This is a genomic window from Streptomyces sp. ATLC9 (genome assembly GCF_057196705.1).
Genome location: NZ_JBXUOY010000004.1, coordinates 1 through 55636 on the forward strand (window position 1 = coordinate 1; position 55636 = coordinate 55636).

At 71.4% G+C, this 55636-nt stretch carries 34 protein-coding genes; 9 read left to right on the forward strand and 25 right to left on the reverse strand.

Translation table 11 applies throughout. The features are described 5' to 3' along the window. Nucleotides 1-59: 59 nt before the first annotated feature. The 8 genes from AC2CJA_RS00910 to AC2CJA_RS00945 form a co-directional block, all read right to left on the reverse strand. A complete protein-coding gene (locus AC2CJA_RS00910; RefSeq protein WP_484600693.1) occupies nucleotides 60-1373 on the reverse strand; it encodes a sugar ABC transporter permease in 1314 nt (437 codons plus the stop codon). Beyond that, the gene (locus tag AC2CJA_RS00915; RefSeq protein WP_484600694.1) at nucleotides 1370-2158 is read right to left on the reverse strand and encodes an ATP-binding cassette domain-containing protein; all 789 of its coding nucleotides are present in this window, start codon (nucleotides 2156-2158) and stop codon (nucleotides 1370-1372) included. The genes AC2CJA_RS00910 and AC2CJA_RS00915 overlap by 4 nt, the downstream gene beginning before the upstream one ends. Before the next feature lie 112 nt (nucleotides 2159-2270). Further along, nucleotides 2271-3377, reverse strand: a complete 1107-nt coding sequence (locus AC2CJA_RS00920) for an ABC transporter substrate-binding protein (protein WP_484600695.1) — start codon at nucleotides 3375-3377, stop codon at nucleotides 2271-2273. A 238-nt stretch (nucleotides 3378-3615) separates the two neighbouring features. Further along, the gene (locus AC2CJA_RS00925; RefSeq protein ID WP_484600696.1) at nucleotides 3616-4848 is read right to left on the reverse strand and encodes an ROK family transcriptional regulator; all 1233 of its coding nucleotides are present in this window, start codon (nucleotides 4846-4848) and stop codon (nucleotides 3616-3618) included. A 264-nt stretch (nucleotides 4849-5112) separates the two neighbouring features. After that, nucleotides 5113-6090 carry a carbohydrate ABC transporter permease gene (locus tag AC2CJA_RS00930; protein ID WP_484600697.1) on the reverse strand — a complete coding sequence of 326 codons (978 nt, stop codon included), beginning with the start codon at nucleotides 6088-6090 and terminating at the stop codon, nucleotides 5113-5115. 22 nt (nucleotides 6091-6112) lie between these two features. Beyond that, nucleotides 6113-7138, reverse strand: a complete 1026-nt coding sequence (locus AC2CJA_RS00935; RefSeq protein WP_484600698.1) for a carbohydrate ABC transporter permease — start codon at nucleotides 7136-7138, stop codon at nucleotides 6113-6115. A gap of 66 nt (nucleotides 7139-7204) precedes the next feature. Beyond that, the gene (ngcE, locus tag AC2CJA_RS00940; RefSeq protein ID WP_484600699.1) at nucleotides 7205-8623 is read right to left on the reverse strand and encodes an N-acetylglucosamine/diacetylchitobiose ABC transporter substrate-binding protein; all 1419 of its coding nucleotides are present in this window, start codon (nucleotides 8621-8623) and stop codon (nucleotides 7205-7207) included. Between the two features lie 410 nt (nucleotides 8624-9033). After that, on the reverse strand, nucleotides 9034-11868 hold the full coding sequence (locus tag AC2CJA_RS00945; RefSeq protein WP_484600700.1) for an aconitate hydratase: 2835 nt from the start codon (nucleotides 11866-11868) through the stop codon (nucleotides 9034-9036). Between the two features lie 362 nt (nucleotides 11869-12230). Between AC2CJA_RS00945 and AC2CJA_RS00950 the strand changes: the two genes are divergently transcribed. Continuing rightward, nucleotides 12231-13760 carry a helix-turn-helix domain-containing protein gene (locus AC2CJA_RS00950; RefSeq protein ID WP_484600701.1) on the forward strand — a complete coding sequence of 510 codons (1530 nt, stop codon included), beginning with the start codon at nucleotides 12231-12233 and terminating at the stop codon, nucleotides 13758-13760. A 312-nt stretch (nucleotides 13761-14072) separates the two neighbouring features. Here the strand turns inward: AC2CJA_RS00950 and AC2CJA_RS00955 are convergent, their stop codons facing one another. The 12 genes from AC2CJA_RS00955 to AC2CJA_RS01010 all read right to left on the reverse strand — a co-directional run bounded on the left by AC2CJA_RS00955 (nucleotide 14073) and on the right by AC2CJA_RS01010 (nucleotide 32845). Next, the gene (locus AC2CJA_RS00955; protein WP_484600702.1) at nucleotides 14073-21488 is read right to left on the reverse strand and encodes an SDR family NAD(P)-dependent oxidoreductase; all 7416 of its coding nucleotides are present in this window, start codon (nucleotides 21486-21488) and stop codon (nucleotides 14073-14075) included. A 106-nt stretch (nucleotides 21489-21594) separates the two neighbouring features. After that, nucleotides 21595-22722: an SDR family oxidoreductase gene (locus AC2CJA_RS00960; RefSeq protein ID WP_484600703.1), complete on the reverse strand. Its 1128-nt coding sequence runs from the start codon at nucleotides 22720-22722 to the stop codon at nucleotides 21595-21597. A gap of 426 nt (nucleotides 22723-23148) precedes the next feature. Further along, complete coding sequence (locus AC2CJA_RS00965) at nucleotides 23149-23910, reverse strand: enoyl-CoA hydratase/isomerase family protein (protein WP_484600724.1); 762 nt, start codon at nucleotides 23908-23910, stop codon at nucleotides 23149-23151. A 19-nt stretch (nucleotides 23911-23929) separates the two neighbouring features. Further along, nucleotides 23930-25180: a cytochrome P450 gene (locus AC2CJA_RS00970; protein WP_484600704.1), complete on the reverse strand. Its 1251-nt coding sequence runs from the start codon at nucleotides 25178-25180 to the stop codon at nucleotides 23930-23932. Nucleotides 25181-25285: 105 nt separating this feature from the next. Then, the gene (locus tag AC2CJA_RS00975) at nucleotides 25286-26653 is read right to left on the reverse strand and encodes a cytochrome P450 (protein ID WP_484600705.1); all 1368 of its coding nucleotides are present in this window, start codon (nucleotides 26651-26653) and stop codon (nucleotides 25286-25288) included. Nucleotides 26654-26662: 9 nt separating this feature from the next. Further along, nucleotides 26663-27250, reverse strand: a complete 588-nt coding sequence (locus AC2CJA_RS00980; RefSeq protein WP_484600706.1) for a GTP-binding protein — start codon at nucleotides 27248-27250, stop codon at nucleotides 26663-26665. Next, the gene (locus AC2CJA_RS00985; RefSeq protein ID WP_241714724.1) at nucleotides 27234-27608 is read right to left on the reverse strand and encodes a DUF742 domain-containing protein; all 375 of its coding nucleotides are present in this window, start codon (nucleotides 27606-27608) and stop codon (nucleotides 27234-27236) included. Before AC2CJA_RS00985 ends, AC2CJA_RS00980 begins: the two co-directional genes overlap by 17 nt. Beyond that, on the reverse strand, nucleotides 27605-28006 hold the full coding sequence (locus AC2CJA_RS00990) for a roadblock/LC7 domain-containing protein (protein WP_484600707.1): 402 nt from the start codon (nucleotides 28004-28006) through the stop codon (nucleotides 27605-27607). Before AC2CJA_RS00990 ends, AC2CJA_RS00985 begins: the two co-directional genes overlap by 4 nt. Then, nucleotides 28006-29181: an ATP-binding protein gene (locus AC2CJA_RS00995; protein ID WP_484600708.1), complete on the reverse strand. Its 1176-nt coding sequence runs from the start codon at nucleotides 29179-29181 to the stop codon at nucleotides 28006-28008. Before AC2CJA_RS00995 ends, AC2CJA_RS00990 begins: the two co-directional genes overlap by 1 nt. A gap of 702 nt (nucleotides 29182-29883) precedes the next feature. Continuing rightward, a complete protein-coding gene (locus AC2CJA_RS01000; RefSeq protein WP_484600709.1) occupies nucleotides 29884-30888 on the reverse strand; it encodes an AraC family transcriptional regulator in 1005 nt (334 codons plus the stop codon). Nucleotides 30889-30912: 24 nt separating this feature from the next. After that, on the reverse strand, nucleotides 30913-31776 hold the full coding sequence (locus AC2CJA_RS01005) for an NmrA family NAD(P)-binding protein (protein ID WP_484600725.1): 864 nt from the start codon (nucleotides 31774-31776) through the stop codon (nucleotides 30913-30915). A gap of 67 nt (nucleotides 31777-31843) precedes the next feature. After that, nucleotides 31844-32845, reverse strand: coding sequence for a DUF389 domain-containing protein (locus AC2CJA_RS01010; protein WP_484600710.1), 1002 nt, complete (start codon nucleotides 32843-32845; stop codon nucleotides 31844-31846). 347 nt (nucleotides 32846-33192) lie between these two features. Here AC2CJA_RS01010 and AC2CJA_RS01015 point away from each other — a divergent pair, with 347 nt between their 5' ends. From AC2CJA_RS01015 to AC2CJA_RS01030, 4 genes are all read left to right on the forward strand, one after another. Then, a complete protein-coding gene (locus tag AC2CJA_RS01015; RefSeq protein WP_484600711.1) occupies nucleotides 33193-39582 on the forward strand; it encodes a protein kinase domain-containing protein in 6390 nt (2129 codons plus the stop codon). A gap of 88 nt (nucleotides 39583-39670) precedes the next feature. Beyond that, nucleotides 39671-42655, forward strand: coding sequence for a helicase-related protein (locus AC2CJA_RS01020; RefSeq protein WP_484600712.1), 2985 nt, complete (start codon nucleotides 39671-39673; stop codon nucleotides 42653-42655). After that, complete coding sequence (locus AC2CJA_RS01025; protein WP_484600713.1) at nucleotides 42655-46779, forward strand: Eco57I restriction-modification methylase domain-containing protein; 4125 nt, start codon at nucleotides 42655-42657, stop codon at nucleotides 46777-46779. The genes AC2CJA_RS01020 and AC2CJA_RS01025 overlap by 1 nt, the downstream gene beginning before the upstream one ends. Before the next feature lie 220 nt (nucleotides 46780-46999). Beyond that, complete coding sequence (locus AC2CJA_RS01030) at nucleotides 47000-47398, forward strand: hypothetical protein (RefSeq protein ID WP_484600714.1); 399 nt, start codon at nucleotides 47000-47002, stop codon at nucleotides 47396-47398. A 37-nt stretch (nucleotides 47399-47435) separates the two neighbouring features. On the opposite strand, the gene AC2CJA_RS01035 is transcribed toward AC2CJA_RS01030, so the two are convergent. From AC2CJA_RS01035 to AC2CJA_RS01045, 3 genes are all read right to left on the reverse strand, one after another. Beyond that, complete coding sequence (locus AC2CJA_RS01035; RefSeq protein WP_484600715.1) at nucleotides 47436-48023, reverse strand: hypothetical protein; 588 nt, start codon at nucleotides 48021-48023, stop codon at nucleotides 47436-47438. Between the two features lie 311 nt (nucleotides 48024-48334). Beyond that, the gene (locus AC2CJA_RS01040; protein ID WP_484600716.1) at nucleotides 48335-48520 is read right to left on the reverse strand and encodes a DUF397 domain-containing protein; all 186 of its coding nucleotides are present in this window, start codon (nucleotides 48518-48520) and stop codon (nucleotides 48335-48337) included. After that, nucleotides 48517-49494: a helix-turn-helix domain-containing protein gene (locus AC2CJA_RS01045; protein WP_484600717.1), complete on the reverse strand. Its 978-nt coding sequence runs from the start codon at nucleotides 49492-49494 to the stop codon at nucleotides 48517-48519. Before AC2CJA_RS01045 ends, AC2CJA_RS01040 begins: the two co-directional genes overlap by 4 nt. A gap of 810 nt (nucleotides 49495-50304) precedes the next feature. Between AC2CJA_RS01045 and AC2CJA_RS01050 the strand changes: the two genes are divergently transcribed. Together AC2CJA_RS01050 and AC2CJA_RS01055 are read left to right on the forward strand one after the other, a co-directional pair. After that, nucleotides 50305-50694: a hypothetical protein gene (locus AC2CJA_RS01050; protein ID WP_484600718.1), complete on the forward strand. Its 390-nt coding sequence runs from the start codon at nucleotides 50305-50307 to the stop codon at nucleotides 50692-50694. 262 nt (nucleotides 50695-50956) lie between these two features. Then, a complete protein-coding gene (locus tag AC2CJA_RS01055; protein ID WP_484600719.1) occupies nucleotides 50957-51409 on the forward strand; it encodes an ATP-binding protein in 453 nt (150 codons plus the stop codon). Here AC2CJA_RS01055 and AC2CJA_RS01060 read toward each other — a convergent pair. Together AC2CJA_RS01060 and AC2CJA_RS01065 are read right to left on the reverse strand one after the other, a co-directional pair. Further along, nucleotides 51384-51767, reverse strand: a complete 384-nt coding sequence (locus AC2CJA_RS01060; protein WP_484600720.1) for a hypothetical protein — start codon at nucleotides 51765-51767, stop codon at nucleotides 51384-51386. The two genes, AC2CJA_RS01055 and AC2CJA_RS01060, sit on opposite strands and share 26 nt — an antisense overlap. Before the next feature lie 210 nt (nucleotides 51768-51977). Further along, nucleotides 51978-52940: a hypothetical protein gene (locus AC2CJA_RS01065; protein ID WP_484600721.1), complete on the reverse strand. Its 963-nt coding sequence runs from the start codon at nucleotides 52938-52940 to the stop codon at nucleotides 51978-51980. Between the two features lie 220 nt (nucleotides 52941-53160). On the opposite strand from AC2CJA_RS01065, the gene AC2CJA_RS01070 reads away from it, so the two are divergent. Both AC2CJA_RS01070 and AC2CJA_RS01075 read left to right on the forward strand, forming a co-directional pair. Beyond that, complete coding sequence (locus tag AC2CJA_RS01070; protein ID WP_484600722.1) at nucleotides 53161-54990, forward strand: DUF4357 domain-containing protein; 1830 nt, start codon at nucleotides 53161-53163, stop codon at nucleotides 54988-54990. Between the two features lie 26 nt (nucleotides 54991-55016). Further along, nucleotides 55017-55636 (forward strand): 5-methylcytosine restriction system specificity protein McrC (locus AC2CJA_RS01075; protein WP_484600723.1); only part of this gene is annotated, 620 nt, incomplete at its 3' end.

Here is a 55636-nt window from a genome sequence, read left to right on the forward strand (position 1 = left end):
GCCGGGCCCCTCGCGGCGAGGGGCCCGGCACCGGGCGGAGCGGGTGTGCGGGTGCGCGGTCAGGTGCGGCCCGCCGAGCGCTGGGTGCGCCGGGAGACCGAGTCGATGACGACCGCGGCCAGCAGCACCGCGCCCGTGATCATGTACTGGACGGCCGCGGCGATGCCCAGCAGGGCCATGCCGTTGGCGATCGAGCCGATCACCAGCATGCCCAGCAGCGCGGACCACACCGAGCCGCGCCCGCCGAAGAGGCTGGTGCCGCCGATGACGGCCGCGGCGATGGCCTCCATCAGCAGGTTGCCGCTGCCCGCGCCCTGGTTGGCGGCCAGGATGCGGGAGGCGATCATCAGTCCGCCGAAGGCGGCCATGGTGCCCGCGATGGAGAAGACCGAGATGCGCACCAGTTCGACGTTGATGCCGGCGCGGCGCGCCGCCTCGGTGTTGCCGCCGAGCGCGAAGACCTTGCGGCCGTAGGAGGTGCGCTTGAGGGCGAAGTCCAGCGCCACCAGCACGACCAGGAAGATCAGCAGCGCCAGCGGCATGCCCCGGTACTGGTTGAGCATGTGGGCGGCGCCGAAGGCGAGCAGGGCCAGCACCGCGGTGCGCACGATGATCTCGCTGAGCGGGCGGGCGGGGATCCCGGCCGCGGTGCGGCGCCGGGCGCCGGTGAACTGGGCGGCGAAGAAGACGCCGACCGCGACCGCCGCGGTGCCGTAGGCGACGGCGATGTCGGTGAAGTAGTGGTTGGACAGGGTGCCGACCAGGCCCTCGCGGTCCAGGTTGATGGTGCCGTCGGTGCCGAGCACCTTCAGCATCAGACCGTTCCAGGCCAGCAGGCCCGCCAGGGTGACGACGAAGGCGGGGACGCCGATCCTGGCGAAGAAGTAGCCGTGGAAGGCGCCGACCGCCGCTCCGGTGAGCAGCGCCAGGACGACCGCCAGCCACTCGTTCATCCCGTTGTTCACCGCGAGTACGGCGAAGACGGCGGAGGCCAGGCCGCTGACCGAGCCGACCGACAGGTCGATCTCGCCCAGCAGCAGCACGAAGACGATGCCGACGGAGATCAGGCCGGTGCCGACGATGTAGACCGACAGGTTGGAGAGGTTCTCGGCCGAGAGGAAGGCCGAGTCCTGCATCTGGAAGATCGCCCAGATGAGGATCAGGCCGACGACGACGGGCACGGAGCCCAGTTCGCCGGTGCGCATCTTCCGCTTGAAGTCGGTCCAGTAGCCCGTCAGGCCCTGTTCGCGCACGAGCAGGCGCGGGTCGACGGCCGCCGTCGCGCTGTCGCCGGAGGCGGAGGCGGAGGCGGAGGCGGAGGCGGAGGCCGGGGTGGTGTCCCCGGAGTCCCTGGAAAGCTTGGTCTCACTCACGGTCGGCTCCCCGCGGTACGCGCCCTGCGGCGGGTCACGGCGTTCTCCGTGGCGCCGGTGATGGCGGAGATGATCTCTTCCTGGGATGTGCTCGCGACGTCGAAGACGCCGTTGTTGCGGCCGAGCCGGAGCACCGCCACCTTGTCGGCGACCGCCTTGACGTCCGCCATGTTGTGGCTGATGAGGATGACGGCCAGGCCGCGTTCGCGCAGCCTCTCGACCAGGTCGAGGACCTGGGCGGTCTGCTCGACGCCGAGGGCGGCGGTGGGCTCGTCGAGGATGACGAGCTTGGGCTCGCCCAGCATCGAGCGGGCGATCGCGACGACCTGCCGCTGGCCGCCGGAGAGGGAGGCGACGGGGATGCGGACGCTGGGGATGCGGATCGACAGGGTGTCGAGCAGTTCCCGGGCGCGGCGCTCCATCTCGATCTCGTCGAGGACGCCGGAGCGCAGGATCTCGCGCCCGAGGAACAGGTTGCCGACCACGTCGAGGTTGTCGCAGAGCGCGAGGTCCTGGTAGACGGTCGCGATGCCCAGGTCCTGGGCGTCGTGCGGCCGGTTGACCTCGGCGGTTCTGCCTTGCCACTCGAAGACGCCCTCGTCGGCGGGACCGACGCCGGCGATCGTCTTCACGAGGGTGGACTTCCCGGCGCCGTTGTCGCCCACCAGGGCGACCACCTCGCCGGCGTGGACCTCCAGATCGACGTCGGTGAGCGCCTGAACGGCACCGAAGCGCTTGGAGATCCCGCGCAACGCCAGCACAGGCGTAGCGGACACGTGAACCAACTCCTAGAACAGGACGGGACGGGGGGTGGGGACCGGCCGGTGGCCGCGCCCCGCGGGCGGGGGCGCGGGGCGCGGGGCGCGGGCACCGGTGGGCCGGCGGGGTGCCGGACCGTTACTTCAGACCGGCCTTCTCGCACGCCTCGGCGTACTTGGCCGTGCAGATCTCCTCCACCGTGTAGAGGCCGTCCTTGACGACGGTGTCCTTGAGGTTCTCGGCGGTCACCGCGATCGGCTCGATCAGGGTCGCCGGCACGTCCTTGGTGGTGGCGCTGTCGACGGTGGTCCCGGTCTCCGGCTCCTCACCGCGGGCCAGGGCGACGGCCATCTCGGCGGCGGCGTAGGCCTCGGGCTGGAAGGGCTTGTAGACCGTCATGAACTGGTCGCCGGAGATGATGCGCTGGAGGCCCGCCAGCTCGGCGTCCTGGCCGGTGACCGGCGGCAGCGGGTCGACGCCGGCGCTCTTGAGGGCGGTGATGATGCCGCCGGCCATGCCGTCGTTGGCGGAGTAGACGCCGACGATGTTCTCCTTGCCCAGGGAGGCGATGGCGCCGCTCATGTTCTTGTTGGCCTCTTCGGGCTTCCAGCCGGTGGTGTCGTAGGACTTGCCCACCTTCACCTTGCCGTCCAGGACGGACTTGGCACCCTTCTTGAACATGGCCGCGTTGGGGTCGGTCGGCGACCCGTTCATCATGACGATCTGGCCGTCCTCGGCCTTGCCGCCGAGCTCCTCCAGCAGGGCGGTGCCCTGGACCCTGCCGACCTGCTCGTTGTCGAAGGAGGTGTAGGCGGAGATCGGGCCCTCGGCGAGGCGGTCGTAGGCGACGACCGGGATGCCGGCCTGGTCGGCCTTGTTGACCGAGCCGGCGATGGACTTGGCGTCCACCGCGTCCAGGATGATCGCGTCCACCTTCTTGGTGATCATCGAGTTCATCTGCTGCTGCTGCGTCGACGCGTCCTCCTTGGCGTTGACGTAGCTGACCTCGCAGTCGGAGCAGAGTTCCTTGATTCTCTTCTCTATGAGGGGCTTGTCGAAGTTCTCGTAGCGGGCCGTCTGGTCCTCCGGCAGCAGCAGGCCGATGGTCAGCGGGCCGTCCTTCTTCTTGTCGTCGCCCTCCGAGTCGTTGCCTCCGGCCTCCTTGGCACTTCCGCAGGCGGCGAGCGAGACGGCCATGGCGGTGGCGGCCACGGCCACGGCGGCGCGGCGCAGTTGCGTGTTCATACAGAACCTCCCTGACGAGGCCGCGTCACTGCGGCCGAGGTGGCAGGAAGTCAACTCGTAGTGACACCTGCCGTCAAGAAGTAAATTCTTAACGAGACCGCAACGATGCCATGCGTGAACAAAATGAACGCAGAGTGGCAACGAGAGCGCTCTCGCCGCCGCGACACGGATACGGAAGCGCCTTTCGTCCCGGTCCGTCCCGTTCCCCTCTTCGCTTGTTCTCGGCGCCCGTCCCCGGTCAGGCCCCGGCGGACGCCGCCGCGGCCGGCACGCGCCCCGCCCCGTTCGGCGAGCTGTTCAGCGAGCCGTCCAGCAGCGTGGAGTCGCCCATCTCACTCAGCACCAGCGCCAGCGCGCCCAGCACCTCCGCGCGGCCCCCCAGGGCGCCGGGCACCACCGTCAGCTGCCGGGCCGCGCTGGGGATGGCGTAGCGGGAGACCGAGTCGCGGATCGGGCCGAGCACCAGCTCGCCGGCCTCGGCCAGATCGCCGCCGAGCACGACCCGGCTGGGGTTGAGCAGATTGCACAGGTTGGCGACGCCGCTGCCCACATGGCGCCCGACGTCGGCCACCACCCGGCGGCAGCCCGGATCGCCGGAGCGGGCGAGTTTGACCACCCCCGGCATGGTCAGGTCGGGTCCGTGGGTGGAGTGCAGCAGCGGCAGGACGTAGCGGGCCGCGGTGAACGTCTCCAGGCAGCCGCGGTTGCCGCACCGGCACACCGGGCCGGACTCGTCCAGCGTGATGTGCCCGATCTCCCCCGCGGTGCCGCCCGGGCCGCGGTAGATCTGGCCGCCGATCACCAGGCCCGCGCCGACGCCGCTGGCGACCTTGATGTACGCCAGGTCCCGCGCGCCGCGCCCGCTGCCCCACACCAGCTCTCCCAGCGCGCCGAGGTTGGCGTCGTTGTCGACGTGGACCTCCACGCCGAGCCGGGAGGCCAGCTCCTCGCGCGGGTTGGTCCCGGCCCAGCCCGGCAGGATGGTGCTGGAGCCCAGCACGCCGGTCTCGACGTCGATCGGCCCGGGGACGCCCAGGCCCAGTCCGATGACCTTCTCCCGGCGGAAGCCGGTCACCTCGATCAGCCGCTCCACCAGCCGCTCGGCCCGGTCGAAGCCCTGGGAGGAGGAGGCGTCCACGTCGATGGGCTCGGACTCCTCGGCGAGCACCTGGTGGGCCAGGTTGCCGACGGCGACGCGCAGATGGGAGTGGCCGAAGTCGACGCCGACGACGATGCCGGCGTCCCCCGACAGCGAGACGCTGCGGGCCCGGCGTCCTCCGGCGGAGGTCGGGGTGACCTCGACCGTGCCGTTGTCCTTCAGCTCCCGGACGATGTTGGAGACCGTCGCGGCCGACAGCCCCGTGGTCCGCGCGATCTCCGCCTGGGTGAGCGAGCCCGCGATGCGCACGGCTCGCACCACCCGCTCCAGATTGGCCCGGTGCAGAGAGGACTGCGACCCCGGAGTCTCCACGACTCATCCACTCCCGCCTCGACGGGCGGCTCGACGACCTGCCCGTGGGCCGCACCACGCCGACGAGGTGCGGCTTGTCTCCAATACGTGAACCATAGGACAGCCTGAAGCCTTATCTCCCGTCAAGACCTTGAGCGGGGTGGGCGCTCGGATGTTACCCGCGTGCGGAAGGTCACGACACCTGCGCGCACGGAAACCGGAAGGCGGCCACCGGCGTGCGGTGGCCGCCTCGGGGCGGACGGTGGTGAGCGGGCGGGAGCGGGACTACTTCAGCGCACCCGCGGTCAGTCCGGCCTGCACCTGGCGCTGGAAGACGACGTAGACGACGAGGATGGGCAGCACCGCCAGGGTCAGCCCGGCGAAGAGCCCGCCCCAGTTGCCGCGGTAGCCGGTCTGGGCGGCCAGGTTGGCCAGGCCCTGGGTGAGCACGTACTTGTCGGCGTCACCGACGTGCACCACCTGGGGGATCAGGTACTGGTTCCACTGGCCCAGGAAGTTGAAGATGCCCACGCTTATCAGGCCGGGCTTGGCCATCGGCAGCATGACCTGGAAGAAGATCCGGCTGTGCGAGGCGCCGTCGATCTCCGCGGCCTCCGCGACCGAGGAGGGCAGAGTGCGGAAGAAGGCCGACATGAAGAAGACGGTGAACGGCAGCGAGTAGGCGATGTAGACCAGGATCAGGCCGTGGTAGGTGTCCAGCAGCGCGAAGTTCTTCATCACGAAGAACAGCGGCACCAGGGCGACGATGATCGGGAACGCCATGCCGCCGACGAACAGGAAGTAGACCAGCCGGTTGCCGGGAAAGTCGTAGCGGGCCAGGACGTAGGCCACCATCGAGCCCAGCAGCATGGTGCCGACCACCGAACCACCCACCACGATCACCGAGTTGATCGTGTACTGGCCGATGTTCGCCTCGTTCCAGGCGAAGGACCAGTTCTCCCAGTTCAGTCTCCGCGGAAGCGACCAGGGGTCCTCCAGGATGGCGCCGGAGGACTTGAAGGAGTTCATCACCGCCCACAGCAGGGGCCCGGCGGCCATCACGGCCCACAGCACCAGGAAGGCGTGCGAGAAGGCGTTGAGGGTGCGGCCCTCCGTGCCCGCCCCGTCCCGCCCGGCACCCCTGCCGGGTTCGTTCGCGGGCCGCTGGGGACCGGCTGTGCCCTTGGTGCCCCCGGTGAGGGCCGTGGCGGTCTCCTCGGGGTCCCCCGGCCTGAGGGAGCGTGACGGTTCGGCAGTGGTCATGGCTGGTTCTCCCGCTGGCCTGTCAGAACTCGATCCGGTCCTTGCTCCGCCCGAACGCCATCGCCGCCACGGAGAAGACCATGGTGACGATCAGCAGGGCCACGGCGACGGCGGTGGCGTAGCCGGCCTGCCCGTCCTGGAACGCCTTGTTGTACAGGTAGACCGGCGCGACGATGGTCGAGTAGGCGGGACCGCCCGCGTTCACCGTCAGGATGTGCACCACGGCGAAGGCGTCGAGCGCCATGATGCCCATGTACACCCAGCCGGTCTGCACGGTGTCGCGCATCAGCGGCAGGGTTACGCGGAAGAACGTGGTCGTCCGGCCGGCGCCGTCCAGCAGTGTCGCCTCGTAGATCTCGCGCGGGATGGAACCCATGGCCGCGGAGAAGAGCACCACGTAGAAGCCGACGTTCGCCCACACCATCACGACCACGACGCACCAGAAGGCCAGCCGGGGGTCGCCGAGCCAGCTCTGCTGCCACTGGCCCAGGCCGACGGCCGACAGTATGCCGTTGAGCAGGCCGCCGGCGGGGTTGAAGATGTACTTCCACAGCACCACCACGATCGCGATCGACAGCGCCTGCGGGAAGAAGTAGACGATCTTGTAGAAGCGCGAGCCGCGCACCCCCGCCACCGCCTCACCCCGCCGGTGCCGGCCGCCGACGTTGAGCATGAAGGCGAAGAACAGGCCCAGTCCGAGGGTGACGACGGGCAGGACCAGCAGCAGCAGGACGTTGTGCCACAGCGCCTTGCGGAAGATCTCGTCCTCCATCAGGCGGCTGAAGTTGTCCAGTCCGACGAAGGCGAAGTCGCTGCTGAGGCCAGTCCAGTCGGTCAGTGAGTAGTAGAACGTCTGGAAGAAGGGCGACACGACCAGGACCCCGTAGAGCGCCAGGGGTCCTGCGAGGAAACCGGCGACGAACCGGTACTTCAGATAGGTCCGGTGGCGGGGGGAGACGCGCCGCTCCCCCCGGCCCCCGCCGGCCCTTCCCGGCGGGGGTGCCGCCTCCCTGCCGGCCTCGGCCACCGCCGGGCTGTCACTGGCCATGCCGCCCTCGTCCCATCTGCGTCCTCCGGCTGTTCCGGCTCCTGCGGGGCCCGGTGGGGATCCGGCTCACGCGTGCCTGTACTTCCTGACCGAGTCGTCCTTGGCCGTCCGATCGGCGTACTCCTGGCACTTGTCCATGGCCTCGGCGGGCTTCATCCGGCCGGCCAGCAGTTCGGCCAGCACCGAGCCGATCTGCTCCTTGTGGAGGGTCTGGTACCAGTCGAAGATGCGCGGGTTGACCACGTTGTCCCCGGCGTCCTGGAGCACCTGGCTGGAGGAGGCCAGTCCGGGGGACATCTCCATGCCCTCGGTGGCGCCGGCCACGCAGGTCAGCGACTTCACCAGCTTGGAGAAGTTCTGCGCCGACTTCTTGCTCAGCATGATCCGCAGCAGCTCCATGCCGCCGGCCGGGTTGCTGGCCTGGGCGGGCACTATGAACGGCTCGCCGGCCTGCGCCCACAGGGTGCCGAAGGGCATCTTGTCGGAGTCGTCCAGTCCGGTGACCGCGCCGCAGGCCATGTCGAAGTCGGCGGGCGTGGTGTCGGCGGCCTCGTTCTCCACCCAGGAGCCGTTGGGGATGAAGAGGCACTTGCCCTTGGTCCACTGGGTCTGGGACTGGATGTGGTCCAGGCCCGGGGTGCCCCGCAGGATGTAGCCCTTGGCGGACAGCTCGTGATATGCCTCGAAGGCGCTCTTGACCGCGCCGTGCTTCCAGGCGTTCGGCTCCAGGTTGTCGATGGCGTCCAGGACCTCCCGGCCGCCGATCTTCCCGATGAACGGGTAGAGGGTGAAGGGGATGTAGTACGGGTGCTGGCCGGCGTACGTCCAGCCCGCGATGCCCTTCTTCCTGGCCTTGGCGCACAGGGCCAGCATCTCGTCCCAGGTCCTGGGGTACTCCCAGTCGTTGTCGGCCAGCAGCTTCCTGGAGTACCACTGGCCGTAGACGGTGTAGGCGTAGTTCAGGCGCCAGACCTTCTCGTCGCCGTACTGGCCCATCTCGACGGTGCCCGGCAGGAGGGTGTCGCGGACCTTGGTGTCCGGGTCGTCGAGGGAGGGGGCGTCCAGCAGGGGGGTCAGCTCGGCGAGCTGGTCCTTGGCGATCAGGGTGGCCGCGTCCATCTGCTCGGCGCCGGAGTTGTCGATGAGGTCGGGCGGGTTGCCGCCGACCATTCTGGGCTGGAGGACCGAGCGGATCTTCTGGGTGGCGGTGAGCTCGACCTTGCCGTAGCTCTCCTCGTAGACCTTCGCGGCGTCCTTGCCGTACTGGGTGCCGAAGCCGCCGTCGAAGATGACGAAGTCCAGGCCGGCGTCCTTGTTGACGCCCAGCGGGTTGTCCTCGCTCTTCTGGCCCTTGGCGACCTCGGTCCCGCCTCCGCCGTCGCTGCTGGCGCAGGCGGAGAGCGCGCTCATGGCGGGGACTGCGATCAGGCCGGCCGCGGTGGCCCGCTTGATCAGATCACGACGGTTGACATCGGTGGATCCCATGCTCAAGTCCTCGCCTTCCGTGAAGGACTCAGGCGGTGTGCCGGAACCCCCGGACACCGCTTGTGAGTTGAAGCAGAGTTGTGCGGGATGTAACGCCGGGTCGTGCGGAGCCGTGCCGGTCTCGTCCGTGCCGTTCCCCCGGGGTCACGGCCTTTCTGATTCTCGTCTTCTGATATGACCACTCAGACGCCGACAGGTATAGTCCACTCTCCTTCCGGTGGGCAAGATCGGTGCGCGTTCGGGTGCCAGTCTTTCCCGAGTTGAGACCTCCGGGAAACGCGGCGGGGCCGCACCTCCCACCATGGGAGGTACGGCCCCGCCGTCACCCCTTGAACGCTGCCGCCGGCCGGCGGCCCGCACGGTCACCCGTACGGCGACCGGCGGCGCCTCAGGTGCGGATCACCCGCGGCTCACTTGCGGATCAGCGAGCGCAGTACGTACTGCATGATGCCGCCGTTGCGGTAGTAGTCCGCCTCGCCGGGGGTGTCGATGCGCACCGTGGCGTCGAACTCCACACCGGTGTCGGTGGTCACCTTCACCGTGCCCGGGATGCCACCCTCGTTCAGCGCGGTGATGCCGCTGAAGGAGAAGGCCTCCTCGCCCGTCAGGCCCAGCGACTCGGCCGACTGCCCCTCGGGGAACTGCAGCGGCAGTACGCCCATGCCGATCAGGTTCGAGCGGTGGATGCGCTCGTAGCTCTCGGCGATGACGGCCTTGACGCCCAGCAGCGCGGTGCCCTTGGCCGCCCAGTCCCGCGAGGAGCCCGAGCCGTACTCCTTGCCCGCCAGGACGACCAGCGGGATGCCGGCGGCCTGGTAGTTCTGGGAGGCGTCGTAGATGAAGGAGACCGGCGCGCCCTCGACGGTGAAGTCGCGGGTGTAGCCGCCCTCGGTGCCCGGCGCGATCTGGTTGCGCAGGCGGATGTTGGCGAAGGTGCCGCGGATCATGACCTCGTGGTTGCCGCGGCGCGAGCCGTAGGAGTTGAAGTCGCGGCGCTCCACACCGTGCTCGGTGAGGTACTTGCCGGCCGGGGTGTCGGCCTTGATGGCGCCGGCCGGGGAGATGTGGTCGGTGGTGACCGAGTCGCCCAGCTTGGCCAGGACGCGGGCGCCGGAGATGTCCTGCACCGGCTCCGGGTCCATGCCCATGCCCTCGAAGTACGGGGGCTTGCGCACGTAGGTGGACCGCGGGTCCCACTCGAAGGTGTCGCCGGTGGGCACCGGCAGCGCCTGCCACTGGGCGTCGCCCGCGAAGACGTCCTGGTAGGAGGTGGAGAACATGTCCTCGCCGATGGCGGAGGCGACGACGTCGTTGACCTCCTGCTCGGAGGGCCACACGTCCTTGAGGAAGACCGGGGCGCCGTCCTTGTCGGTGCCCAGCGGCTCACGGGTGATGTCGGTCCTCATCGAGCCCGCGATGGCGTACGCGACGACCAGCGGCGGGGACGCCAGGTAGTTCATCTTGACGTCGGGGTTGATGCGGCCCTCGAAGTTGCGGTTGCCCGAGAGCACCGAGGTCACCGCGAGGTCGCCCTCGTTGACGGCCCTGGAGACCTCCTCCGGCAGCGGGCCGGAGTTGCCGATGCAGGTGGTGCAGCCGTAGCCGACGAGATTGAAGCCCAGCTTGTCCAGGTACGGGGTGAGGCCGGCGCGGTCGTAGTAGTCCATGACGACCTTGGAGCCCGGGGCCAGGGTGGTCTTGACCCACGGCTTGCGGGTCAGGCCCTTCTCCACGGCCTTCTTGGCCACCAGGGCGGCGGCGACCATGACGTAGGGGTTGGAGGTGTTGGTGCAGGAGGTGATCGCGGCGACGGTGACGGCGCCGTGGTCCAGCTCGTACTCGGTGCCGTCGGGGGCGGTGACGGTGACCGGGTTGGACGGCGCGTCGTCGGCCGGGCCGTCGGCGTGCCGCGGCGCGCCCGAGCCGTTCTCCTGGTGGCCGTAGGCCGGGGCGTCGGAGGCCGGGAAGGACTCGGCGCTCGCCTCGTCCACCGGGGAGGTCACGCCCTTGGGCTGCTCCTGCGCGGGGACGCCCGGCTTGCGGTCCTCGCCGCCGGTGGCTCCGGCGGAGACGTAGTCGCGCACGTCCTTGCGGAACTGCTCGGCGGCCCCGGCCAGGACGATGCGGTCCTGCGGGCGCTTGGGGCCGGCGATGGAGGGCACGACGGTGGAGAGGTCGAGCTCCAGCTTCTCGGAGAAGTCCGGCTCGGCGGCCGGGTCCAGCCACAGGCCCTGCTCCCTGGCGTACGCCTCGACCAGCGCGATCTGCTGGTCGGAGCGGCCGGTCAGGCGCAGGTAGTTCAGGGTCTCGCCGTCGATGGGGAAGATCGCGGCGGTGGAGCCGAACTCCGGCGACATGTTGCCGATGGTGGCGCGGTTGGCCAGCGAGGTGGCGGCCACGCCCTCGCCGTAGAACTCCACGAACTTGCCGACCACGCCGTGCTCGCGGAGCATCTCGGTGATGGTCAGCACCAGGTCGGTGGCGGTGGTGCCGGCGGGCAGCTCGCCGGTCAGCTTGAAGCCGACCACACGCGGGATGAGCATGGAGACCGGCTGGCCCAGCATCGCGGCCTCGGCCTCGATACCGCCGACGCCCCAGCCCAGCACGCCCAGGCCGTTGACCATGGTGGTGTGCGAGTCGGTGCCGACCAGGGTGTCGGGGTAGGCCTGGCCGCCCCGCACCATGACGGTGCGGGCCAGGTGCTCGATGTTCACCTGGTGGACGATGCCGGTGCCGGGGGGCACGACCTTGAACTCGTCGAAGGCGGTCTGGCCCCAGCGCAGGAACTGGTAGCGCTCGCGGTTGCGGCCGTACTCCAGCTCCACGTTCTGCGCGAAGGACTCCGGGGTGCCGAACTTGTCGGCGATGACGGAGTGGTCGATGACCAGCTCGGCCGGGGCGAGCGGGTTGATCTTCGACGGGTCGCCGCCGAGCTCCTTGACGGCCTCGCGCATGGTGGCCAGGTCCACCACGCAGGGCACGCCGGTGAAGTCCTGCATGATCACGCGGGCCGGCGTGAACTGGATTTCCTGGCTGGGCTGGGCCTGGGAGTCCCAGCCGCCCAGCGCCCGGATGTGGTCGGCGGTGATGTTCGCGCCGTCCTCGGTGCGGAGGAGGTTCTCCAGGAGGACCTTCAGGCTGTACGGCAGCCGGGCGGAGCCCTCGACCTTGTCCAGCCGGAAGATCTCGTACGACTCGTCGCCCACCTGCAGCGTGCTGCGGGCGTCGAAGCTGTTCGCCGACACGACAGTCTCCTTCAAGTGCATGGGTTCGCGCGTACCACCGCGATCCTGCCGCCCCGGGCCCCGACCGCTTCGCTCAGGTTCACCTAAGTCGAGGGTCGCCCGGCGAAGCCTCGGTGGACGCGGCGGCGGTACGTCTCTCGGTAGATATCTCGATGTCGAGATAACTCTAGTACATGGCGGCTCCACGGTCATGCCCCGCCTGACTCCGGGTACCCGTGCGCATCCCCCCAAGCGCCGGCGCGACGCCGGATGGAGATGCGCCCCAGCAATAAAAGGGTGAAAGTACGAAGATGCGCGAAAAACACAGGAACACACCCGCGCCCCAGATGTTGACATCTCATATCTGAGATAACATCTCCCTCATGACCGACGACTACCTCATGCGCATCGGCAAGCTCATCCGCGACGCCCGCCAGCACCGCGGCTGGACCCAGGCCCAGCTGGCGGAGGCGCTGGCCACCAGCCAGAGCGCGGTCAACCGCATCGAACGCGGCAATCAAAACATCAGTCTTGAGATGATCGCCCGTATCGGTGAAGCGCTGGACAGCGAGATCGTCTCACTGGGCTACTCCGGCCCGATGCATCTGCGGGTCGTCGGAGGCCGCCGGCTGTCCGGCGCCATCGACGTCAAGACCAGCAAGAACGCCTGCGTCGCCCTGCTGTGCGCCTCCCTGCTGAACTCCGGCCGCACCGTACTGCGCCGGGTCGCCCGGATCGAGGAGGTCTACCGGATCCTGGAGGTACTCGGCTCCATCGGGGTGCGCACCCGCTGGATCAACGACGGCGCCGACCTGGAGATCGTCCCGCCGGCCGAGCTGGACCTGGACGGCATCGACGCCGACGCCGCCCGCCGCACCCGCAGCATCATCATGTTCCTCGGCCCCCTGCTGCACCGCGTGGACCACTTCCGCATCCCCTACGCCGGCGGCTGCGACCTGGGCACCCGCACCGTGCAGCCGCACATGAGCGCGCTGCGGCACTTCGGCCTGGAGGTCACCGCGACCGAAGGCACCTACCACTCGGTGGTCAACCGCTCGGTGCGCCCCACCCGCCCCATCGTGCTGACCGAGCGCGGGGACACCGTCACCGAGAACGCCCTGCTGGCCGCCGCCCGGCACGACGGCACCACCGTCATCCGCAACGCCTCCTCCAACTACATGGTCCAGGACCTGTGCTTCTTCCTGGAGCAGCTGGGCGTGCGGGTGGAGGGGGTGGGCACCACCACGCTCACCGTCCACGGCCTCCCCCGCATCGACCGCGACGTGGACTACTGCCCCTCCGAGGACCCGGTGGAGGCGATGAGCCTGCTGGCCGCGGCCGTGGTCACCGAGTCGGAGCTGACGGTGCGCCGGGTGCCGGTCGAGTTCCTGGAGATCGAGCTGGCGGTGCTGGAGGAGATGGGCCTGGACCACGACCGCGGCGCGGAGTACCGCGCCGACAACGGCCGCACCCGTCTGGTCGACCTCACCGTGCGGCCCTCCAAGCTGGAGGCGCCGATCGACAAGATCCACCCGATGCCGTTCCCCGGCATCAACATCGACAACGTGCCCTTCTTCGCGGCCATCGCCGCCAGCGCCCAGGGCAAGACCCTCATCCACGACTGGGTCTACGACAACCGCGCCATCTACCTGACCGACCTCAACCGGCTCGGCGGGCGCCTCCAGCTCCTGGACCCCCACCGCGTCCTGGTCGAGGGCCCCACCCGCTGGCGGGCCGCCGAGATGATGTGCCCGCCCGCGCTGCGCCCGGCCGTGGTCGTGCTGCTGGCGATGATGGCGGCCGAGGGCACCTCGGTGCTGCGCAACGTCTACGTCATCAACCGCGGCTACGAGGACCTGGCCGAGCGGCTGAACTCGGTGGGCGCGCGCATCGACATCTTCCGCGACATTTGATGACCGAGTGCCGCCGTACCCCTTCCTGACCTGCGATGCAATGGGTCAGGAAGGGGTACGGCGGCATCTCCGGGACTTCTCTGGGACTTTGAGCCCGCGGCGCCTGCGGTGGCGGACCTGGTCGGCCGGTTCCGCAGCCGTGCGCCGGATCCCGTCGGTCAACCGCCGTCGGCCCGGCGACCTGCGGCCAACCCGCGCCGCGGACAGCGACGACTCCAGCACCGGCCACTGCTCGTCAGAGAGACCCCCACGCCCCACACCGTGATCATCACAGCATGAGGCGTGGACCCGGGCCCCGGCCTGAAACACCCCCTAGCGGTGCAGTGTGCGGTGGATGCGGTGAGCGATTCCGTCGAGGGTCGCGGCGGCCATCAGCTCCATCATGGACAGTTCGCAGTGGAAGGTCTGCTGGAGGGAGACGGAGAGTTCCGCGCCCATGAGCGAGTCCAGGCCGAGGTCAGCGAGGTTCGCGGTGGGGCCGACGCGGTCCGTGGTGGTCTGGAGGACACGTGCGGTCGCATCGACGACGATCTCGGTGACCAGGTCGAGTCGCGCTTGGTCGCTCTCGGCGGACTTCAGGCGCTTGCGCAGGTCGTCGGCCTGGACGCGGGACGTGCGAGGGTCCGTGTGGGCCAGCTGGGCGGTGAAGCGGGCCACGGACAGCGCTGGGAGCAGGCCGGGGAGCCGGTCCCAGTCCATGACACCGATGACCGCCCGGCCGTACGCGCGGTGCAGATGCCGGTCGAAAGCGGCCAGAGCGGTGGCCGGAGAGATCAGTCCCATGCCGGAGCGGGCGATGGTGTCGGCCATCTGCGTCCGTGCGACGTAACCGGTTTCGGAGATGCCGCCCCACGCCAGGGCCAGACCCGGCCTGCCGTGGTCCCAGCGCTGCCGCGCGAGTGCTTCCAGGTAGAGATTGGCGGCCGCGTACGGGGCTTGGTGCTGGTTACCGATCAGGGCGGCGACGGAAGAGTAGACGACGAAGAAGTCGAGCGCGCGGTCGCGTGTGAGGTCATGGAGCACCGAGACTCCGCGCACCTTGGGGGCCAGGACGTTGGCGAACCGCTCAGCGGTGAGGTCGCTCAGGGGCGCGTCGTCGAGGTGCATGGCGGCGTGCACGATGCCGCGTACCGGACGACGGAGCTGATCCGCCTCCGCGAGGACCGCCTCGACAGCCTCGGGCTCGGTGACATCGGCGCCGTACACCCGTACCGTCGTGCCCGCCTTCTCCAGGTCGGCGACCAGACCGGCGGCTTCGGGCGCCCGGAGACCGCGCCGGGAGAGGAGTGCCAGATGACGGGCGCCCCGGCCGGCGAGGTGGCGGGCCGTCGCCGCGCCCAGGCCGCTCAACCCGCCGGTGATCAGATACGTGCCGTCGGGGTCGAGCCGCACCGCCGGTTCGGGCCGGTCGATGACGACCGGCATGCTGTCGGTGAAGGAGATGACGACCTTGCCCAGGTGACGCGAGTGGCGCAGCGCGCTGAACGCGTCCTCGATGCGGCCGGCGGGATGACTCTGATGGGGCAGGGCCCGGTAGACGCCGGCCGCCACGCGCTCACTGACGGTGCGAAACGCGGCAGCGGCCACCTCGGGCGCATCGGCGATGAGGCGGGTGAGGTCGACGCCGTAATAGGCCAGGTTGTCCCGGAAAGGACGCAGGAGCAAGGGGGCGTTGGCGTAGATGTCGCGTTTGCCCAGTTCGACGAACCGGCCCCCCGGCGTCAGGCACTCCAGGCTGCGGGCGATGGCCTCGCCGGCCAGCGAGTTCAGTACGACGTCCACGCCCCGGCCCGCGGTCGCGTCTCGGACCTGGTGCGCGAAGGAGAGGTCCCGGGAGTTGAAGACCGCCTCGGCGCCGAGCGTGCGCAACAGGTCGCGCTTGGCCGGTGTGCCGGCGGTGGCGATCACCCGGGCGCCGACGTGTCGCGCGTAGGCGAGGGCGGCCAGGCCGATGCCGCCGGCGCCGCCATGGACGAGCACGGTCTCGCCGGCACGGAGGTGGGCGAGGGTCTCCAGAGAGTGCTGGACGGTGAGGAAGACCGTGGGCAGCGTCGCCGCCTGTTCGAAGGTCATGTGATCGGGTATGCGGCCGGCCAGCTCGGTCCGCACCCGTGCATGGGAGCCGAGCGCACCGCGGGCGAGGGCGAACAGGCGGTCGCCCACCGACCACTCGGTCACGTCCGGGCCGGTGGCAGTCACGATGCCGGCGCACTCCAGACCCAGGAGAGGCCCTGTGGGGGTGGCCGGTTCGGCGTCGGGAGGAAGCGAGCCCTCCGCGAGCATCACGTCGCGGTAGTTGAGCGCGGCGGCCTTGACACGGAGGACCACCTCGCCGGGGCCTGGCTCTTCCGGCTCGGCGGGAGTCCAGGTCAGCCGGTGACCGCGTCCCGGGCGGTGCAGCCGCAGCCGGTAGGTGTCGTCGCGGTGGGCCTGTCGGGTCGCGGGCGGGAGCGGGCGCACTCGGGGGACGAAGCGGCCGTGCCCGTCCAGCACGGTCTCGTCCTCCTCGCCCGGCGCACCGGACCGGGCCGGCGCGAGGAGTTCCGCGGTGAGTCGAGCGGCGTCCTGCGCCAGGTCCCCGGAGGAGGAGACGCTGACGCGGCGTACCGTCAGGATCGGGTGCTCGTTGGCCGCGACCCGGCCGACGCCCCACAGCGCGGCGGCCCAGGGCAGGCCCCCGGTGTCCGCCGGCGCGGGATGCAGGCCCGTCGGGGGAGTGACCAGCCACAGTTGGGGGTCGGCGTGACCGGCGGCGGCCAGGGCGACCGCCGCGGCCTTCACGACGCCCGCGGCCTCCGTGACGAGACCGGCGTCGGGTCGCTCCTGCTCGGTGCCGAAGAGCAGGAGCACGCGTGACGGCACCTGGCCGGTGAGGTCGCCGATCCCCCGGTCCCAGGCGTCCGACACGCGCCTGCCGGTGACGTGGGCCCCGGCCGCACGGAGGTCGTCGGCCAACGCCTCGGCCAGGGACTGACCGGCGGCGTCGGTGACGACCAGCCACGGGTCGTCGGCGCGGGACGGGGTTTCCGGGGCGGGCGGGGCGGGAATCGGGCGAGCCCGGGGCACAACGCTCCGCCGCGCGACCAGCAAGGAGTGGTCCCGCGCGGTCTCCGGTCGCTCGCTGCCGATGTCGGCGACGGCGTCGAAGCCGCAGTCGGACAGCAACGGCGGCCATGCCGCACGGGGCAGCAGAGGGCTGGTGCGCAACTGGCTGTCGGTGAACGACCAGTACTCCGGCAGCAGTCCGAAGCAGGGGCCGAGGATCTCCTCATCGTGACTCTCCAACGCCAGCAGTTGCCCACCGGAGTCGAGCAGCCCCGCCAGCCGTGTGCACGTGGCCCGCAGGTCGGCGGTGGCGTGCAGCACGTTCGCGGCCACGATCAGGTCGTACGACCCGGGCGCGAAACCCTGCTCCGCCGGGTCGCGGTCCAGGTCCAGCACGCGGTAGTCGAGGTAGTCGTGGTCGGCGAACCGGGCCTGCGCGCGAGGAAGGGAGGCCGGTGTGACATCGGTGAAGGTGTAGCTCGTGAGGTGGGGCGGAAGCACGGGAAGCAGCGCCGCGGTGAGACCGCCGGTGCCGGCGCCCACCTCGAGCACACGCAGAGGGCGGCCGGCCGGCCACGTGCCCAGCGCCTCCTCGATGACGAGACGGGCATAGTGGCCGTGCGCGCGCATCTGCGGGGTGTCGGCGTGGAAGGCCTCCGCGAGGTGGCGGTCGGCCTCGTTGAACAGCACCTCACGGGCGTCGGTCCGGCCGGTGAGGACATCGGTCAGATGCGTTCCACAACGGGCGGACAGGGCGATGGCGGTGATCCACTGGGGGCAACGCTCCGCCCACCGGCGCGTCTGGGCCTCCGCGGCGGCGGCCACGCCGGTGAACTCCCAGCGCTCCCCACCCGAGGTGGGCCGGAGCAGCCCGGCCTTGGCCGCCAGTCCCGCGAGCAGTCGCGCGTAGGGGGCATAGTGCGGTCGCAGGCCCGCGTCCAGGAGATCATCCAGGGAGAACGGGCCGGTACCGGGGAGCAGCGCGGCGAAGGCAGCGGCGGCATAGTGCCCCGCCGTCGTCTTCGCCATGGCGGCGAAGCGCGGATAGTCGTCCGTCTGGTCCGCCTCGAAGGCCGTCCGGGCCGCGGCCGTCGCCGCCGTCAAGGTCTCCGGTCCCGGCAGCGGAACGGTGGAGTGGGCCGCCGGCCACCCGCCGGGCAGTGGCGCGTGGCGCAGTACGGTGGCCAGCTCCTGCACCCCGTCCTTGGCACCGAGAGCACGCAGGCGGCAGCCGGACAGCTCAGCGGCGACGGTGCCGTCCTCCAGACTGACGGTGACGTCGACGACGGCGTCCGAACCGGTGAGGTGGCGCAGCCTGACGTGGATCCGCCCCCGGGCCGACGGCTGGTGCCAGACCTGCGCTTTCTCGACGGCCGCGGGCAGGAACACACGGCCGTCCGCGACCGGGGCGAGGAGTGGTGCGGTCGCGTGCAGGGCCCCGTCGCTGATCACCGGGTGCGCCTCGAAACCATGGCCGTCTTCCGCGGCCGCGGCGGGGAGTTCGTAGGTGGCGGTGACCCAGGAGTCGGACACCCGCAGAGCGGTCAGGACCTGGAAGGCGGGCCCGTAGTGCAGGCCGGCGCGCGCGATGCGCTCGTAGTACACCGCGGCGTCGACCGCCGTCCCTCCCTCGGGGGAGGTGATCGGTGCGGGCCCGGGCTCGGTATGCCGTCGCACTCGGCCTCGTGCGTGCGGTGTCCAGGGCGCGGAGGCGTCCCGGCGGGAGGCGACGAGGACGATGCCGTCCTCGACCGACAGGGACGTCTGCACGGAGACGGGCGTCGGGTCGTCGGCGCGCGGCAGGGTCAGCGGCTTGAGCAGGGTGAGGTCGGTGACCTCGCACCGGGCGCCCAGACCCGCACGGCCCGCCGCGAGCGCGGCCTCCAGATACGTGGTGGCCGGCATGACGATGTCCGTGCCGAGCCGGTGATCAGTCAGCCACGGCAGCCTGCCGAGCGTGAGCTGCTGGTGCCAGGTCGGCTCGGCGACAGCCGCCCGTCGGCCCAGCAGGGGATGTACGACCGTCCTGTCCTGAGGCACCGAGGCCCACCAGTCGGGTGCTCCGTTCCAGTGCCGCTCGCGCTGCCAGGGGTATCCGGGCAGGGACACCACTGTGCCGGGCCGGGGGAAGCACCGCGCGCCGGGGCGGACGCCCGCGGCGATGACCGCGGCGGCGGCACGTCGCACGGCGGTGGGGCCGTCGGTGTCGCGGCGCAGTGTGGCGTGCGCGCCGGCCCGCGCGGGCAGCAGCCGCTTCAGGTAGGTGGCCAGGACGGGGTGGGGACCCACCTCGACGAAGGAGGTGCAGCCCAGGTCCGCCAGAGCCCGGACGGCGTCTGCGAACAGGACCGGTTCACGTACGTTCCGCCACCAGTAACCGGCATCGAGCCGCGGGCCCGTCGGCACGGCCCCCGTGACGGTTGAGGCGAACGCGAGTCGGCCCGGTCGTGGCCGGAGCGTGCTCAGCGGCCCCGTGACATCGCCGCGCACGGGGTCCATGTGCCGGGAGTGGAAGGCATAGTCCAGGTCCAGGAGCCGGAAGAACACCCCGCGCGCCGTCAGCTGTTCGCCAAGCTCCGTCAGCGCGACAGGGTCACCGGCGAGCGTGACGTCGGTGGGGCTGTTGACACCAGCGATCTCCAGGCGTCCCTCGAAGGCCGCCAGCTCCTTCGTGACCTCGCCGACGCCCAGGCCGACCGCGGCCATGCGCCCGCTGCCGGCGGTGGCGGCCTGGGCGCGGCTGCGTACCGCCACGACGCGGCACGCCTCCTCCAGATCGAGACAGCCGGCCACGTACGCGGCGGCGATCTCACCGACGCTGTGCCCGACGACAGCGTCCGGCTCGATGCCGGCGGCTTCCAGCAGCCGGACGACACCGACCTGCACGGCGAACAGCAGAGGCTGGGCGACCTCCGTGCGCTCCAGGTCGGGTGAGCCCCCGGCGAGCCTCTCCGCCACGGACCACCTCAGGTGCGGGCGCAGGCAGGTGTCGACTTCGTCGACGGCGGCGGCGAAGACGGGCTCCGTCATCAGGTCCGCGCCCATTCCCGCCCATTGGGAACCGTTGCCGTCGAACACGAACGCGACTCGCCCCGGCGCCGCGCGAACGGCGGTCGTCGCCGCCCCGGGCGTCTCACCCCCCGCAAGCCGCAGAAACGCGTCGGCCGCCTGCGACGGATCCGCGGCCCAGACACAGGCGGCGTGTTCGTGGCGCGTGCGCCGCAGGGTGGCGGTGTAGGCGATGTCGTACAGACCGTCCTCGGTGAACTGCAGGTACTCCGCCATCTGTTCGCAGGCCCGCTTCAGGGCCACCGGTGTTCGGGCGGACACCACCACCGGCAGAGCGGCCTCCGGTGACGGTCCGGGCAGCGACTCGCCCACGGGGGCCGCCGGAGCGGCCGCGATGACGACGTGGGCGTTGGCGCCGCCGAAACCGAACGAGTTGACACCCGCGACCGCCGTCCCGGATGAGTCGAGCGGCTCAGGCCGAGCGACCGGGCGCACGTTGAGATCGTCGAAGGCGATCTCCGGGTTGAGTCGTTCGGCATGCAGCGTGGCCGGGATCCGCTGGTGCCGCAGGACCAGCATCGCCTTGAACAGACCCGCCATGCCGGCGGCGGCCTCCATGTGCCCGAGGTTGCTCTTGACCGATCCGATGGGCAGGGGCCCCCGGTCGCGACCGACCGCGAGCGCCCGGCCGATGGCCTCCACCTCAAGCGGATCCCCGGCCCGGGTGCCCGTGCCATGGGCTTCCAGGTACGCGACGTCGTCGGGTACCAGCCCCGCCCGCGCGTACACCTGACGCAGCAGCGCCTGCTGCGCGACGCTGCTGGGCAGCGCGAGGCCGGGGGTGCGTCCGTCGTTGTTGGTACCGCTGGACAGGATCACAGCGTGGACATGATCTCCGTCCGCCCTGGCGTCGGCCAACCGCTTCAGCAGTACGAGGCCACCACCCTCCGCACGGGCGAACCCGTCCGCCTCGGCCGAGAACGGCCGGCAGCGGCCTGTGGGCGACAGCATGGAGGCGTTGCAGAAACCGGCGTACAGATGGGGGTTGAGGAGAACGTTGATGCCCCCGGCCACCGCGACACGGGCATGTCCGTTGCGCAGGTGCTCACACGCCTGGTGCACGGCGGTCAGCGCGGAGGAGCAGGCGGTGTCCACCATGACACTCTGTCCGTGCCAGTCGAAGTAGTGCGACAGACGGTTGGCGGCGATGGCACCCGCCGTACCCGACACCGTGTAGGCGTTGCCCGACTCCGGTGACCTCGACTGTAACTGACCGTAGTCCAGGCTCGAGCAGCCGACGAACACCGCTGTGTCCGACCCCTCCAGCCGGGCGGCATCGGTGCCCGCGTCATCCAGCACCTCGACCGCCATCTCCAGCAGCAGCCGCTGCTGGGGATCCATCTGGGCCGCCTCCCTGGGGGAGATTGCCGTGAAGTAAGTGGTGTCGAAGCCCGCCACGTCGTCCAGGAAACCGCCCGCCGCGGTGTACGACTGACCGGGACGCCGATGGGTGTCCACGAAGTCCGCCGTCGGGAAGCGGTCCGGGGGTACTTCTCCGACCAGGTCGGCACCGGCCGCCAGCACAGCCCACAGATCGTCCAGGTGGTGGATCCCGCTCGGCAGACGACAGGCCGTGCCCAGCACGGCGACGGCGTCATCGGATATCGGGGTCATGTGCGAGGGCAACTGTGCTCCCAACTGACTGGTACGGATGTTCCGGCCGGCACGGCGGAACGCTCGTGCCGGCGTGGCGGAGAAGGGGGCGGCGGCCCGCTGACCGCTATCCCGGGGAAGAGGCCGGCAAGGCGTCGAATCCGAGTGCCCGCTGAAGAAAGCGTGCGTCGACCGGCGCGGGCTCCGGCAGCCCGGGGGTGTCGGCCAGCGCGTGGGTACGGTCGTACCGGTGCTGAAGCCGGCAGTAACTGATAAAGCCCGTCAAATGCCTGGCGATGAAGAGTTCGGGCACACTCGCCCCGTCGAACTCCTCCGCGCACTCCAGTCGCAGACCGGCGTGATGCCGCTCCAGGACACGGAGCACGTCTGCCAGTCGGGTGGGCGTGGGGTGAACGATGTGGTAGGTGCGTACCCCGGAGTCCGCACGAGGCGTGTCGCACCCGATGCGGACCATCGCCTCGGTCGCGTAGTCGCTCGGCACGATGTTGAAGGTGGCGGAGGGCGACGCGTTGATCCGCAGGCGCGTCTCGGTTCCCCGCGGGCGCTCGGCCTCCGGCGGGATACCGGGCGCGCCCCCCTCCGCGAGAATCTTGATCATCTTTCCCAGCTGGGCCAGCGGATGTTCCGCCGCGCTGTCCGGCAGGGGCCGGTCGCTGGCCACCACGCCGGGGCGCAGTACCAGCGCCGGACGCGCACGTCGGGCCGCCCACCGGCGGACCAGTTGCTCCGCCGCGTACTTCGACGCGTCGTAGTGCGTCACGAAACCGTGGACGTCGGTCAGATCGTCCTCCAGCACCGGCCCGGCGGGCCGGTTACCCGCGACCGCCATGGTGCTCACGTGCACCAGTCGGCATGCGGGCCGTGTCTGGTCCAGAAAAGCGAGAACGTGGGCGGTGCCCTGCGTGTTCACTCGGAAAAGACGCTCCCGCTCCCCAGCCAGGGCAATGTCACCCGCGCAGTGCCAGACGGCATCGACCTGCCCTGCCAGCCGGGCGTGCAGTGCCGGCGTCAGCCCCAGCCACGGCAGCGTCACATCGCCCGAGACGCAGCGCAGCCGCTGCAGGGCGACGCTGTCCGTATCCCCCTGCAGGCGGATCGCCGCCACGACACGGTCGCGTAAAGCCGAAGGCTCACCCCGCCCCAGTGCGACAACCTGCTGGTTCCGCGTCGTCAGCAACGCATGCGCGATACGTGAGCCCACAAAACCGGTGGCACCCGTAATCAGAACGGTCACCGCCTCAGGATGGGTGAAGGGGGCCAGAAGAGCAAAAGCGCGGTGAGGTTTTTCTCGGCGAGATGATCCGCGCGAAGCCGGACGAGGCTCTGGTACCCGGAAAATCCGGGCGGCCCTGCCCAGCGGCGGGCAGACGCAAAGCCCCTGGCAGGACGGTTCTCACCACAGGATCGTCCTACGACACCGGAGGCTTCACGTTGGTTCCCTGCCGAGCCATGCTTGACATCCCGCGCCCGGTGGTGGCGTTCTCCGCGCTCCTGCCGGCCGTCCACCGGCGGAAGACCGGCACCCGGGGACAGGTCCCAGCCGCCCACTGCCGCCGAGGAACAAGGCCGACCTTCGGCGCACAGGTCAGCGCCCCGCGACCGGCCATCGCAGCAGGTCATGGCGCTGGCTGGCCCCTCCCGCGACATCTGACGGCCGGGCTCACCCGGGCCGGGAGGCGGAGACGGCGCACGCCGCGGACAGCAGCTGGGCGTCGAGCAGGCCGGCGTCCGCGAGCCGGGTGCCCCTGGAGTACGCCCCCAGGACGGCCTTGGCCAGCGGAAGCGCCTCGGGCGGGCGGCGGAGCAGCGGCCTGACCCAGGCCTCGACGGCCGCGTCGAGCTCACCGGCCGGCACCGCCTTGTGGAGGACGGACATCTCCCGCGCCTCCTCGGCTCCGAACGGGGCGCAGGTGAGGAGGAGTTCGCGGATCCTGGCGGTTCCGGCCTCGCTGAGCAGCCGGGGCAGGACGCCGCCCCACACCGGTGCCACGCCCAGGGCGACCTCGGGCAGCCGGAACCGGGTGGTGTCCGCCCCGGCCCGCAGGTCGCAGAAGACGGTGAGGGCGAGGCCGGCGCCGACGACCTTTCCGTGGACCCGGGCGATGGTGATCGCGGTGGTGGTGTCCAGGGCCTCGCAGACGCGCCGGGCCCTGTCGGCGATCACACGGAGTCCGCCCCCGCCGGGGTCCGCCTTCAGGGAGGCGGCGAACTCCTCCCGGTCGGCGCCCAGGCAGAAGTGCTCCCCCGCCCCGGAGAGCACCAGGACCCGGATCTCGGGGCGGTCGTTGACCGCGCCGAGGACGGCGAGGAGTTCGTCGAGAGCGGCGGCGGTGAGGGTGTTGCCGGTCTCCGGGCTGTTCAGGCGGACGTGCAGGACGGGTCCGTCCTGGCTGACGTGGAGTGTCTTGTACCGGTTGTCCATCGGGGCGGTCACGGGCACCTCATGGCAGGGCGACGGGCAGGGTGAGCATACGGCGGAAGGCGACCCTCGGGGCCCACTGGGGCTCGCGGGCGAGGACGAGGGCGGGGAAACGTTCGAGCAGAGCGGTCAGCAGGGTCGTGGCCTCCAGGCGGGCCAGGGGCGCGCCGAGGCAGTAGTGGATGCCCCCGCTGAAACTCAGGTGGGCCGCTTTGCGGCGGACGTCGAAGGTGTCGGGATCGGGGCAGTGGGCGGGGTCGCGGTTGGCGGCGCCGATCATGAGGTGCACCATCTGGTCCTCGCGGATGTCGACGCCGGCGAGGGTGAGGTCCTTGCTCGCGATGCGGCTGGCGACGTGGGTGGGTGCGTCGTACCGCAGCGCCTCCTCGACCGCCGCGGGGATCTGCTCGGGGTGCCCGCGCAGCCATTCCCACTGCCCCGGGTGCTCCAGGAGGAGCTGGACCGTGGTGGCCAGCAGGGTGGAGGTCGTCTCGAGTGCGGCCAGGAGGACGAACAGGGTGGTGTGGTAGACGGCTTCGTCGGCGGCCTCCCGGTCGGGCTCGATCTCGTCCCAGGCCCGGATCCAGGCCGAGACCGGATCGGGTCCTGGCCTGGAGCGTCGCTCGCGGACCAGGGCGGTGAAGTAGCCGCGCAGCTGCGCCGTCGCCGCGTCGGACAGCGCGAGCTGGCTGGCGGAGGGGAGGAGTTCCTGGGCGAAGACCTGGTCGTGGGTGAGGTCGCGCAGCAGCGGGTGGTCGGCGGCCGGCAGGCCGAGCCACCGGCCGATGGTGATGACGGGCAGTTCCTCGGCGACCAGGGGAACGAAGTCCGCCTCTCCGCCGGCGAGGTGCTCGGCGAACCGGTCGAGGAGACCGCGGGTGATGTCGGCGACCGGGCGCCGCAGCTCCTCCAGCGATCTGCGGTCGAGCCTGCCGCTGGTCACCCGGCGTACCCGTGTGTGGTCGGGCGGGTTGAGCGCGGGCAGGGTCTTGCTCATCTCCCGGGAGGACACCGCGCTCCACCGCGTCGCCTCTCCCTGACTGGCACGCCACCGGGCGTCGGGGACGTGCCAGTCCCTGCTGCGCAGGACCCGGTCGGCCAGGCCGAAGGAGGTGATCAGATGCCCTCCCCACGGGGCCGGGATGATGTCCCCCATCGCCCGGAGTTCCGCGTAGTAGGGGTAGGGGTCCCTCTGGCCCGCGGCGGTCCGCAGGCGGGATATGAGGGCTGCGACGGAACGCCGGTCGGCGGAGGGGGCTATCGCGGGTCCCACGCGGGGCACTCCTTCGAGGCGGGGGCGGTTCGAACAACCTGCCGTCTCTACCCCTGGGACGGAATGACTATGCGAATACCCCCCTGTCACGTGCTGTTACGTAGATCACGCTCCGGTGAGCCACTTGAGGAAGGAACTCCACCGCGTGGCCTTCGCATGGGACTGCGACACGGGGGGCGCGGCGTGGTGAGCGGGCTCCTCGGCCGACGCCGAGGCCCGCCGCGGACGGTCCTGGAGCTGCCGGGCCGACGGCGGGGCGGGGGTGAAGTGGACGGGCAGGGTGGTGAGTGTTCTGCTCCACGGGGTCGGCTGCCAGGTCAGGCGGTCGAAGTCGATGCCCAGGGAGATGTCGGGCAGACGGGTGAGGATCCTCTCGATCGCCCTGGTCCCGATCAGGTTGGCGGGGTCCTTGGCGGGACACACGTGGGGGCCCGCGCCGAAGGCGAGGTAGGCCCGCCCCCTGAGGGCGTAGCGGCTCTCGGTCACGGCCGGGTCGGTGTTGGCGGCCGCGAAGCTGATCACCACCGGGTCGTCGGCCCGCAGGACCCTGCCGTCGAGCTCCACGTCCTGTACGGGGTAGTGCACGGCGTAGTTGGCGATGGGGGCGTACTTCCACAGCACCTCGTTGACGGCGTCCTCGACCAGCACCTGGCTGCCGGTGTACCGGTCGTCGCCGAGTATCAGGGCGATGCCCGTGCTGATGAGGGAGGTCAGCGGTGCGGTGCCGCCCGACAGCAGCGTGACGAGCTGGTTGACCATCTCGTCGTCGTTGAGACCCGCGGGGTGCTTGAGCATCCGGGAGGTCACGTCGTTGCCCGGTGACCGCCGCTTGAGGGTGACGAGCCGGTGCAGGGCCTGTCCGAGGATCTGGTTGGCCTGCTCGGCGTCGGATCCGCCCTCGAAGATGCCGGAGACGCCGAAGACGATGTCGTCGCCGATGTCGGGCGGGCACCCGAAGAGCTCGCTGAAGACCAGCAGGGGCAGCTGCTGGGCGTAGTCGGTGACGAGGTCGGCCCTGCGGCCGCGGCCGCTGATCTGGTCGATGAGGTAGTCGGCGACCTGTTCCACGTGGCGCCCCAGCTGATGGGGGTCGACGGTGTCCAGGCCGTCCGTCGCCACCTGCCGCAGCCGCGCGTGGTCGGCCCCGTCGGAGAACAGGGCGTTGGGCCGGTAACCCATCATGGGCAGGGCCGGGCTGTCGGCCGGTACGCGGCCCTCGTTGAGGGCACGCCAGCGGCGTGCGTCCCTGACGAACGTGTCGGGGTGCTGCAGGATGTGCAGCGCGGCCGCGTAGCTCGTCACCAGTTCGGCTTCGACGCCGGGCGCCATCTCCACGGGCGCGCTGGCCCCGGACTGCCTCAGGTGGTCGTAGTAGCTGTCGGGATCACTCCCGAACTCGGTCGTGTACAGGGGGACTCTGCCATGGGCGGGGCAGCCGGGCGGGGGCTGCCGGTAGTCCGGTCGGTGCTGCACGGGGGGCTCCTAGTCGGTACGGGAGAGGAGATACTCCACGAAAGTGATGAGGGTGTTGGCCGAGGATGCCTGGTCCCGGACGTCGCAGGAGACCACGGGCACGTCGTCGGGCAGGTTGAGCGCCTCACGGATCTCGCCGACGGCGTAGGAGGGGGATCCGTCGAACTGGTTCACCCCGACCGCGCACGGGAGCCCGTACTGCTCCACGAGGTCCAGGACGGGGAAGGACTCGCCCAGCCGCTCCGGGTCGACCAGCAGCAGCGCGCCCAGGGCGCCGATCGAGAGGTCCTCCCACAGTTGCTGGAAGCGCTGCTGTCCGGGGGTCCCGAACAGGTACAGGACCAGCTCGTCGCTGAGGGTGAGGCGGCCGAAGTCCAGGGCGACCGTGGTCGTCGTCTTGTCCGGCGTGCCGGCCAGGTCGTCCACGCCGGTGCTGGCCTGCGTGATCAGCTCCTCGGTGCGCAGCGGCTCGATCTCGGAGATGCTGCCGACGAAGGTGGTCTTGCCCACGCCGAAGTGACCGACGACCAGGATCTTCACCGTCGTCCGGACGGACCGGCCCAGGTGGACCGGTCCACGGTCAGGCGAATCGAGCACGGAGGCCATGCAGTACATCCTCGAGAAGTTGTCTGGGGACGCGCTCGGCACTCGGCACCGGAGCGCGGGTCAGGATCATTCCGTTTTCGGCCAGTTCGGCGAGCAGCCCGCGCACGATCCCCAGGGGGAGGCCGAGGTGCCCGGCGATCTCGATGACCGAGAGGTAGCCGCCCACGCACAGTTCCAGGACGCTGCGGCTCTCCGGGGAGACCACCCACCTGTCGGTCGCGTCATCGGCGGCCATGATCAGCGTCGTCACCGAGAACTCCCGTTCCGAGGGGATCTCACGGCCGCCTGTGATGACGTAGGGACGTACTAATCTTCCGGTCGCCTCGAAGGCCGGGTCTTCAGTGCTCACGTCTCATCAGCCATCTCGCGAGCCGGGGTGGTCATCTCTCCGCCGAGGCTCTGCACGAGCTGGTGCATGCGGAAGGTGATCCCCTCCATGTCGACGTCCGTCGAGGCCGAGACGGCCAGATACGCCCCGCTGCCGGCCGCCACGAGGAAGAGCCATCCGTGGTCGAACTCGACCACCGTCTGACGCCACCGCGACTCCCCCTCGGAGCCCACGAAGCCCGCCGTGGAACGGCTGATCGACTGCAGGGCGCTCATCGCCGCGGCCGTCCTGTCGGCCAGATCGGGGTGAAGGGCCTCGGTCATGCCTCGCTTGAGACCATCGGCCGAGACGAGCAGCGCATGCCGCGCGCCGGGCACCTTCAGGATGTTCGTGAGCATCCATGACAGGTCTTCCTGCATCAAGAGTCCTGTCCTTCCTGATTCGTCACGGGGAGCTGTCGGCCTGTCCGCGTGCCCCTCTGCAGCGCCGCCATCCTGGCGGCGGCGGACTCCACGTTCTGCCCGGGCTGCCTGCCGGTCTCCGGGGAGGCGGTGTGCACGAGGGTGATGGGGGCCTTGCGTTCGCCCCTCTTGGGCAGGCCGTTGGCGGTGCGGTCGCCGGAGAGCTGCTGCGCGGCCGGGGCGTTCCGCGGGGTGGCGTCCATGGCTGGTGTACTCCTCCGCTCGGTGTACTCCGTCGTCAGGAGCCCCTCGGGAAGGCGCAGGATGGCCCGCGCACCGCCAAAGGGAGAAGTGGTGCTGACGTCCACGGCGAAGCCGAAACGACGCGCCAGTTCGGCCACCACGGGGAACCCGAACTGCGGAGGGTTGCCGAGTTCGGACAGACCGGGCCGGTGCTCGCCCGAGAAGAGTTCCGCGGCCTTCTGCTTCCTCTCCGGGCTCAGACCCGGGCCGGCGTCGTCGATGATGACGCACAGCCCCTGGTGGACGGGCTGGAGGTTCACCTCGATCGTACTTTCGGGGCGTGAGTAGCTCGCGGCGTTGGCGAGCAGCTCGGCGACGGCCAGGGCGACACCGTCCACCGCGGCGGGAACGATGGCGAAGTTGGTCTGGGAGCGGATCTGAACCCGGTCGAAGGGGCCGATCTGGCCCTGGGCACTGCGGATCACGTCATGGACCGACGCGGGCTCCCTGCGCCGCCCGGGGAACCCGCCGCACAGGATCGTGATGCCCAGTGCGCGCCGGGCGAACTGGGCGTTGGCACGGTCCACCTCCAGCAGCGACTGGAGGATCTTGTGGCCGCCGTACTCCTGTTCCAGCCGGTCCAGTATGAGCTGCTGCTCACCGGCGAGGAGACGGAGGGTCTGCATGGCGGACTTGAGGACGGCGGAGATCTTCCCGTCGGTGACCTCCCTGACCTCCCTGGCTGCCTCCTCGGCGTTGTCCTCGGCCCTGGCCAGCCTTTTCCGGGTTTCCGCCAGATTCTTCTCCAGTTCTCCGACACGGTTTTTATTCAGCGTTAAATCGCTGGCCAACTGCCGGGCGCGCCGTCTGCTCAGGAGGAGTACGACTGTGACGACAAGCGCCACAGCGGCCAGACCCCAGAAGACCGGGTCCGTGAAGTAATGTGCCATGAGCTCTCTCTGTTTAACGAGGGGTCATGATTAAGGCTGCGTTCCGCTTGTATCGCAGGAAACGCAGAAGCGCACCGGCACGCCGCGATCCCCCCGCCGCGCCCGCTACCTGCTCAACCTCGCCAAGCGTAGCCGCTGCGGATCCGGCCGTTCCGCACCGTCAGGAACCCGTCCCCACGGCGCACTTGGCGGCTCGGGTACCGGCGAGCCGGATGCTGGCGAGCAAGCGCGTCGATCTTAGCACCGCGCATCCCGCTGCCGTTTTTGGAAAGTCAGGCCATTTCGCCATCGCGGGCATATTCACCTGTCACTCACCTTTTGGGCGTTTTGCTTCTCCGCTCACCCGGCGAAGGCGGAGCCGCGAAGCCGGTCGACGCCGAGCAGACATGGCCGTCATCATCACTTTTCGGACGGAATTCTCAGGGGATCCCCCGGTCCTTCATACGGGCAAAACCGAGGCCGCCACCGGCACTCTCGACCACCGGCCGGAGGGAATCACCGGCCTCTGGCTCGAGGCGGCGCCCGAGCCCGCCGCCCGGATGGTCCCCCGGCGCTCCCCGGGCCGCCCGCACCGTGTGGCGATCGGCCGGGCAGCCGACGGCGGGCGCCGGGCCGGGGGCCTTCGCTCGCCCCTCGGACGGCCCTCGGGCGCAGGGGTACCGCTGTGCCGCCGCCGCGGCGGCTCCCGCGCTGAGGGCGGAGTCAGGCCGGGGAGCCGCCTCCGAGGACGACCGTCCTCTCGTCGGAGCAGGTGTCCGGGGCCTCGCCGGGCCGCTCCCCCCGGCGGAACTCCCTCGGGCTGACGCCGCGTTCCCGCTTGAAGGCGGCACTCAGGGCGAACGGGCCCGAGTACCCCACCCGCCGGGCGATGCCGGCGACGGACAGTTCGGGGTCGCGCAGCAGTTCGGCGGCGAGCGTCAGCCGCCACCCGGTCAGGTAGGACATCGGCGGCTCGCCGACGAGTTCGGTGAAGCGGCGGGCCAGCGCCGCCCGGGAGATCCCGACGGAGGAGGCGAGCGAGGCGACCGTCCACGGCCGGCCGGGCCGCTCGTGCAGCAGCCTCAGGGCCTGTCCCACCACTGGGTCGCCCTGGGCCCGGAACCAGGGCGGCGCGCCGGTACCGGGCTCCGCGAGCCAGGAGCGCAGGACGTCGATGAGCAGCAGGTCGAGCAGCCGGTCCAGGACCACCTCCTGGCCGGCCTCCTCCTTGTCCACCTCGTCGGCCAGCATGCCGATCAGCGGGGTCCGCACGGCCGAGGCGGGCCGCAGAAGCAGGGCGGGCAGGCCGTCGAGCAGTCTGCGCCCGACCTCGCCGGGCGCCTGGTAGGTGCCGCTGAGCATCACGGTCGCCCCCGTGCGGTGCGGCTGGCCCCAGGTGCGCACCCCCAGGGGCATCGCCTCGGTGAGGTCCTCCCCCGTCGTGGTGCCGCAGTGCTGCCCGGGGCCGACCATGATGCCCGGCACCGTCGCCGGGTCGTCGGCGAGCGTGTACGGCTCGGGCCCGCGCAGGACGGCCACGTCCCCGGCCGCCAGCCGCGCCGGCTCGCCGCCCTCGCGCAGCACCCACGCCGAGCCGTGCAGCACGGTGACCAGCGACAGGGGCGCGCGGTCCTCGACGCGCAGTCCCCATGGCGGGTTGAACACCGACTTCAGCAGGAAGGCGCCTCTGGCCCGGGGGCTCCCCAGCAGTCCGCCGATCGTGTCCACAGCGCTCGTCTCCCGCTCTCCAGGTCAGGCGTCCCAGACCCCGGTGGCCGCGGTCTCCCCGACGTACCGCGAGAAGTCCTTGGGCTCCCGTCCGAGCACCTCGCGGACGCCGTGCGCCACACCGGCGTTACGGCCGTCGGTGATGGAGGCGAAGAGGTCCGCGAACTCCTCCGGCGCACCCGCCTCCCGCAGCATCGCACGGTAGTCGTCGGCGCCGACCGGAGTGTAGGTGATGGTGCGGCCGGTGGCCGCCGACAGTTCGCGGGCTACGTCGTGGAAGCTCAGCGGCCGGGGGCCGGACAGCTCGTAGGTCCTGCCGATGTGCCGGTCGTCGGTGAGGGCGGCGACGACGACGTCGGCGATGTCGTCGGCGTCGACGAACGGCTCGACGGCGTCCCCGGCGGGCAGCGCCAGCTCGCCCGAGCGGACCGGGCCGAGGAAGAAGTCCTCGCTGAAGTTCTGGTTGAACCAGTCGGCCCGCACGAGGGTCCAGTCGCAGCCGGAGGCCTTGAACGCCTCCTCACTGGCGGCCGCGCCCTCCTCGCCCCGGCCGGAGAGCAGCACCAGGCGGCGCACCCCCCGCTCGACGGCGAGGGCCGCGAACCGCCCGACGGTCTCCTTCGCCCCCGGGAAGGCGAGGTCGGGGTAGTAGGTCACGTAGGCGGCGCGGGCCCCGTCCAGCGCGGCCGGCCAGGTGCTCTCGTCCTCCCAGACGAAGGGGGTCCCGCCGCTGCGGGAGACGGGACGTACGGGGCGGCCGAGCGCCCGGAGGCGGTCGGCCACCCGCCGTCCGGTCTTGCCGGTGCCGCCGACGACGAGGATGGGTGCGGTGTCGTTTCCCTGGTTGTTCACGGCTCCATTGAAGTGCGCGCCCGGCGGACGCTCCATGGCCGCCGGGCTCACGTTCATACGCGATCGTCTCGGTGCGCGGGCACGGTGCGGGGCGGTACGGTGTTCAGTCGCCGACCACCCCGGCGTCGACACGCCTGCCGCGCGAGGCGTCCACCACGACGGGGACGCCGTCGGGGATCCGTCCCTCCAGCCGGTCGAGTAGGGACCGCACCGGCGGGAGCTCCCCGGGCACACGGACGTGGACGTGCATCGTGCGGGAGACCGCGTCGACTTTCGTGACGGACGCGCCGGGCTCGTCGGCGAGCCACTGCCGCGCCGCGTCCTTGGTCCGGCCCGTCCAGGTGTCGAGCAGGAACGTGAGGGCGGTGTTGGCCGTCAGCGGCACGACCACGACGGTGAACAGCAGGGCCATGGCGGCGTACGTGCGGCGGGCCGGACGCCCGGAGGCCCGGCCCGCCTCCGTGCCGTAGCCGAGCGAGGCGAAGACCACCATCCCGCCGAAGACCAGGGCGAAGAGGTTGGAGACGAACAGCACCAGCGCGCCCAGCGCGAGCCATCCCGACAGATGCCCCAGGCACACCCCCACCACCGTCAGGGGCGGGACGAGGGAGATGGCGATCGCCACGCCGGGCAGCACGGCGCCGACGTCCCGGCGGGCCTGGGCCACCGCGCCGGCGAAGCCGGTGGCCAGGGCGGCGACCAGGTCCATCAGGCCCGGTGAGGTGCGCGAGGAGATCTGGCTGTTGGACAGCAGGTCGTAGTCGTCGGGCAGGGGCACCGACATGGCCATCCCGAGCACGACCACCAGCAGGCCCGCCAGGATGACGACCCTGACCGATCCGGTGCGGCGGCGCCGCACCGACCCCAGGGCGATGCCCATGATCGGCGTGGACAGGGGAGCGATGATCATCGCCCCGATCACGGTCGCCGCCGAGTCCGTGAGCACTCCGCCGCCCGCGATCACCGAGGACAGCGTCAGCATCGTCCAGAAGGCCGAGCGTTTGGAGGCGGCGTCCCCGACGGACAGATCCAGGGCCTGGGCCAGCTCGTCCATCGAGCGGCGCTGGGAGGCGGGCAGGACACGGGCGCGGATTCCACTGATCACACCCTCAAAGCAAGCACGGCGGACGCCCCCGCGGACGGCGGGACACGGGTGGACGCGCGTTCGGTCCGGCGCCCCGGAACAGTGCGGCGCCGCGCGCCGGACAGACACTCCGGTGTAACGGAGCGGCCACACCAAGCCATCGCACCGCCCCCTGTCAATACAGTGCGCGGAAGGTCGCGGCGCCGGACCGGACACCGGTGCCCCCGCCCTCCGCCGGGGCACCGAAGAACCGACCGCGCGTTGACTCAGTCAACAAAATCATGCGATCCTCCTCGGCGGAACGAAGGGGATACGCTCCCTGGCGGGGTGCGACCCAGCGTGTACGACGGGTGAGGCGGGGAGGGCCGGTGGGCCTGGAGACGATCGGCGGGCGGTTCCGGATCACGGGGGCCGTGGGGCGCGGGAACATGGGCGAGGTGCGCCGGGCCGAGGACCTTCAGGCCGCCCCCGGCTCCCCGCACCGCGAGGTCGCGGTCAAGACGGTGCTGCGCGGCCGGACCGGGATCGCGGTCGGCGCCTCCGGCACCGGCAAGGAGATCGAGCGCTTCCGCCGCGAGGTGCGCATCATGCGCATGCTCTCCCAGGGCCACCCCAACCTCACCCTGCTGATCGACGGCGGCGTGGACCGCGGCGCGGACGACGCGCCGGGCGGCGGCGGTCTGCCCTATCTGGCGATGGAGCTGCTGGACGGCCATCCGCTGGCGGACCTGATCGACGAGGAGCCCCAGCTCCCGGTCTCCTGGGCCGCCGCGATCGGGGCGCAGGTCGCCGCCGGGCTGACCGCCGCGCACGCCGCCGGGGTCGTCCACCGCGATCTGAAGCCGGCCAATGTGATGCTGACCGGTGACGGCACCGTCAAGATCCTCGACTTCGGCATGGGTTCCGTCGTCGACGACCCCGACCAGACGCGGCTGACCAGTACGGGCGTCAGCGTCGGCACGGCCCGCTACATGGCGCCCGAGCAGTTCCGCGCCGAGCGCGTCTCGGCCCCGGCCGACCTGTACGCGCTGGGCTGCGTCCTGTACGAGCTGCTGATCGGCCGGCCGCCGTTCTCCGCCCGGACCGCCTTCGAGCTCTCCCGGCAGCATCTGCACGAGCTGCCGCCGCGGCTGACCCTGGTGCGCCCGGATCTGCCGGCCGGGCTGGTCCGGCTGGTGGACCGCCTGCTGGAGAAGGACGCCGAACTGCGGCCGGAGAACGCCGACGCGGTCCGGGAGACGCTGGTCCCGCTCGCGCTCGCCCCGGATCCCACGGCCGGCCTGCCCGCCCCGCACTGGCGGGCCATGGACCCGGTCGCCGGGCTGCGTGCCCTGCTGCCCGAGCCCGCCCCGGCCGCGCCGGCGCCCGTGCCGCGCAGGCGGCCCCGGCTGCCCGAGACGATGGACGTCTTCGGTATCCACGCCGATCTGATCGCCGAGTACGAGAACTTCACCAGGAGCGCGACGGTGATCCGGGACGCCCGGATCGAGGGTTTCGTCGAGGAGGACCTGGCGGAGAAGTCGCAGTGGCCCGACCCGTGGCTGTCGCTGAACCCGTTCTTCGCCGACGGCGGCCAGGTCACCGACCTGGTGCGCGACGGGGTGCTGCACCCCAGGTGCGCGGAGATCTTCCAGGCCGGCAAGCGGAAGGACTCGCCCCGCCCGGACGGCCGCCCGCTGACCTTCCACCTCCACCAGCGGCAGGCGATCGAGGCCGCGCACGCGGGTGACTCCTACGTCCTGACCACCGGCACCGGCTCGGGCAAGTCGCTGGCGTACATCGTCCCGATCGTGGACCGGGTGCTGAGGGAGCGCGAGGCGGCGGGGCCCAGGGCGGGCGGCCGGGTGCGCGCGATCGTGGTCTACCCGATGAACGCGCTGGCCAACTCCCAGCTGGGGGAGCTGGAGAAGTACCTGCGCCACGGTTTCGGCAAGGGCCGCGAGCCGGTCACCTTCGCCCGCTACACCGGCCAGGAGTCCGAGGAGGACCGCCGCGCGCTGCGCCGCGACCCCCCGGACATCCTGCTGACCAACTACGTGATGCTGGAGCTGATGCTGACCCGGCCGGACGACCGCTCCAGCCTGATCCGCATGGCCGAGGGCCTGCGGTTCCTGGTCTTCGACGAGCTGCACACCTACCGGGGCCGGCAGGGCGCGGACGTGGCGTTCCTGATCCGCCGGGTGCGCGAGGCGTGCCGGGCCTCGGCCTCGCTGCAGTGCGTCGGCACCTCCGCGACCATGTCGACCGAGGGCTCCTGGGAGGAGCAGCGGCGCGAGGTGGCGAAGGTCGCCGGGCGGCTGTTCGGCACGGTGGTGCCGCCGGAGCGGGTCATCGGCGAGACGCTGGTGCGGGCCACCCGCGAGGCCCCCGAGTCCGTGCCGGCCGAGCGGCTGCGGGTGCCGGCCGCGCCCCGCTCCTACGAGGCGCTGACGGAGGACCCGCTGGCCCGCTGGGTGGAGTCGCGCTTCGGTCTGGAGACCGAGGAGGGCACGGGACGGCTGCGCCGCCGCGCCCCGGAGACGGTCGAGCGGGCGGCCGCCGAGCTGGCCGCCGCCTCCGGGGTGGACGGGGAGAGCGTGCGCGAGGCGATCCGCACGACGCTGGAGGCGGGCGCGCAGGCCAAGCACCCGTTGACGGAGCGGCCGCTGTTCGCGTTCCGGCTGCACCAGTTCCTCTCCAAGGGCGACACCGTCTACACCACGCTGGAGGATCCGCTCACCCGGCCGCTGACCCGCACCTACCAGCTGGAGCAGCCGGGCAGCGGCGGCAAGCCGCTGTTCCCGCTGTCGTTCTGCCGCGAGTGCGGCCAGGAGTACCTGACGGTGTGGCGCACCGGGGAGGGCGGCGCCTTCCGCTACGAGCCGCGCCGGGACACCTCCGCCTCCGGCGGCCGCGACGGCGAGGGCTATCTGTATCTGGGCATGCCGGGCCAGGACTACGAGTGGCCGGCCGACCCGCGGAAGGCCGTGGACGACCGGCGGCTGCCGGAGTCGTGGCTGGAGCCGGACGCGCAGGGCGTGATGGTGGTCAGGAAGTCCTACCGTCCCCGGGTGCCCAGGCGCGTCGTGGTGGACGCGTACGGCAGCGAGTCCGGCGAGGGCCTGGTGGCGGCGTTCGTCCCGGCGCCGTTCCTGTTCTGCGTGCACTGCCAGGTCTCCTACGAGCAGACCCGCGGTCAGGACTTCGCCAAGCTGGCCACCCTGGCCCAGGAGGGCCGCTCCTCGGCGACCTCGCTGATCTCGGCGTCGATCGTCAAGTCCCTGCGCGCGGTGCCCGAGGAGAGCCTGGACCGGGAGGCGCGCAAGCTGCTGACCTTCGTCGACAACCGGCAGGACGCCTCGCTCCAGGCCGGGCACTTCAACGACTTCGCCCAGGTGACCCAGTTACGCGGCGCGCTGTACCAGGCCGCGGTGCGCGCGGGCGAGGAGGGCCTGCGCCACGACGGTCTGGCCGAGGCCGTCACCGAGGTGATGGGCCTGGCCCCGGGCGAGTACGCCTCCGGCACGCGCCTGCCGCCGTCCCTGGAGCGCCGGGCCGCGAAGGTCTTCCGGGACGTCGTCGGCTACCGCCTCTACCGCGACCTGGAGCGCGGCTGGCGCATCACCATGCCGAACCTGGAGCAGACGGGCCTGCTGCGCATCGACTACGAGGACCTGGCCTGGATCGCCGCCGATCCCGACTCCTGGAAGTCGGCCCACGCGGTGCTGCGCGGCGCCGACCCGGCGCTGCGCGAGGAGGTCGCCCGCACCCTGCTCGACCACATGCGCCGCGCCCTCGCCATCGACGTGCGGTACTTCCGCGACGACTTCGACACCTTGCAGCGGGCGAGCGAGGAGCGCCTGACCGGCCCGTGGGTGCTGGGCGAGAGCGACCGCCCGGCGGTCGGCACCGCCTACCCGTACCCCTCGCGACCGGGCATGGAGCGCTCGGCGCTGTTCCTGTCCGCGCGCGGCAAGTTCGGCCGGTATCTGCGGCGGAACATCCCCGAACTGCGCGAGACGCCCCTGGACGACGTCCGATGCGTCATCGAGGACCTGCTGAAGGTGCTGCGGGAGGCGGACCTGGTGCGCGAGGTGGAGACGGCCCCCGAGCGCTCCGGCCCGGCCTACCGCCGCCGGGCGGCGGACAAGCGCACCGGCTACCGGGTGTCGGCCTCGGCGCTCATCTGGCGGGCCGGGAGCGGTGAGCGGGGCGCGGTCGATCCGCTGGCGCGCACCTACAGCAGCGGCGAGGGCCCGCGCGTGAACCCGTTCTTCCGCGACCTGTACCGCACCGCGGCGGCCGAGCTGGCCGGCCTGTTCGCGCGCGAGCACACCGCGCAGGTGGCCCCGGAGGACCGGCTGGAGCGCGAGCGGCGCTTCCGCGAGGCCGAACTGCCGCTGCTGTACTGCTCGCCGACGATGGAGCTGGGCGTGGACATCTCCTCGCTCAACGCGGTGATGATGCGCAACGTGCCGCCGACCCCGGCGAACTACGCGCAGCGCTCGGGCCGGGCCGGCCGCAGCGGCCGGCCGGCGCTGGTGACCACCTACTGCGCCACGGGCAACAGCCACGACCAGTACTACTTCCGCCGCTCCCAGGACATGGTGGCCGGGCAGGTGGCCCCGCCGCGCCTGGACCTGGCCAACGAGGACCTGGTCCGCTCCCATCTGCAGGGCATCTGGCTGGCGGAGACGGGCATGAAGCTGGGCACCGCGATCCCGGACGTCGTGGACGTCGCCTACGACCCCGACGGCGGCGACCGCCCCGACCCCCGCATGCCGCTGCCGCTCCTGCCCGACGTCCGCGACAGGTCCCTCGACGAGGCCGCCCGCCGCCGCGCGGCCGCCACCGCCCGCGCCGTACTGGCCCCGCTGATATCCGACTTCGAGGCCACCACCTGGTGGTACGACGAGTGGATCGAGGACCGCCTCGAGCGGGCGCCGGAGCGGTTCGACGCCTCCTTCGACCGCTGGCGGGACCTGTTCCGCGCGGCCGTGATCGACCAGTACGAGCAGAACCGGCGCGTGGTCGACCACACCCTCTCCCCCGGCGAGCAGAGCCGGGCGCGCAGCCGCCGCCGGGAGGCCGAGACGCAGACGAACCTGCTGCTGAACCGCTCGGTGGACAGCAAGTCGGTGATGAGCGACTTCAACCCCTACCGCTATCTGGCATCCGAGGGCTTCCTGCCCGGCTACAGCTTCCCCCGGCTGCCGCTGGCCGCCTACATCCCGCGCTCGGGCAACCGCCGCAACGCCGACGGCGACTACCTCCAGCGCCCGCGCTTCCTGGCGATCCGCGAGTTCGGCCCCGGCGCGCTCATCTACCACGAGGGCGCCCGCTACCAGGTCACCCGCGTCCAGCTCCCGCCGGACGCCTCGGGCGATCTGGCCACCGCCGAGGCGCGGCGCTGCGACGGCTGCGGCTACCACCACGACGTGCGGGCCGGCTCGGACCTGTGCGCGATGTGCGGCGAGCCGCTGCGGGGCAAGCGCACCGGCCTGCTGCACCTGCACACCGTCTACACCACCCCGCGCGAGCGGATCTCCTCGGACGAGGAGGAGCGCCGCCGGGCCGGTTTCCGCCTGGAGACCTCCTACGCCTTCCAGGACCACGGCGTCCGCAGGGGCCGTCTCACCTCGCACGTCGCCGACGCCGGTGGCGCGCCCGTCCTCGATCTGGACTACGGCGACTCCGCCACCGTGCGCATCACCAACCTCGGCCGGGTGCGCGACAAGGAGGGCGAGCCGGACGGCTACTGGCTGGACCTGGGCGACGGCCGCTGGCTCAACGACCGGGCCGCCGCCGACGCCGTCGAGGGCACCGGCATGCCGGTGGTCGACGAGGACGGCAACGAGAAGCGCCGCAAGAGGCGGGTGCTGCCGTATGTGGAGGACCGCCGCAACATCCTGGTGGTCACCCTGGACGAGCCCCGGCCCGAGCCGGTGGCCCTGTCGGTGCTGTACGCGCTGGAGCGGGGCATCGAGGCGGCGTTCGAGCTGGAGGACTCGGAGCTGACGGCGGAGCTGCTGCCGCCGGAGGACGGCCCGCGCCGCCGCATGCTGTTCACCGAGGCCGCCGAGGGCGGCGCGGGCGTGCTGCGCCGCCTCCAGCACGAGAGGGGCGCGCTGGCGAAGGCCGCCCGCACGGCCCTGGAGATCTGCCACTTCGACCCGGACACCGGCGAGGACCTGGGCGGCCCGGCCGATGACGAGGAGTGCGCCCGCGGCTGCTACGCCTGCCTGCTGACCTACGGCAACCAGACGCACCACCGCAGGCTGAGCCGCCACACCGCCCGCCCGCTGCTGCTGCGGCTGGCCGGTGCCCGCACCGAGCGGGAGGACCGGGGCGAGTCGCGCAGCGAGCGGTTCCGCCGCCTCGCCCCGGCGTCCGGCACCCCGGGCATCCCGGACATCGCGAGTGCCGCCACCGCGCCCGCCTCCCCAACCCCCGCGGAGGCGGACCCGGCGGACCTGGTCGCCCGGGGCGACCTGCTGGGCTGGCTGCGCGCCAGGGGCTACCGGCTGCCGGACGAGGCCGGCGCCTTCGTCGGCGCGGCGGACGCGCGCCCGGACCTGGTCTTCCACGTGGAGGACATCCACCTGGCCGCCTTCGTCGACCTCCCCGGCCACCCGGCCGACCCCACTCGCGACGCCGGCGCCGAGGACCGCCTGGTGGAGGCCGGCTGGGAGGTGGCGCGCTTCCCCGCGGGCGCGGACACGAACGCGGACTGGGAGGCCGTCATCGACAACCACGCCTCCTACCTCCGCCTGCGCTGACCGCCGGCTCCGAACAGCCCGCCCCCGTAACAGCCCGGCCCACCCCCCGGCTTCCCGACATGCCGACTCCCAGAAACCGAGAGACCCCATGAGCCTGACGTACACGGCCGGTTCGCTGGTCGCCGCCCGCGGCCGCGAGTGGGTGGTGCTGCCCGAGAGCGCCCCCGACATGCTGGTGCTGCGCCCGCTGGGCGGGAGCGAGGACGACGTCGCGGCCGTCTTCCCCTCCTTCGAGGAGGTGCGCCCGGCCGAGTTCGCCGCCCCGAGCCCGGACGACCTGGGCGACCAGCGCGCCGCCGGCCTGCTGCGCACGGCGCTGCGGGTCGGCTTCCGGTCGGGCGCGGGCCCGTTCCGCTCGCTGGCGTCGATCGCGGTGGAGCCGCGCGCCTACCAGCTGGTGCCGCTGCTGATGGCGCTGCGGCAGCGTACCGTGCGGCTGCTGGTCTCCGACGACGTCGGCATCGGCAAGACGGTCGAGGCGGGCCTGATCGCCCGGGAGCTGCTGGCGCAGGGCGAGGCGTCCGGGCTGGCGGTGCTGTGCTCCCCGGCGCTGGCCGAGCAGTGGCAGGGCGAGCTGCGGGAGAAGTTCGGCATCGACGCCGAGCTGGTGCTGGCCTCCACCGTCTCGCGGCTGGAGCGCGGTCTGGAGCTGGGCCAGTCGCTGTTCGACCGGCACCCGTTCACGATCATCTCCACGGACTTCATCAAGTCCGCCCGCCACCGCGAGGACTTCGTCCGCCACTGCCCCGACCTGGTGATCGTGGACGAGGCCCACACCTGCGTGGCCGCCGACGACGGCGCCCACGGCGGCGCGTCCGCCGCCGGCCAGCTCCGTTACGAGCTGCTGCGCAGGGTCTCGGCCGACGCCGACCGCCACCTGCTGCTGCTGACGGCCACCCCGCACTCGGGCAAGGAGTCCGCCTTCCGCAACCTGCTGGGCCTGGTCCGTCCCGAACTGGCCACGCTGGACCTGGAGACGGCGGCCGGGCGGGCGAGGCTGGCCGGGCACTTCGTGGCCCGCAAGCGCGCGGACGTGCGCGACTACCTCACCCGCGAGGACGGCCTGGCCGACGACTCCCTGGCCGAGCGCACCGCCTTCCCCTCCGACCGCCGGACCAAGGACGAGCCCTACCGGCTCACCCCCGCCTACCGGGCGCTGCTGGACGACGCCATCGCCTACGCCCGCGACCGCGTCGAGGCCGCCGGTGAGCAGGGCCGCCGGGAGGCCCGTATCGCCTGGTGGTCGGTGATCGCGCTGCTGCGCTCGATGGTCTCCTCCCCGGCCGCCGCCGCGCAGACGCTGAAGACCCGCTCGGAGTCGGCCGCCGCGCGCACCGCGCACGAGGCGGACGTACTCGGCGCCCCGGTGGCCGCCGACTCCGCCGAGACGGACCGCCTGGAGGGCATGGACGTGGCCCCCGGCGCGGCCGAGTCCGAGGACGCGGGCGCCCGCCTGCTGGAACTGGCCGAGCGCGCGGGTCAGTTGACCGGACCGGCCGAGGACGCCAAGCTCAAGGCCCTCACCCGGCATCTGAAGGGCCTGCTCGCCGACGGCTACCACCCCATCGTCTTCTGCCGCTACATCCCCACCGCCGAGTACCTGGCCGAACAGCTGGAGGGCAAGCTGGGGAAGAGGACGAGGATCGCCGCCGTCACCGGCACCCTCTCCCCGCAGCAGCGCGTCGAGCGCATCGAGCGGCTCGCCGCCGAGGCCGCCGAGGCGGCGGAGGCGGCGCGGTCCGGCGACGACCCGGCCGCGCGCCGGGTGCTGATCGCCACCGACTGCCTGTCCGAGGGCGTCAACCTCCAGCACCACTTCGACGCCGTCGTCCACTACGACCTGGCCTGGAACCCCACCCGCCACGACCAGCGCGAGGGCCGCGTCGACCGCTACGGCCAGCGCCGCGACCAGGTCCGCGTCATCACCATGTACGGCGAGGACAACGGCATCGACGGCAAGGTGCTGGAGGTGCTGTTCGCCAAGCACCGGCAGATAAGGAAGGACCTGGGCATCTCCGTCTCCGTCCCCGACGAGACCGCCTCCGGCGTGACCGACGCCGTGGTGGAGTGGCTGCTGCTGCACGGGCGGCGGGGCAGCCAGGAGAGCCTGTTCGAGATGGACGGCCACCAGGAGTCCTTCGAGCGCGTCGAGCGCGAGTGGAACTCGGCCGCCGAGCGGGAGAGGACCTCCCGGTCCAAGTACGCCCAGCGCGCCATCCACCCCGAGGAGGTGGCCCGCGAGGTCGCCGCCGTACGGGCCGCGCTCGGCAGGGCCGGGGAGGTCCGCGAGTTCGCCCTGGAGGCGCTGCGCGACCTGGACGCGCTGGTCCGTGATCCACGCGACGGCGGCGGCGACTTCACCGCCCAGGTCGGCGGCGCCCCGGCGGGCCTGCGCGACGCGCTCGCCGCGACGCTGGGCGGCCGGCTGGTGGAGGAGGACCGCGAGATCCCCTTCCGCGCCTCCCCCGCGATCGCCCGCGGCGAGGTGGCCCTGGTGCGCACCGATCCGGCGATCGGCGCCCTCGCCTCCTACGTCCTGGACTCCGCCCTGGACACCAACGCCCCCGGCCCCCGCCCGGCCCGCCGCTGCGGCGTGGTCACCACCGACGCGGTCACCGTCCGCACCACGCTGCTGCTGGTGCGCTACCGCTTCCACCTCACCCTGCCCTCCCGCACCGGTGAGCGGCAGCTGGTGGCCGAGGACGCCCGCCTGCTGGCGTACGAGGGCCTGCCGCGGCGCGCCCGCTGGCTGGAGGACGAGGCGGCCACCGCCCTGCTGGACGCCCGCGCCACCGCCAACACCCACGAGCAGCGGGCCCGCAACCAGATCACCCGCGACCTGGAGGCCCTGCCGGAACTGGCCGCCCACCTGGCCGGGTACGGCAGGCGCCTGGCCGCCGAACTCGACGCCTCCCACCGCCGCGTGCGCAAGGCCAGCGAGGAGATCGTGCGCGGCCTGAAGGTCGTGCCCCAGGAGCCCGCCGACGTGCTGGGCGTCTACGTCTACCTGCCGCCCGCCGCACCCGCGTCCGCCCCCGCCGCCGCCTCTACAGCCTCCGGAGCCGAAGCCTGATGTCCGCCGCCGCCACCCGCACCACCCTGGCCTTAACCGCCGTCACCACGGTCGGCGGACTGCTCCCCGCCGACATGCTGCTGCGCATCGCCGAGGCGCGGAACCTGCCGGGCACCCGGCCCGCCGACTACGGCCTGCCGGCCTCGGTGCCCGTGCCCGACGAGGCCGAGCGCGCCTGGGAGTACCTCAAGCCGCTGTGGCGCGAACTGCGCGCCGCCCTCCCCTCCGACCCCATAACGGGCGCGCCCGCCGCCGACCCCACCGGCCGGGCCGGCGCCGACTGGCTCTCCCAGCTCTTCCGCAAGCTGGACTTCGGCGCGCTCACCGGGATCGGCCCGGACGGCGTCGCCGCCGACTCCGACCCCGAGAAGCGCTTCCCCGTCTCCCACCGCCACGGCCCGGCCCTGGTCCACCTCATACCCTGGAACCAGGAGCCGGACAAACGCCCGGCCGCCGGGCAGATCCCGGCGCAGTCCATGCTCCAGGACTGCCTCAACCGCACCGAGGCCCACCTGTGGGCCGTCCTCACCAACGGCCGCCGCCTGCGCCTGCTGCGCGACTCCTCCTCCTTCGCCACCGCCGCCTACGTCGACTTCGACCTGGAGGCGATCTTCGACGGCGAGCTGTTCAGCGAGTTCGTGCTGCTGTACCGCGTGCTGCACGCCTCCCGCTTCGAGGTCCCCGCCGGCGCCGCGCCCTCGGGCTGCTGGCTGGAGAAGTGGCGCACCGAGGCCGTCACCTCCGGAGCCCGCGCCCTGGACCAGCTCCGCCTGGGCGTGCAGAACGCGCTGACGGTGCTGGGCACCGGCTTCCTGCGCCACCCGGAGAACACCGGGCTGCGTGAGGACACCGACCCCAAGGCGCTGCGGGACGCCCTGCTGCGCCTGGTCTACCGCCTGCTGTTCGTCTTCGTCGCCGAGGACCGCGACGCCCTGCTCGACCCGGCCGCCGGTGAGCGGCAGCGGGCGGCGTACGAGCGGTACTTCTCCTCCGCCCGGCTGCGCGAGCGGGCCCGCCGCCGCCAGGGCACGGCCCACGGTGACCAGTACGAGGCGCTGCGCATCGTCCTGGACGCCCTCGGAGCGGAGGGCGGCCGTCCCGAACTGGGCCTGCCGGGCCTGGGCGGCCTGTTCTCCCGCACGAAGGCCGACGCGCCGCTGGACGGCCTGAAGCTGTCCAACGAGTCACTGCTCGCCGCCGTACGCCACCTCGCCCAGGTCCGCGACCCAGGCGCGCGCCGCTGGCGCGCGGTCGACTACCGACACCTGGACGCCGAGGAGCTGGGCTCGGTCTACGAGTCGCTGCTGGAGCTGGAGCCCAAGCACTCCGCCGCGGACCGCACCTTCGAGCTGATCGAGGTCGCGGGCAACAGCCGCAAGACGACCGGCAGTTACTACACCCCGTCCTCCCTCATCGAGTGCCTGCTGGACACGACGCTGGATCCGGTCGTGGACGACGCCGTCAAGCGAGGCGAGCGGCGCGCCGCCGAGGCCGGCCGCCCCGACCCGGCCGAGGACATCGTCGCCGAACTGCTCGCGCTGAAGGTGTGCGACCCGGCTTGCGGCTCCGGGCACTTCCTGGTCGCCTCGGCCCGTCGCATCGCCAAGCACGTGGCCTCGGTGCGCGAGCACAACCCGGAGCCGACACTTGACGCGGTGCGCCACGCCCTGCACGAGGTCGTCGCCCGCTGCGTCTACGGCGTCGATCTCAACCCGATGGCCGTGGAGCTGGCCAAGGTGTCGCTGTGGCTGGAGGCCCTGGAGCCGGGCAAGGCGCTCGGCTTCCTCGACGCCCACGTCAAGCACGGCAACGGCCTGATCGGCGCGACTCCGAAGCTGCTGGCGGACGGGATACCGGATGACGCGTTCAAGCCCATCGAGGGCGACGAGAAGAAGTACGCGGCGGCCCTCGTCAAGCGCAACCGGGCCCAGCGCGCCGGTCAGGACGAGCTGACCTTCGACACGGAGACGCTGCCGGGTAACGACCGCTACGCCGCCGAGCTGACCCGCATCGTCACCGCCCCCGCCGACAAGCTGGAGCAGGTGCGGGCCCAGGAGAACGCCTACCGGACGTATGTGGAGTCCACGTCGTACGTTCAGGATTTACGCGCCGCCGACGCCTGGTGCGCGGCCTTCGTCTGGCCCAAGCGCGAGGGCGCCCCCGAGGCCCCGACCGACCAGGTGTTCCGCGCCCTGCGCAGCCGCGACCAGTCGGCCGTGCCGGACACCACGCACGCCGAGATCCTGCGCCTGCGCGACCAGTACCGCTTCTTCCACTGGCACCTGGAGTTCCCCGAGGTCTTCGCCGTCCCCGAGTCGGGGACCGGCGTCCAGCCGGAGACCGGCTGGGCCGGCGGCTTCGACGCGGTCGTGGGCAACCCGCCGTGGGAGCGGGTCAAGCTCCAGGAGCAGGAGTTCTTCGCCCAGCGCGACCCGCGCATCGCCGAGGCCAAGAACGCGGCGGCCCGTAAGAAGCTCATCGCCGCACTGGCCGACGACCCGGACGGGGCACGCCTGTTCGCCGAGTTCGGCGCCGCCAAGCGCCGTGCGGAGGGCGAGAGTCATTTCCTGCGTATGAGCAACCGCTTCCCGCTGACGGGGCGCGGCGACATCAACACATACGCGGTCTTCGCGGAGACGGACCGTGCGCTCACAGGTCCGCGCGGCCGAACCGGCGTGATCGTTCCGACCGGCATCGCGACGGACGCGACGACGCAGTTCTTCTTCAAGGATCTGGTCATAAAGGGGAACTTGGTCGCGCTCTACGGTTTCGAGAACGAGGAGAAGATCTTCCCCGGCGTTCACCACAGCGTGAACTTCGCCTTGTTCTGCATGGCGGGATCTGGTTCACCCGACTCCCCGATCTCCATCGCCTTCCGGGTCCGCCAGGTGGCGCAGATCGCCGAGCGCGCCTACACCCTGACCGGCCGCGACATCCAGCTTCTCAACCCGAACACCGGCACGTGCCCTGTCTTCCGCAGCCGCCGCGACGCCGAGATCACCCTGGGCATCTATCGCCGTGTCCCGGTACTGCTCGAAGAAGCGAAGGGGGAAGCGGGCAATCCGTGGAGAGTCTCCTTCACGCGCATGTTCGACATGTCCAACGACTCCCACCTCTTCCGCCCCGACGCCCAGAACGGGGAAACCTTCGACGACCTCCTGAAGGAAGGCTGGGAACTGCACGGCAACGTGCTGGTACGCGGAAAGGAGCGCCTGCTGCCGCTCTACGAGGCGAAGATGCTCCACCACTACGACCACCGCTTCTCCACCTACGAGGGCGCCACGGAGAAGCAACTCGCGGTGGGCATGCTGCCCCGCCTCAGCCTCGATCAGCATCAAGACCCGGCCACCACACCACTACCTCGCTATTGGGTTCCCGAACAGGACACCCCTAACGGCAAGTCCGACAAGCAGGGCAGGGAGCAAAAAGATCCCGGCATCACTTCGCGTCTGACGGAGAAGGGTTGGAATCGCGATTGGATCATCGGGTTCCGTAAGATCTGTCGAGCATCGGATGAACGAACTCTAATTTCTTTCGTTTTCCCAAAGGGTGGCCTCGGCGATTCCGGCAACATCATGTTGCCAAATCACCCTGCCCCACCATTCACCCTTTACGCTAATTCGATCAGCATCGCACTGGACTATATCCTCCGCCAGAAAATGGGTGGAACGAACCTAAATTTTTTTCAGTTCGCGCAACTTCCCTTCCTCGCTTCTTCCATCACCGAAGCACACGCATCATTCATCCATCCTCGCGTCCTCGAACTCACCTACACTGCACACAATATGACCCCTTTCGCCCGCGATCTCGGCGATACTGGCGCGCCGTTCCGCTGGAATGAGGACCGCCGTGCCGTGATTCGCGCCGAACTGGACGCTCTCTTCTTCCACCTGTACGGGATCAATCGCGACGATGCCGCGTACATCCTCGACACCTTCAACGTCACGCGCGACAACGACATCAAGGCGCACGGCGAGTACCGCACCAAGCGGCTGATCCTCGCCGAGTACGACCGGATGGCTGTCGCCGGGCTGACGCTGGAGAACCCGCTCACCGAGGGCGAGTCCGGCACGTACCGCTCCACCCTCACTCCGCCACCCGGCCAGGGATCCCGACACGGTTGATCCGCCGCTCCTGGGTGGCTGCGAGCGCGGCCACCCAGAGACGGCTGGACCTCACGCAAGGAACAGCACCACGTGGTACGCAGAAGGCCAGAGCAGCAATCCGCGCTCACCCGTCGTCCTGACTTCAGGCGCGGGCTGGGTTGCCCGTGCGGCGTCCCAGCGGCGCGGCAGCGGAGCCGAGTCCCCCATGCCCCGGCGGCAATCCGCGAAGATCAAAGTCTTGCGGCAGACCATCGAGGTGTTCCGCACGGCGATCAACAGGAAGCGCTGGCCGCAGGCGCGTTACGCGCTCAGTCGGGCGCGGGCCCTCGTCAACGCCCTTCCCGCCAACCTGACCGCTCAGGAACGCGAACAGCTCTCGCAGCTCCGCAAGAAATACGCGGCGCGCGACACGCCAACCGCGAGGAGCGGCAAAAAGCCGCAGCAGAAGTCCACCGCACGCACGGGTGGCAAGAAGTCGGCCGCGAAGACCGCTGCGAAGAAGGTCACGGCGAAGGCCGCGCAGGTTCCGAAGCCCGCGCCCGTCCGCGACCTCGGCGATCGTTTCATAGACCGCACGAAACTCGGCTACGTTTCGACTGACAGGAAGCTCGGCAACAGTAAAGACCGTTCAGCATGAACTGCTGCCGTTCTGACAAGAGACGCATGAGGAAAGATCACACAGACGCAACACTCCCCTTGGCGTGATGCTCCTCCCCCTCTGGAGAACGAGCACGCCGAGCGTGCCACCAACTCCAGCCGGTGTGACTGACCAGCGCCAACGCGACAACACCTGCGGCGAACCGGATCACGCTCCAAGTCACTCCGGCGACCGGGCCTTGCCCATCCGCCTCCACAGCCAACCGCATGGAGGTTTCGAGAAAAGCTGCAAGCGGAACGATCAATCGGAAAGGAAGGCCACGAACACCCGATGCTCGCGCCAGATTGCCCATAATCCCCACGGGAGCCCCAAGAGCAAAGGCCGCCATCCCCCATGCGAGAATCCTGGAGAGAAGCCCTTCACTGGAGGCACCAGATTCCAGCCCGGCCGGAACAGCGGGATTCATATATTTGAATAGATAGTACGCAACCACACCGGTGAACAACCCCAGAGATGACATCAGGGATGAATCAATCTTGGATTTATGAAAGTACCCCACCAAGAATGCGTAGCAGACCCACGACCACCCGCCGGAAAATATAAGACTCACAGAAGCAAAATTATCCCATTTTCCGGAAAGCGGGCCTAACAGTCCGAGCAACAAGCCCGCGCCGAGGGATGCTGCGATCGACGCAATGCGAGTACGTGAATGTTCTATGATTCCTCTCCCCTGCCCCAGGATCCTAACCTCGGCCTTTCATGAGGATTCCAGGGGAATCCGGCCGTGTTGACCCGACTGTCTGACGGCCCTCTGCACTCCTCCGGCCGGGAAACCCGGACATACACATGGCGGGGAGGAGCGCGATTGAGAGCTTCGCGTTCGGGCGCTGGAACTGCTGCTGACTGACAGAGTCCGAAAAGACAGCCGTCCGCCGCGCCGGGTGCCGGCGCGGCGGACGGCGCAGCCGAAGTCGGTCAGCGCTCCGACGCGAAGCGCACGAACCGGGTCCAGCCCTCGCGGCCGATCTTGAAGGCGGGGCGGGCCAGGTCCTTGGAGTCCCGCACGTGGACCGCCTGTTCGGCGACCGCGACCTCCACGCAGTCGTCGCCCTGGGTGCCGCTGTAGCTGGACTTGAACCAGTCGAGTTCCGTCGTCTTCACAGCTCTCCTCGCAGTCGCTCCAGCAGGTCCCGGGATTCCTTGGGGTTGAGGGCCTGCGAGCGCAGTGTTTCATAGCGCTGGCAGAGCAGTCGCATCTCTTTTCGGTCCGAGATCAGCCGTCCGTTCTGCTGCCCCTCGGAGTACCCGAGCCACCGCCCTTCCGGGGTCTCCAGGATGCGAGTCGGCCCGTCCAGGCATGCGTGGAACTCCAGCCACAGCGGCACGACCTGGAACGTCACGTTGCGCGGTGCGGTGAGTTCGAGCACGTGGTCCAGCATGCTCGCCTGCACCTGCGGTCCGCCCAGCCCGCGCCGGAGGACCGCCTCCTCAACGATGAAGCTGAACGGCACGGTCGGCCGTTCCCTCATCATGCGCTGTCGGTCCATTCGCGCGGTGACCTGAGCTTCCGCCTGCTCGTCGGTCAGCAGCGGGATGCTGTTGTCGAACACAGCCCGCGCGTACGCCTCCGACTGCAACAGCCCCGGCACCAGCCGGCACTCGTAGGTGGACAGGCTCACCGCCTTCCGTTCCAGCCGTGCCCACTGACGGAACCACGCGGCGAGCCCTACCTCACCCCGCGTCAGGTGGCGGGCGGCCTTGCGCAGGGCGCCGGTGTTGCCGAGGGCGAGTTCCGCGCGTTCCACGAACGCCCGGTCCGGCATCCGGCGGCCCAGCTCCACCGAGGCCACGGTGTGCTTGGAGTACCGCACCCAGGTGCCGAGTTCGGCGCGGCTGAGGCCTGCGTGCTCGCGCAGTGCCTGCACGACCGCGCCGAAGGTGCGCATGCTGTCCGAGGGGTGCGGCTCCCGGTCCCACTCCCGTTCCGGACCCGACCGCTCCTCGTCGCCCGCGGCCTCCCGCGCGGCCTCGTCACCCTCACCGGCTCCCGCTCCGGCCTCGCCGTCTGCCTCCTCCCCGGCTTCGACTTCGAACCCGGCCTCGACCCCGACCCCGACCCTGTCGACGTTGTCCATCCGCCGCCCTCTCCGCTTGCTCCGTGCTGCGTGCCCAGGCCGCGACGACTACCGAAAGTGTCAGCGACCTACACTCAGCGTGACCGAACACATCCCGCACCGTCCACCCCGCGTGCTCGTACGCTCACCCCGCGTACGTGATCCCGCGCTCGTTCACGCCCCCCGCGCGCCCCCAACACGGTTGATGCGCCGGTCCCCCGGTAGCCACAGGCGCGTTACGCACCCGGTCGGGCGCGGGCCCCGTCGGCGTCCTTCCCGTCGAACCGGCCGCTCGGGAACGCGAACAGCTCTCGCGGCTCGGCAAGAAGTACACGGTGCGTGACACGCGGGCCGGGTGGTCCGGACGCGGGCCCCCTCCGGGCCACCCGGCCCTCTGGTCCGAGCAGCGCCCTCCGGCGCGACAGCCCGTCCCCGATCAGGCTGTGGACGGGACTGTCGAACGAGCGGCTCTGTCTCATTTCCGACGATGACGGAACACAGGAGCTGGGCGGCACCGCTTGTGGAGAGCCCGGTCGGCGCTCCGGCCTCGACAACGGCCGGGGCGTCACCCGCACCGTCCGCCACCGCCGCCCCGGTCACTGCCGCGACTTCCATCCGGGCGCGGACGACTGCCGACGACCGGGTCGGTCGGCCGCCGGACCGAACGGTGCCCCTTCCGATCCGAGGAAAGGCCGTGATCCCCGCGAACCGCCGGAACCGGATGCCGTTACACCTCTACGACGGCCGGGCACAAGGCGGCGTTCACCCATACGGGGGAATCGATACCACGCGTAATCCGTCAAGTGTCCGGCGAGGATAGGTTCCCGGTTCATGAGAACAAGTTCCCGCGCACGATGCGCAGTTCTGACCATCGCCGCCCTCGCAGCCGCCGGAGGGCTGATGCCCGTCGCGGCGTACGCGTCTGACGATGCCGAGGCGAGGAAGAGGCTCGTCGCGTGCGTCAACAAGGAGATCGTCAAAGAAAATTCGGAGTGGAAGCTGCCTGCGTCCGACCTGAAGAAGTTCACCGATATCATCGATCGCGAGATCATGGAGGAACCTCGGGTGCCGAAGACCCCGGAGGAGCAGAGGAGGGTCCTCCGCGAGATCGAGGACGCGACCCGCAAGAAGATCCCCAACCTCGACGCGGAGACGGTCGACGAGATGCTCCAGACCCTCCAGGAGAGAGGCCAGCACTGCGTCTCGGAGCTGGGCGAGTGACGCACGGCTCCGACGACGACCAGTGATGACACGCCGACCAGTCGTCCGTCTCCGCGGTCGCGGCCGGGCCCACCGCCTCGGCTCCGAGAGCCGAGTCCCGGGAAACCTGAGAGGCCGACTGGTCGGCGGTCCGCCCACGCGCCCCGCCGCCCAGGGGGGCGGACACGCCTCCGTACCCTCCGGCCGGAGCGCTCGTACACGACCCCCGCGTACACGGCTGCATACTCGCTCGCGCCCCCGTGCGACCCCCACTGTGGCCCGCATGAATCGAGCGACACCACTGGCCGGAGAGGCCCTCGCCACCTTCACACAGCTTCTGTCGTCCACGCGTCGCGGAGCCCGTCTGGCCCGGCTCCTGACCGTGACCGAGATGCTCTCCTGGGAAGTGCCGCGGGACCTCGCCGAGCGCGTCGAACTCGTCGTCGCGGAGCTGGCCGCCAACGCCGTTCTCCACGGGCACGTGCCCGGCCGCTGCTTCCGCCTGTCGCTCACCTACGACCGGGCGGCCGGCCGCCTGACCGTCGAGGTGACCGACGCGCGCGGGGAGTCCAGGCCGCGCCCTCCCGCGCCGGACGCCGACTCCGGGCCGCTCCGTGCCGGCGGGCACGGCCTCGCCCTCGTCACCGCCCTCACCGACCACTGGGACTGTGTCCCCCACCCGCCCGGCGGCAAGACCGTCCGCGCGGTCCTCACCACCCCGCCCGCCGGGGCGTGAGGAGCGGCGCGGCGGCCGGGGCGGTGCGGGGCAGCTCGGGGAAGGCCGCCTCCCAGACCTCGCGGATGTAGGGGCTGACCAGGCGGCGCAGGACAGGCCACTGCTCGGCGAGCAGCCGGTGATGGAGGAACCTCTCCAGGTCCTCGCGCCGGCCCTCGGCGAGGACGGTCCGGTAGAGCGTCATGCGGGACTTCGGACGGTCCAGGCTGTAGCTCGTACGCCCGGACCAGGCGATGTGGAGCGGCAGCTCGACAGTCCCGTCGGCAGGGCCGGTCAGCTCCCGCAGACGCTGCGGCAGCCGGTTGCGGTAGCGGTCCCGCAGCACCTCGGCGCGTGGAGGGGTGGTCATCGAGTCCATACGTCCAATATCACTGTTGGCCGGCGGCGGCACGACGGATACGGGGGCTCTGGTGCGCTCCGCACCGGCGGGCACGGCCTCACCCTCGTCACCGCCCTCGCCGACCGCTGGGAGGCCGTCCCCCGCTCGCCCGGCGGCAAGACCGTCCGCGCGGTCCTCACCACCCCGGTCGCGGAGACCTGAGCCGAGCGCCCAGGGCCACCCGGGGAGTCAGAAGCCCGGCAGCAGCTCCACCAGTCGCGCCACCCGCTGCCAGCCGCCCGTCAGCATGCCGCCGAGCAGCAGGCCCGCCGCCCCGGCCCACGGGAGGAAGTCATCCGGCAGACCCGCCGCCTGACCGCCCAGCCATGCCCCCAGGGCCCCGCAGAACGCGGCGGCGATCACGGCCGCCATCAGAGCCGACTCCCGCAGCGCCCGGCGGGTCAGCGTCACCGGTTCCGCGTCCGCGAGATCCGCCTCGGGCAGCAACCGGCCGACCCGGCCCTCGGTGTACCGCTCGCAGACCACCACCAGCTTTTCCGCGAGGTCCCGCAGTGCGTCCCGCGGTTCGGCGTCCACCCGGCACAGGTCCCGGCGCAGCGCGCCCGCCACCCGCTCGGCGTGCTGCCGGGCGGCGGCCCGCCGCGGCGAGGAGCCGCCCATCGTGCCGCGGGTCCGATGGGCGTGCAGCACACGGGGCTCGGTCCGGCGGTACAGGTCGTCGACCTCCCGGAGACGTTCGGCCCGCTCGGCGTCCGGCGCCTCCAGAGCGCGGACGCAGGCGAGCACCGTGGCCACGCCCACGTGGACCAGCTCGTCGCGCCGTCCGGTCCGGTCCAGCCTGTTCACCAGCCACATACTCGCCACGGTCATGGACAGGCAGACGACCGCGGACGAGGCCAGAGCGCCGCCCATGGCGACCGTTTGCGAAGCCCCCCGGAGTGCGGAGCCCACGGCGGCAGCCGAGAAGAGCCCGCCGGAAAAGGCGAGCGACAGGAGGAGGATGCCGACGATCTCGCCCCGCAGAGAGCTCACCTTCCCCTCACCGATCAGTGCACGGGTGCGGGGCGCATCCTGCGGTGTGCGGGACAGACTGCCCAGCGCCGCGTCGTAGGCGTCCCGCGTCACCACGGCGTCCGTGGCCCGCCGCCGGTCCTCCCGTTCCCGTAAACGCTGGTAGTACCACTCCTCCACGGTCCCTCCCGCCCGATCGGTTTCTCTCCTGCGGCCCCGCCCGGCCGTCACGATATCCGGCCCAGCCCCGCACGTCCCGGCGTCGCCGTCGTGGTCGCGGGGTCCGGCCGGCGGCGCCGAATCCCGGGGCGCCCCCTCACATCGCCATCTTTCTTGACTGTGTCAACAGGTAGGGTGTGAGGCGTTCGCTCAGGTGCCGCCCCACCCGGAGGGTCCTCCCATGCCGCAGCCCGAACGCCTCCCCGGCGCGCCCGAGTTCCGCATCAGGCTCCCCGGGGGCGGCGGTGAGGCGCGCGGGTGTCTGCTCACCGAGTTCGGCAACAACGGCACGAACAAGTTCCTTCTGTTAGAGGGGTCGGCGGTGGCCTCCGGGGCGTCTCCCGGGCTCGGCGACCACGCGCGCCGCCTGCGCGACGGACTGCGCGCGGGCGGCGGGCTCGTCGACGCGCCCGCCGACCCCGGCCGGCCGCAGGGGCCGCCGTACTGGGTGGCGGCCCGGGACATCGAGTGCAACTCCTCCTCGGCCGCCGCCGCGCTGGTGTACGGCTACAGCGCCTCCGGCCCGGAGTCCTGGCGCACCGACGAGGGCCATCCGCTGGCCGACTACCTGTCCACCGCCTGGCGCGCCCCGCGCAAGGCGTGGCTGGTGCGCGGCGCCAACGTCTCGGGGCACAACCTGGTGCGCCGGCTGTGGCGGGCGGAGGGGATCGTCTCGCTCTCGGGCGCGCACCTGCCGCCGCTGGAGGAGAGCGACCCGACCAGGAGCGCGCTGCGCCGCTTCGTCGAGGAGGGGTACGAGGGGGCCGCCTCGTACCACCAGAAGCGGGGCATGGTCGACGAGTTGCACGCCTTCCTGACGCAGATGCGTATCGGCGACACGGTCGCCACCTTCGACGACGACCGGCTGTACACCGGGCGGATCACCGGGGAGGCCGTGCAGACCGCCTCCCCGGACGGACTGTCCAACCTGCGCCGCACCGTCGACTGGCGGGCGCACGGCCACCCGTACGAGGAGCTGCCGGGGGAGGTGCGGCAGAGGCTGTCCGTGCAGCACGACGTCGTCGATCTGACCGGCGTCCTGGAGGTGCTGGACGGGCTGGACGGGGTGGACGGGTCCGCCGGGCGGGCCAGTGGCGCGGAGCCGGCGGCGGCCGGGGGCACCGGCGAGCGGCCGGCGCAGCGGGAGCTGACGCTGCCACAGGTCACCGGGGAGCTGGCCGCCGCCCTCCTCGTCCACGACCGGGCCTGGCTGGAGGAGATACGCGAACTGCTGCTGGACGAGAAGCAGTTGGTTTTCCACGGCCCGCCGGGAACGGGCAAGACGTATCTGGCGACGAGGCTGGCCGAGCACTTCGGCGGCGGGCCGGAGCAGGTCAAGATCGTGCAGTTCCACCCCTCCTACGCCTACGAGGACTTCTTCGAGGGCTTCCGGCCCGTGGCCGACCCCGAGACGCGGGAGGTCGCCTTCCGGCTGACGGCCGGCCCGCTGCGGGAGCTGGCCGACCTCGCCTCCCGCGAGGGCAGCCGGCACATCCCGCACTTTCTGATCATCGACGAGATCAACCGCGCCAACCTGGCGAAGGTCTTCGGCGAGCTGTACTTCCTCCTGGAGTACCGCGACCGGTCCGTGCGGCTGACCTACTCCGGCGACGACTTCGCGCTGCCGCCCAACCTCTTCGTGATCGGCACGATGAACACCGCCGACCGCTCCATCGCGCTGGTGGACGCGGCGATGCGGCGCCGCTTCGCGTTCGTGGAGCTGTCCCCGCGCACCGAGCCGGCCGCCGGGCTGCTCGCGCGCTGGCTGGAGCGCGAGGGCCGGGAGGCGGAGCCCGCCCGCCTGCTGGACGCCCTCAACTCCCTCATCGACGAACCCGACTTCGCCATCGGGCCCTCGTACCTGATGAGGCCGGGGGTGTACCGCGACGGCGGGCTGGAGCGGACCTGGCGCACGAGGATCCTGCCGCTGCTGGAGGAGCACCACTACGGCGAGGGTCTCGACGTCGCCGCCCGCTACGGTCTCGACGCGCTGCGCGGGCAGCGTCCGTGACCGGGCCCGCGCCCGTGCGGGGAGCGGTGCGCGAGGTGGAGCTGCGCGAGTACGGGCCCGCCGTCTCCGTCTGCCTGGACGCGTCGGCGGGGCGTGCGCTGGCCGCCTCCGGCATCCTGCGCAGCGCGGCCCCCGACCCGGGCCGGGACGGGCACTGGCTGCTGCGGGCGGGCAGCCGGGTCGGCGCCGTACGCGTCCCCGGGGGCGGACCGGTTCTGCGGATCGTCCCCAAGACGCCGGTGCGCCGGCTGTTCTTCCTGCTCGGCTTCAGCCTCGACCCGGAGCGCGCCTGGCGCGACGGCCGGGAGGGCACCGTCGACACCGGCGCGTACGAGGACGTCGTCCCCGCGCTCGCGTACGCCGTGGAGCGGCAGATGGACGCGGCGCTGCGGCGCGGGGTCCTCCGGGGCTACCGGGAGGTGGAGGAGTCCGCGCCGGTGGTGCGCGGGCGGATACGTGAGGCCGAGCAGATCCGGCGGCACTTCGGCCGCACCCCGCCCGTGGAGATCGCCTACGACGCGTACACCGAGGACACCGCCGAGAACCGCCTGCTGCGCGCCGCCGCCGAGCTGCTGCTGCGGCTGCCGGGGGTGCCCGGGTCCGTGCGGCGGCGCCTGGCCCGCCAGCGTCTGCGCCTGGCGGGCGC

What these genes read in the sequence shown, in the direction of transcription:
- AC2CJA_RS00950 (WP_484600701.1), top strand. Translation starts at nt 12,231, where the DNA reads ATGACCGACGACTACCTCATGCGCATCGGCAAGCTCATCCGCGACGCC.
- ngcE (WP_484600699.1), bottom strand. Translation starts at nt 8,623, where the DNA reads ATGGGATCCACCGATGTCAACCGTCGTGATCTGATCAAGCGGGCCACC.
- AC2CJA_RS01060 (WP_484600720.1), bottom strand. Translation starts at nt 51,767, where the DNA reads ATGGACTCGATGACCACCCCTCCACGCGCCGAGGTGCTGCGGGACCGC.
- AC2CJA_RS00930 (WP_484600697.1), bottom strand. Translation starts at nt 6,090, where the DNA reads ATGACCACTGCCGAACCGTCACGCTCCCTCAGGCCGGGGGACCCCGAG.
- AC2CJA_RS00920 (WP_484600695.1), bottom strand. Translation starts at nt 3,377, where the DNA reads ATGAACACGCAACTGCGCCGCGCCGCCGTGGCCGTGGCCGCCACCGCC.
- AC2CJA_RS00955 (WP_484600702.1), bottom strand. Translation starts at nt 21,488, where the DNA reads ATGACCCCGATATCCGATGACGCCGTCGCCGTGCTGGGCACGGCCTGT.
- AC2CJA_RS00995 (WP_484600708.1), bottom strand. Translation starts at nt 29,181, where the DNA reads ATGGCACATTACTTCACGGACCCGGTCTTCTGGGGTCTGGCCGCTGTG.
- AC2CJA_RS01020 (WP_484600712.1), top strand. Translation starts at nt 39,671, where the DNA reads ATGAGCCTGACGTACACGGCCGGTTCGCTGGTCGCCGCCCGCGGCCGC.
- AC2CJA_RS01005 (WP_484600725.1), bottom strand. Translation starts at nt 31,776, where the DNA reads ATGGAGCGTCCGCCGGGCGCGCACTTCAATGGAGCCGTGAACAACCAG.
- AC2CJA_RS01050 (WP_484600718.1), top strand. Translation starts at nt 50,305, where the DNA reads ATGAGAACAAGTTCCCGCGCACGATGCGCAGTTCTGACCATCGCCGCC.
- AC2CJA_RS01055 (WP_484600719.1), top strand. Translation starts at nt 50,957, where the DNA reads ATGAATCGAGCGACACCACTGGCCGGAGAGGCCCTCGCCACCTTCACA.
- AC2CJA_RS00990 (WP_484600707.1), bottom strand. Translation starts at nt 28,006, where the DNA reads ATGCAGGAAGACCTGTCATGGATGCTCACGAACATCCTGAAGGTGCCC.
- AC2CJA_RS01070 (WP_484600722.1), top strand. Translation starts at nt 53,161, where the DNA reads ATGCCGCAGCCCGAACGCCTCCCCGGCGCGCCCGAGTTCCGCATCAGG.
- AC2CJA_RS01045 (WP_484600717.1), bottom strand. Translation starts at nt 49,494, where the DNA reads ATGGACAACGTCGACAGGGTCGGGGTCGGGGTCGAGGCCGGGTTCGAA.
- AC2CJA_RS01025 (WP_484600713.1), top strand. Translation starts at nt 42,655, where the DNA reads ATGTCCGCCGCCGCCACCCGCACCACCCTGGCCTTAACCGCCGTCACC.
- AC2CJA_RS00935 (WP_484600698.1), bottom strand. Translation starts at nt 7,138, where the DNA reads ATGGCCAGTGACAGCCCGGCGGTGGCCGAGGCCGGCAGGGAGGCGGCA.
- AC2CJA_RS00965 (WP_484600724.1), bottom strand. Translation starts at nt 23,910, where the DNA reads ATGGACAACCGGTACAAGACACTCCACGTCAGCCAGGACGGACCCGTC.